37 protein-coding genes, 1 tRNA gene and 2 pseudogenes are annotated in these 44,546 nt (G+C 60.6%); 27 read left to right on the top strand and 13 right to left on the bottom strand.

What is annotated here, in order from left to right:
• From A37A_RS0102685 to A37A_RS0102615, 14 genes and pseudogenes are all read left to right on the top strand, one after another.
• Positions 1-276 (top strand): annotated as a pseudogene (locus A37A_RS0102685) (hypothetical protein); the annotation flags it as partial.
• 723 nt (positions 277-999) lie between these two features.
• Positions 1,000-1,998, top strand: a complete 999-nt coding sequence (gene xerC, locus A37A_RS0102680) for a tyrosine recombinase XerC (protein ID WP_020493907.1) — start codon at positions 1,000-1,002, stop codon at positions 1,996-1,998.
• 391 nt (positions 1,999-2,389) lie between these two features.
• On the top strand, positions 2,390-3,376 hold the full coding sequence (locus A37A_RS0102675) for a hypothetical protein (RefSeq protein WP_155996442.1): 987 nt from the start codon (positions 2,390-2,392) through the stop codon (positions 3,374-3,376).
• A 133-nt stretch (positions 3,377-3,509) separates the two neighbouring features.
• Entirely contained in the window at positions 3,510-3,749 is a 240-nt protein-coding gene (locus A37A_RS0102670) for a helix-turn-helix domain-containing protein (RefSeq protein ID WP_155996440.1), read from the top strand.
• On the top strand, positions 3,746-3,946 hold the full coding sequence (locus A37A_RS0102665) for a helix-turn-helix domain-containing protein (RefSeq protein WP_018289999.1): 201 nt from the start codon (positions 3,746-3,748) through the stop codon (positions 3,944-3,946). Before A37A_RS0102670 ends, A37A_RS0102665 begins: the two co-directional genes overlap by 4 nt.
• Positions 3,943-6,396, top strand: coding sequence for a DUF3854 domain-containing protein (locus A37A_RS17980; RefSeq protein WP_018289998.1), 2,454 nt, complete (start codon positions 3,943-3,945; stop codon positions 6,394-6,396). The genes A37A_RS0102665 and A37A_RS17980 overlap by 4 nt, the downstream gene beginning before the upstream one ends.
• A 17-nt stretch (positions 6,397-6,413) precedes the next feature.
• Complete coding sequence (locus tag A37A_RS0102655) at positions 6,414-7,283, top strand: hypothetical protein (RefSeq protein ID WP_026195607.1); 870 nt, start codon at positions 6,414-6,416, stop codon at positions 7,281-7,283.
• Positions 7,273-7,890 carry a hypothetical protein gene (locus A37A_RS0102650; protein WP_018289996.1) on the top strand — a complete coding sequence of 206 codons (618 nt, stop codon included), beginning with the start codon at positions 7,273-7,275 and terminating at the stop codon, positions 7,888-7,890. The genes A37A_RS0102655 and A37A_RS0102650 overlap by 11 nt, the downstream gene beginning before the upstream one ends.
• Entirely contained in the window at positions 7,878-8,093 is a 216-nt protein-coding gene (locus A37A_RS0102645) for a hypothetical protein (RefSeq protein ID WP_018289995.1), read from the top strand. Before A37A_RS0102650 ends, A37A_RS0102645 begins: the two co-directional genes overlap by 13 nt.
• Before the next feature lie 103 nt (positions 8,094-8,196).
• Positions 8,197-8,562: a hypothetical protein gene (locus A37A_RS0102635; RefSeq protein WP_018289993.1), complete on the top strand. Its 366-nt coding sequence runs from the start codon at positions 8,197-8,199 to the stop codon at positions 8,560-8,562.
• A gap of 262 nt (positions 8,563-8,824) precedes the next feature.
• Positions 8,825-10,052 (top strand): annotated as a pseudogene (locus A37A_RS15345) (IS256 family transposase).
• 168 nt (positions 10,053-10,220) lie between these two features.
• Complete coding sequence (locus A37A_RS15340; protein WP_081616167.1) at positions 10,221-11,684, top strand: DEAD/DEAH box helicase; 1,464 nt, start codon at positions 10,221-10,223, stop codon at positions 11,682-11,684.
• Positions 11,681-12,340: a tetratricopeptide repeat protein gene (locus tag A37A_RS0102620; protein WP_018289990.1), complete on the top strand. Its 660-nt coding sequence runs from the start codon at positions 11,681-11,683 to the stop codon at positions 12,338-12,340. The genes A37A_RS15340 and A37A_RS0102620 overlap by 4 nt, the downstream gene beginning before the upstream one ends.
• 15 nt (positions 12,341-12,355) lie before the next feature.
• Complete coding sequence (locus tag A37A_RS0102615; RefSeq protein WP_018289989.1) at positions 12,356-12,796, top strand: hypothetical protein; 441 nt, start codon at positions 12,356-12,358, stop codon at positions 12,794-12,796.
• Positions 12,797-12,841: 45 nt separating this feature from the next.
• On the opposite strand, the gene A37A_RS0102610 is transcribed toward A37A_RS0102615, so the two are convergent.
• Positions 12,842-13,357, bottom strand: coding sequence for a hypothetical protein (locus tag A37A_RS0102610; protein WP_018289988.1), 516 nt, complete (start codon positions 13,355-13,357; stop codon positions 12,842-12,844).
• An 865-nt stretch (positions 13,358-14,222) separates the two neighbouring features.
• Here A37A_RS0102610 and A37A_RS0102600 point away from each other — a divergent pair.
• Both A37A_RS0102600 and A37A_RS0102595 read left to right on the top strand, forming a co-directional pair.
• On the top strand, positions 14,223-15,362 hold the full coding sequence (locus tag A37A_RS0102600; protein ID WP_018289986.1) for a tyrosine-type recombinase/integrase: 1,140 nt from the start codon (positions 14,223-14,225) through the stop codon (positions 15,360-15,362).
• A gap of 583 nt (positions 15,363-15,945) precedes the next feature.
• A complete protein-coding gene (locus tag A37A_RS0102595; protein WP_018289985.1) occupies positions 15,946-17,565 on the top strand; it encodes an IS1634 family transposase in 1,620 nt (539 codons plus the stop codon).
• Positions 17,566-17,629: 64 nt separating this feature from the next.
• Here A37A_RS0102595 and A37A_RS0102590 read toward each other — a convergent pair whose 3' ends face one another.
• The 3 genes from A37A_RS0102590 to A37A_RS21150 form a co-directional block, all read right to left on the bottom strand.
• Positions 17,630-18,835, bottom strand: coding sequence for an ISL3 family transposase (locus A37A_RS0102590; protein WP_231363736.1), 1,206 nt, complete (start codon positions 18,833-18,835; stop codon positions 17,630-17,632).
• A gap of 180 nt (positions 18,836-19,015) precedes the next feature.
• Positions 19,016-19,810 carry an FkbM family methyltransferase gene (locus tag A37A_RS0102585; RefSeq protein ID WP_018289983.1) on the bottom strand — a complete coding sequence of 265 codons (795 nt, stop codon included), beginning with the start codon at positions 19,808-19,810 and terminating at the stop codon, positions 19,016-19,018.
• 28 nt (positions 19,811-19,838) lie between these two features.
• Positions 19,839-20,204, bottom strand: coding sequence for a hypothetical protein (locus tag A37A_RS21150; protein ID WP_018289982.1), 366 nt, complete (start codon positions 20,202-20,204; stop codon positions 19,839-19,841).
• 6 nt (positions 20,205-20,210) lie between these two features.
• On the opposite strand from A37A_RS21150, the gene A37A_RS21145 reads away from it, so the two are divergent.
• Entirely contained in the window at positions 20,211-20,714 is a 504-nt protein-coding gene (locus A37A_RS21145; protein WP_018289981.1) for a hypothetical protein, read from the top strand.
• Here the strand turns inward: A37A_RS21145 and A37A_RS0102570 are convergent.
• The 4 genes from A37A_RS0102570 to A37A_RS0102555 form a co-directional block, all read right to left on the bottom strand.
• Positions 20,701-22,452 (bottom strand): ATP-binding protein, encoded by a 1,752-nt coding sequence (locus tag A37A_RS0102570; protein ID WP_018289980.1) that lies wholly within the window; start codon positions 22,450-22,452, stop codon positions 20,701-20,703. The two genes, A37A_RS21145 and A37A_RS0102570, sit on opposite strands and share 14 nt — an antisense overlap.
• Positions 22,452-23,579 carry a DNA double-strand break repair nuclease NurA gene (locus A37A_RS0102565; protein ID WP_018289979.1) on the bottom strand — a complete coding sequence of 376 codons (1,128 nt, stop codon included), beginning with the start codon at positions 23,577-23,579 and terminating at the stop codon, positions 22,452-22,454. Before A37A_RS0102565 ends, A37A_RS0102570 begins: the two co-directional genes overlap by 1 nt.
• On the bottom strand, positions 23,572-24,738 hold the full coding sequence (locus tag A37A_RS0102560) for a Druantia anti-phage system protein DruA (protein ID WP_155996436.1): 1,167 nt from the start codon (positions 24,736-24,738) through the stop codon (positions 23,572-23,574). The genes A37A_RS0102565 and A37A_RS0102560 overlap by 8 nt, the downstream gene beginning before the upstream one ends.
• A gap of 95 nt (positions 24,739-24,833) precedes the next feature.
• Entirely contained in the window at positions 24,834-26,018 is a 1,185-nt protein-coding gene (locus A37A_RS0102555) for an ISL3 family transposase (protein ID WP_040888015.1), read from the bottom strand.
• Between the two features lie 715 nt (positions 26,019-26,733).
• Between A37A_RS0102555 and A37A_RS0102545 the strand changes: the two genes are divergently transcribed.
• Together A37A_RS0102545 and A37A_RS0102540 are read left to right on the top strand one after the other, a co-directional pair.
• Complete coding sequence (locus A37A_RS0102545; protein ID WP_018289975.1) at positions 26,734-27,069, top strand: very short patch repair endonuclease; 336 nt, start codon at positions 26,734-26,736, stop codon at positions 27,067-27,069.
• Between the two features lie 114 nt (positions 27,070-27,183).
• Positions 27,184-28,533 (top strand): IS1380 family transposase, encoded by a 1,350-nt coding sequence (locus A37A_RS0102540; RefSeq protein WP_026195604.1) that lies wholly within the window; start codon positions 27,184-27,186, stop codon positions 28,531-28,533.
• Between the two features lie 330 nt (positions 28,534-28,863).
• Here the strand turns inward: A37A_RS0102540 and A37A_RS0102535 are convergent, their stop codons facing one another.
• Positions 28,864-30,144 (bottom strand): DNA cytosine methyltransferase, encoded by a 1,281-nt coding sequence (locus A37A_RS0102535; RefSeq protein ID WP_018289973.1) that lies wholly within the window; start codon positions 30,142-30,144, stop codon positions 28,864-28,866.
• A 104-nt stretch (positions 30,145-30,248) separates the two neighbouring features.
• On the opposite strand from A37A_RS0102535, the gene A37A_RS0102530 reads away from it, so the two are divergent.
• From A37A_RS0102530 to A37A_RS0102505, 6 genes are all read left to right on the top strand, one after another.
• On the top strand, positions 30,249-30,491 hold the full coding sequence (locus A37A_RS0102530; RefSeq protein ID WP_018289972.1) for a helix-turn-helix transcriptional regulator: 243 nt from the start codon (positions 30,249-30,251) through the stop codon (positions 30,489-30,491).
• Positions 30,481-31,566 (top strand): restriction endonuclease, SacI family, encoded by a 1,086-nt coding sequence (locus A37A_RS0102525; protein WP_018289971.1) that lies wholly within the window; start codon positions 30,481-30,483, stop codon positions 31,564-31,566. Before A37A_RS0102530 ends, A37A_RS0102525 begins: the two co-directional genes overlap by 11 nt.
• A gap of 18 nt (positions 31,567-31,584) precedes the next feature.
• Positions 31,585-33,894, top strand: a complete 2,310-nt coding sequence (locus tag A37A_RS0102520; RefSeq protein WP_018289970.1) for an AAA family ATPase — start codon at positions 31,585-31,587, stop codon at positions 33,892-33,894.
• 325 nt (positions 33,895-34,219) lie between these two features.
• On the top strand, positions 34,220-34,639 hold the full coding sequence (locus tag A37A_RS20440; protein ID WP_018289969.1) for a hypothetical protein: 420 nt from the start codon (positions 34,220-34,222) through the stop codon (positions 34,637-34,639).
• Complete coding sequence (locus tag A37A_RS15330; RefSeq protein WP_018289968.1) at positions 34,629-35,504, top strand: ATP-binding protein; 876 nt, start codon at positions 34,629-34,631, stop codon at positions 35,502-35,504. The genes A37A_RS20440 and A37A_RS15330 overlap by 11 nt, the downstream gene beginning before the upstream one ends.
• A gap of 102 nt (positions 35,505-35,606) precedes the next feature.
• A complete protein-coding gene (locus A37A_RS0102505) occupies positions 35,607-36,755 on the top strand; it encodes an ISNCY family transposase (protein ID WP_231363733.1) in 1,149 nt (382 codons plus the stop codon).
• Between the two features lie 1,271 nt (positions 36,756-38,026).
• Here A37A_RS0102505 and A37A_RS0102500 read toward each other — a convergent pair.
• Positions 38,027-38,100, bottom strand: a tRNA-Arg gene (locus A37A_RS0102500).
• Between the two features lie 196 nt (positions 38,101-38,296).
• On the opposite strand from A37A_RS0102500, the gene A37A_RS15325 reads away from it, so the two are divergent.
• Together A37A_RS15325 and A37A_RS15320 are read left to right on the top strand one after the other, a co-directional pair.
• Positions 38,297-39,601 (top strand): phosphatidylserine/phosphatidylglycerophosphate/cardiolipin synthase family protein, encoded by a 1,305-nt coding sequence (locus A37A_RS15325; RefSeq protein ID WP_018289965.1) that lies wholly within the window; start codon positions 38,297-38,299, stop codon positions 39,599-39,601.
• Between the two features lie 98 nt (positions 39,602-39,699).
• Positions 39,700-41,958: an ATP-dependent RecD-like DNA helicase gene (locus A37A_RS15320; protein ID WP_155996434.1), complete on the top strand. Its 2,259-nt coding sequence runs from the start codon at positions 39,700-39,702 to the stop codon at positions 41,956-41,958.
• Positions 41,959-42,140: 182 nt separating this feature from the next.
• Here the strand turns inward: A37A_RS15320 and queA are convergent, their stop codons facing one another.
• From queA to A37A_RS18865, 3 genes are all read right to left on the bottom strand, one after another.
• The gene (gene queA / locus A37A_RS15315; RefSeq protein WP_018289963.1) at positions 42,141-43,193 is read right to left on the bottom strand and encodes a tRNA preQ1(34) S-adenosylmethionine ribosyltransferase-isomerase QueA; all 1,053 of its coding nucleotides are present in this window, start codon (positions 43,191-43,193) and stop codon (positions 42,141-42,143) included.
• 173 nt (positions 43,194-43,366) lie between these two features.
• On the bottom strand, positions 43,367-44,218 hold the full coding sequence (locus A37A_RS0102480; RefSeq protein ID WP_018289962.1) for a hypothetical protein: 852 nt from the start codon (positions 44,216-44,218) through the stop codon (positions 43,367-43,369).
• A 93-nt stretch (positions 44,219-44,311) separates the two neighbouring features.
• Positions 44,312-44,546, bottom strand: a 235-nt coding sequence (locus tag A37A_RS18865) for a zinc ribbon domain-containing protein (protein ID WP_155996587.1), incomplete at its 5' end; no start/stop codon positions are given.

Genomic DNA, 44,546 nt, shown 5'->3' with positions numbered 1-44,546 from the left:
TGGCGGCCGGATCGGGTCCGGAACCACGTGAGGATCTGCTTCCTCGCGTATTGGATGACGGCTCGTTTGGCCGCCGAGTGGAGCAAGCTCGGTGTTTTTGAACACGTTCCTGCGCTCCTGCGCCGCCTCCAGTCGATCCGCCTCGGCGTTCTCTCCGTGGAAGGCAAGCCGATCGTTCGTCTTTTGAGCAAGATTCCTCGGGAACTGAATCGGCTCCTGGAAAAACTTCGTCTGCTCCCGCTCTTCGCCCAGCCGCCGGCTTGGGCAGCGATGTAGCCAGTAGCGGAAAGGCCTGTCCTTCCGCATCAAGGAGTTATGCTGCTACTCAAGGGAAGTCAGGTTAACTTCTCTTCTCACCTCCGGGTATAGCGTGGCATCGGAAGAAGAAGGATGCGACTGGAAAAAGACGGGGCAGGGCCACTCACTTCGCCAGCCGGCCTCATCCCTCTCTCGGCGAGACTTCCTCACTCGCGCCCGGAGGAAACTCTACCCCTGGTCGTGAATACGGTTTGCGTACGAAATTAAGCAGTGCGTAGGGGCGTATTCCGGGCATGTGTGGCGCGGAGTGTCGTCTAGAGGCAGGATGACTTACGCTTTGTCTACCAGAGGACATTACTTCCGTATGTCGAATTATATCTGACTGGTCCCGGGCCGATTCGAACGGCCGACCAACGCTTTAGGAAAGGGGTGTGCAACGCTTGCATACCAGATATAAACCCAATTCCGCTTCTTTTCCGTTGCCGGAATGTTGACGGAATGGAAGCGGATGGGTACACTTGGAGCATGAAAGCACTACCTCCGAGGGTAAAGAGGCTGGCCAAGCCTGTCCGGGCTTGCTCGTTTGTCCTGGAGTGGACGGCAGACGGGAAGCGTCACCGTCGCTTCTTCCGATCGTGGGTGGAGGCGGATCGGGCATGTAGGGCGCTCAAGCAACGAGCACGTACCGCTGGGGAGGGGTCTCTCGGGATAAGGCCCGGGGATGCCGAAGATTTGGCGAAGATGCGGGAGCTTCTCGCCGAATTTGAAACAGAACCCCTGGCCGCCGTCCGGGAATGGGTGGAAGCCAAGCGGCTCCTGCAATCCTGCGGGGGCAATGTGATTGATGCGGCGCGTGAGCTTGCCGAGAGACGGGCGAAAGAGACTGCAAGCCTTCCGATGGAGCAAGCCTATGAGCGTTTCCTGGAATACAAGGAAGCCGCCAAGCTGCGGCCCCGGGCCATCGCCAGCCTTCGGAGCGATCTCTCCCGCTTTGTAAACGCATTCCCGGACAGGCTGGTGTCCTCGATCTCTGCGGCGGACATCTCGGATTACGTTGCGGCCAGGGGAGAGCTTGAGCCCTTGACGCGGCTCTCGATCCTGCGGCGGGTAGGCGCCTTCATGAACTGGTGCGGTAAACGCGGCTGGTGCGAGAAGGGAATCATGGCCGACATCGAGAAGCCGAAGATCAGAAGCGCACAGACTCATATCTTCACCCCCGATGAGGTCCGCGCCCTACTGGAAGCTGCAAGCAACGTCGCACCTGAAATGGTGCCCTATCTGGCTCTCGGTCTCTTCTGCGGCCTTCGGACGGCGGAGTTGGATCGGCTGGATTGGCGGTACGTCAACGGGAAGGAAGTCAGAATCGAGGCTGACGTAGCGAAGACGGCTTCGAGGCGGGTGGTGCCGATCCCGGAGAACGCGGCAGCGTGGCTCGCGCCCTACCGCAGAAAGTCCGGCCCGGTGCGCCCGCCTAACTCCCGCCGCAAGCTGGGTAGGGTGATTGCAGCCTCAGGGGTGTCATGGAAGCCAAACGCCATGAGGCATTCCTTCGCATCGTATCGCCTTGCTCAATGCAAGGACGCCCCCAGGGTGAGCCTCGAACTCGGCCATATGTCGCCGGCGCTCGTCTTCAGGCACTACCGCGCGCTGGTGAGCGAGGAGGATGCCCAGCGCTACTTCTCCATTCGCCCGCCTGCTGCCTCATCCAATGTGATCCCGATCGCGGCGGGGCAGCGGTAAAACTATGTTTTATAGAAAAAAGGTAGCTGAAAACATGGCGCAAACGGCGCAAACGACAAAGTCTTTGCGGATAAACGACTTAATGTGCGCCGTTTTCAAAACAGAAACGGCGCAACATAGAGCGAAACGGCGCAGAAACGGCGCTGCTCTTTTTCCGACTTCGCGATCAACGCGGCAAGGTTGCTTCGAAAAACCGCGTCAGGATGGCCCTAGGATCGCGTTTTGACCCCTGCCCGCATCACCATAGCGGGCGACCCGTAGCGCGCCATCGGCGAGCGCTTTCTATGAGAGGTTTTGTATTACGGAAACGCGCTCGGGATTATCGACTCTACAAATACAAACGGCGGCAATCTGATTGATTCGAGACCACCGCCGTTGTATGCTTGAAGTTATGAAATCTAAGCAACTCAACTCTATCGTTCTCGCGGAAGACCGTCAAGCCGGCGTTGACTACATTACCCCTCACGTTCCCTCTCTGGTTTCGGCCATGAAGGGCAAGCTCCCATGGCTCACCATACCCGCCGGCGTGATGCAGCGTCTTCCGCTGATAGCAAGGGATGACAACCATGCTTTGCGAAGCGCCATCTCGGCCTTCGAGGATTACTGGAAGTTCACCCCTGAGCAGAAGCAGAGTTGGAACAAAGATCTTTGGAAAGACATATACAATGGGAAAACGAGCAAGGGGGCGACCGTTCATCCTTGTGTGATGTTCCTGATGAACATCATCCGATATTCGACCTGGGCATGGCTGCAACAAGACCTTGCCAACCGGCTGAATGAGCTAGAACGGCTGTGGCCGAGCGTGGACAAGGCCATTGAAGACGCGACGCAAGCTCTCAAGGGACCGGCCCGAATCCTCGCTAAATACTACGGCGGCTATGAAATCAAGGCTTATGTCGAGGGGGTGCTGCACCTAACCCATCGGCTCAAGCAAAACCCTAACGCCACGGATGAGGAAATACTGGAGATTGCCCGTGAAGCCAAAGATCTTATCCATGCGAAAGAGGGAGATGCGTCCATGGATTCCTTAACCAGCAAGAACGGGATGGATCCGTTTGATCGGGCTATGCGAGAGGCCGGATCAGATAAGCAGGGGCGCAAGAAGAAGTTCAAAGTGGGGGGCGAAGACGAAGAGGTTGCCGAGCCTGATGCGATAACAAGGTTCAAAGCATATTGCGACTACAAGAAGGCCAATCCAACCAAGAGCGATAGGAATATCTGCCGGATTCTGGCGGAAAGGGAAGTTGCGGAGATCGAGGATAAGATGGCACGCCAGATAGAAAGCGGGCGGCTGGATGCCCGGGCTAAGCGAATACGCGATGGCATTATCGCCATAAAAAAGCAGCGCAGGGAATCCGGCCAGCCGCCTTTGATATAGCCACCGACGCAATCCTTCCCATCCCCCGGCAACCTTTTTTGGCGCTGCCGGGGGCTTTTTTTTCCTCTACCTCTGGAAGATTTTGGCTGAAACGGGGGCGATTCAGCCAGCCGGGAAGATCTATCTTCCGCGCATGCAAGTTATTGACATCGCGCCCGACGGAAAGCCTGCCCCTCGCTTTCCGGACCGGCTTTTGACACTGGAGGAGGCGGCAACCTTTCTTGCGGTGCCCGAAAGCTCGGCCAAGCGGCTCATCAAGACCGGGCGGCTTCGAGCCTACTGGGTGTCCGGCAAGTACCGCATCAATCCGAGCGACCTCCAAGCCTTTCTCTCCACCACGGAAATTTCCACCAAGGGAGGAGGCTCAAGATGAGCGACGCAACTCCTTCCAAGAAGGAATGGATGGGGCCGGACGACGTGGCGGAGCTGCTTGGCATCAGCAAGCGCCTTGTGCTCGATCTCTGGCGCGCCGGCGTGCTGCCAGGTGTGAAGCTATCCAGGAAAAGGATCCGGTTCCGGCGAGCGGCCATAGAAGAAAAGCTTGCAGCCTTGACCGAGGGGAAGCGATGAACCACGACCCCATCACCCAGACGCCGGAAGTGCCGGTGATCAACCCGCTCGAAACGTACCTGATCAAGCGGGGCATCCATAGGGGAACCTGGGAAGCAGCCGGGGTGCAGATAACGGAAAAGCCCGAGCCTGGGCTAATGAACTGCCGCCTGGGCTTCGACCGGCTTGGAGGAAGAGAGATCTCTTCTGCGGCGGGCATCTGGTTCCCGTACAAAGACCGGGCCGGGAAGATCCGAGATTGGGGGTTTCGAGCGATCCCTGAGCTTCAGGGCAGCGACGGCCAGCCTGTGAAGTTCCTCAGGCCCAAAGGCTCCGGCACCTATCCGTTCATCGGACCGAAAACCCAAGAGGTTTTAGAGAAGCCTCATAAGCCGATGATTCTTACGGAAGGACCCGTGAAGGCTCTTGCTATCGAGCAAGCCGGAGGATTCGCGCTTGGGCTGAGCGGTTGCTGGTTTGCGAGGTCCACGGAGGATGCCTACGCCATGCCCGAATGGGCGGCCGACATCGCTTGGCAAGGTCGCAAAGTGTTGCTTGCTCTCGATGCTGATTGGGAGAACAACCCAAGCGTTCGCATCGCGCTCTTCGCTAATCTACTGGTGCTACGCAAGGCGGGAGCGGTGCCCCGGCTGCTCCGGTGGAATCTTTCGGAAGGCAAAGGCGCGGACGATTACTTGTCCGGCATCGCCAAGAATGGGGGCGACCCGACAACCGCGCTTCAGAAGCTCATGGATGAGGCCGTCGATCTCCCGCAAATCATCCGCCCTGAGGATCTGGTGCCATTCCAGAATGCATTGGACAAGTCCAATCTATCGCCTGCATTGCGAAAGCAGATATCGAAGGAGGTTGCCAAGCCGCTCAAGGTTGCGGCAAAAGACCTCCAAGATAAGGAGGCCGGCGGCTCCGCCGATGCGAAAGCGCGGGCGCTGTATGATCTGGCGATACCTAACGTTGAGCTTTTCCACGACGGAGCGGACGGGCGCTTTGTCCGGTTCCAATCGGAAGGACATTTTGAGACATGGCCCATTCAATCGTCCGCCGCAAAGGAGTTTTTCCAAAAGATCGCGTATGACAACAAACTGCCCGCGCTAAGTGGCGAAGTCTGGGGCGCGACGGTCAACCTTCTTAGTGCGGAAGCGCGATTCAGCGGCAAGCAGTCTCAAGTTTTTCTTCGCATCGCTCCTGAGATCGGGCCGAACGGGAAGCTGATCGGAATTTTCGTCGATCTCTGCGACGCGAAATGGCGCGTGATTCACATAACGGCGAGCGGCTGGAAGCTCCTCGACCGCTCTCCCGTCCTGTTTGTTCGATCTAGAGCCGCCATGCCGCTGCCGGAGCCGGAAGAAGGCGGCTCCCTGGAAGAGCTTCGAGGGTTTCTGAATCCTGGGCTGGAAGATGATTCATGGTTGCAGATCAAAGCTTTTCTCATCTTCTCGTTTCACCCATTCGGCCCTTACCCGATGCTTGAACTTTTGGGCGAACAAGGATCGGGAAAGAGCACGGCTGCACGCTTCCTGCGGTCCTTGGTTGACCCTTCCAAGCTGATGCTCCGGGCGGCTTCAAAGTCCGTCGAGGATTTGTGCATCGCGGCCAATAACTCTTGGCTACTCGCCTTCGACAATCTCTCGCGTATCAACGAGGAGCTTTCGGACGCTCTGTGCCGTCTCTCGACTGGCGGAGGCAACGCGACTCGGAAGCTTTATGACCAAAACAACGAGCACATTGTTGTAGCGAAGCGCCCCGCTATCTGGACAGGGATCAACGAGGTTGCCATCCGGGGGGATCTGGTTGACCGGACTATCTCCATCGAATTGCCGACTGTACCGGAAGAATCGCGGAAGCAGGAGGCGGAAGTCGAAGAGCAATTCCGAAAGGCCGCCCCGAAGATCTTCGGCGCGCTCCTGACCCGCATCGCGGGGGCCTTGCGCGAATTGCCGAACGTGAAGATAAACCGGCTGCCGCGCATGGCCGACTTCGCAACATTCGCCGTCGCAGACGAGCGCGGAGCCGGGGAGCCCGAAAGGTTCTTAGAGGTTTACCATGCCGAGAGGGAGGGCGCTTCCGCACGAGCCCTTGAAGGATCACCTGCCGGGGCCGCGCTGATGAGATTTCTGGAAACCCACAACTTCGGATGGGACGGATCTCCGGCGGAATTGCTGGATGAGCTACAGAAAGCGTTGCCCGATCCCAATAGGCCGCCCAGGGGATTCCCAGAAAACTCCCGCTCCCTGGGCAAGCAGATCCGACGACTCGCTCCTCAGTTACGGGCAATAGGTTGGTCCGTCGAATACGGGCACGCGCACAAAAGCAAAAAAATCTACTTACAGAAGGTGTCGAAAAACATTCCGCAAACTCCGCCGAGACAAGAGGAGGAAGTTGCTAAAGCGCCGACCACGACGACGCCCATGCCGCTCGCCGACAACGACGGTTGGCTTCACGACGAAGTGTAATCCCGGAGGACCAAACAATGATCAAGCTTCTATTGTCAGAGATAAGCGCGGAAGGGGTGAGGGTGTCCCTCAAGCCGGACGGGAAGATAGGCATTGATTGGCCGCCGGACTTTCCCGGTTCTCGGCGTGAAGAGTACCTGGAACTGATTCGAAAGAACAAGGACTCGATCATCGAGGCACTACGCGGCGAAGCGGCGGAATCAAACGAGCAAGCACAGGACCAGGAACCCGACGATCCCGCACGCCGGCATTACATGGAGCCCGCTGCGTTCCTGTCCGAGCTTCGAGCAATCGGCGGATCGCTCACGATCAAGCCGGACGGCCAGCCGTGGATAAGCTTCGCCGACGACACCCCGCGAGAGATCAAGGACCGGCTCACCCTGGTTTATGTGAATCACAAGGATGCGATCATTGAGGAACTCAAGAAGGAGCCGGCACCAGCCGCGCCGGAGGAAATGCGGCTTCGGGAAAGCTCCGAGTACCGGGAGCTTAGGGCAAACCTTCTCACCTACTGGCACTATTACGGACGCACGCCGACAATCGACGAGGCGTTTCGCAGGTATCCCAAGCATCCCAGGACGGCGGTTCGAGCCGCCATCGAGGATATGGCCGCTGTCTGCCCCGACTGTGCCCGGAGGCTGGAAATCAATTCCTGCACGCACAGGAAGCCCGAGGCGGCTTGGTTCGATTTCAAGCTCAACCGCCAAGAACTGAATATCTGGATCGAGAGTGCTCTTAGGCTTCTCCCGAGCACCCGGCCACCTACGCAGGAGGACATCGAGGCGATCTGCAAGAGGGGGGAACGGGAGAAAGGCCTTCTGCCGGTGGTCATCAGAAGAGCCGTCGCGCAGATCAGAAAAAGCGAAAACGGTGAGTATGGGAGCTAAGGAACTACTGGAAGAAGCGAAGGCGGCGGGGGTGAGCCTACAACTGAGGCCCGACGAGACGATTGCTGCCCACTTCCCGGAGGAGATTGCCGGAGAGCGGCGGGATCGGCTCACGCAAGCCTTGAGGAGGCATAAGCCTGAGATCGTGCGGGAGATGCTTCCGGAGGAGGTTGAGCGATTCCTGCCGAGGGAGAAATGTCGCCGTCGCGGAAACGGCTTTTGGTCGCGTTGCTTTGACGCGAAAACTCGGCTGATCGACTGGGCCGAATCGACTGGCATCATTCCGACACCCAAAGAGGCATTCCAACTCTTCCCGGCGCACGACCGGACCGTGATCCGATGGGCCATAGCCTCCCTGGGGCTGGTCTGCCCGAAATGCGTCCTCCTGGGTGGCGTGATCGCCTGCACTCACGACAAACCCGCTACGTGGTTCCCGAGGCCCGATCCCGCCAAGGAGATCCGGGATTGGATCTTGGATTATCTAACCGGCCATCTTCTGGCAACCGACGCCGAGATCGTTCGGGCAGCGTCGCGGGCAGGTTTCCCGCGCATCCGGCTTGAGCGAAACCAAACACCAAAAACAAAAGGAGAACCATGCAAGCAGTAGACAAGACGGCAGAAATTGTGCGGCTGACAGCCGAGATCGACGGGCTCAAGGACCAAAGATCGGAGCTTTCGGCGAAGATCCGGGAATTGGACACCCTGCGGTCCAACTTGGCCGCCGCGAGTAGGGCAGAGGCGGAGAGCGTTGCGGGCGGGGATGAGGAGGCGGAGGACGAGGAAGAGGCGGATTCCAGGGGAATGGAATGAAGTTGAACCGCAAACAACGCCGAGCGGAGCAGAGCAAGCAGAGGCTCAAGGACAAGCGAATGGCCCGGCTGCGGAAACGAATGGCGGAATTGGAGGCCCGGGAATGAAGACGGCTTTTGAGCAAGAGCTAGACGAAATGGGCTTTCAGGAATGGAAGGCCGGGCTCAACGGCGAGGGTTCCTATTGGCGTTACCGGGCGAAGGCGAGGCTCGAATCGTTTGCCGTGGCCGAGATCGTCTCCGAGGCGATGCTCAAGGCGCAATTCCTCATCAAGGCCGGTAAGCTCAACGCCCCGGAAGAGGAGATTTTCGAGTTCGCCGTAGCGAAAGCGCAAGGTAGCCATTCGCCAGCCTTGACGGTACCAATCGAAGACAACGGCAAAGCGCCGGTAGCCATCAATCGGAGCGCGAGCTATCGCAAGTCTTGCAACGGCTTTCCGGGGCTCACGGCAGCGGAGAGGGGAGCGTAAGGCAAGATGAGCGGGCTGCCTGAAACAACCAAGGTCTTGCGCCGCCCCTACCAGGACGCCGCCTTAGAAGCCATCCGCGAGGGTTGGAAGGAAGCCCGCCGTCTCTTGATTTCTGGAGCCTATCCGAAAATTTGTGTGTGGGTCACAACCGAAGTAGAAGGAGATGAAAATGGAAAGGGAAGTGACCACGAACAACGAGCAGGAAGCGCAGGACCGAGGAGGCAAGAAGCCTGGGATCAGTGCGGCGATCATTGAAGAGCTGATGAAGGACTACCAGAAGCCGGAAGATCTGGTCGGTCCTGGGGGGATCATGGAGCAGCTGACCAAGCGGCTCTACGAGCGGGTGCTGGGAGCGGAGATGACCCACTATCTGGGTTACGAGAAGGGCCAGGCGCCCAAGGGCGAAGCGGGCCGGAGGCGGGAGAACCATCGGAATGGGACCAGCAGAAAGACCTTGGTGAGCGAGGATGGGCATCTGGAGATCGAGGTGCCGCGTGATCGAGCCGGGGACTTCGAGCCTCGGTTTGTCCGCAAGGGGCAACGGCGGTTTGGGGGCTTTGATTCCAAGATCATCGCCATGTATGCCCGAGGGATGACGGTGCGGGAGATCCAGGCGTTTTTGGAAGAGCAGTACAAGTTGGAGGTTTCTGCCGATCTGATCAGCACGGTGACCGATTCGGTGATGGACGATGTGCTCGAGTGGCAGAGCCGGCCGCTGGAGAGGATGTATCCGGTCGTCTTCTTTGATGCGTTGTGGGTCAAGATCCGGGATGAGGGAGCGGTCAGAAATAAGGCGGTCTATCTGGCCTTGGGACTCCGGCGCGACGGCACCAAGGATGTGCTGGGTCTTTGGATCCAGCAAACCGAAGGAGCCAAGTTCTGGTTAGCGGTGATGAACGAACTCAAGCATCGCGGGATGGAGGACATCTTGATCGCGGTCGTCGACGGGCTCAAGGGGTTTCCGGACGCGATCACGGCCGTTTTCCCCCGGGCGCAGATTCAGACCTGCATCGCGTGCATCTGATCCGCCAATTCGCTCTCCTTGTGCAACTGGAAGGGGAGCGCCGGTCCGGGTGGCAGGGGAACTCAAGCGCAGCTCTACAGTGCGGAAACTGCTGCTGAAGTCGCCGCCAAGCGACTCGCGAAGAGTTCGCCGCCGGCGAGTGGGGGAAGAAACTCCCGACCATCGTCCAGATGTGTGGCGAAGAGTCTGGGAAGAAGGTTATTCCGTTCTTCGCGCCTTCTCGCAGGGAGATCCGAAAGATGATCTACACGACCAATGCCATCGAGAGAGCCTGCATATGCAGTTGCGGAAGGTCCTCAAAACCAGAGGACATTTTCCCAATGATGAAGCGGCGACCAAATTGATTTTCCTGGTCTTACGGAACGTCACCAAGAAATGGAAACATCCGTCGCCGACCTGGAACCAGGCGGCCAGGCAATTTGCCATCCAGTTCGGGGAGCGATTCTTCCTGGCGGAAGGAGTCTAAAAGCCATGAAAAAGTGGAGAGTTGCTTCCCACGCCTTGGAATAACCCCCAAGCGGGGTTATTCACCAACTGTCCCGGCTAGAGCCGACCGCTTTGGGGAAGCGGTCTCGCCGGTCCGAGTTGACGGCGTGCGAACAACTCTCTTTACTGTTAGACAACAAAGCGGAAAATCGACCCGCACACAAAAAAGCGGACACTACCGATTTCTGCGCCAACTGGATCGGGCAAGACCGTGATCTTCGCTCATGTCGCCGCCGAGGAAGTAAGGGCTGGCGGGAAGACGTTGATTCTTGCCCACAGAGAAGAGCTACTAAGCCAAGCCCAGGCTTCACTCAAGAAGTTTTGCGGGCTTTCCTCCGCACTAGAGAAGGCGTCCTCCGTAGCCTCCCTGAAAAGCTCGGTGGTGGTGGCTTCGGTGCAGACGATGGTTCGGCGGTTGTCTCGCTACCCGAGGAATCACTTCGGGAGTGTGATTGTGGACGAGGCCCACCATTCGGCCGCTCGCACCTACGCCAAGATCCTCGAGCATTTTAGCCATTCCCGCGTCCTCGGCTTAACGGCTACACCCTTCCGGGCGGACGAGAAAGACCTGTCCGGTATCTTCGAGCGCGAGGTTTACCGCATCGGACTCCCGGACTTGATCCGCCAAGGCTATCTCTCACGCTTGACCGTGGACACCCTGCCGCTGGCCGGGGGTGGAATCGACCTGTCCGGCGTGGCCATCCGCAAAGGTGAGTTCGCCGAGGAAGAAGCAGCGGACGCGGTAAGTCCGTACCTGGAAGAGATAGCGGGGATTATCGCCAAAGACTACGCCGAGCGTCGCATCTTGGCTTTCCTCCCTTTGCGGGCCACGTCGCAGGCTTTCGTTGCCTTCTGCCGAGATGCCGGACTGCGGGCAGAGCACGTTGACGGCGAGTCTTCGGACCGGGCGCAAAAGCTGGAACGGTTCAAGACCGGGAAGATTCAACTTTTGGCGAATGCTATGCTCCTCACGGAGGGGTTCGATTGTCCTCCGGTCGATGCGATTCTGCTACTCCGCCCAACCCGCTCCCGAGTGCTCTATCAGCAAATGATCGGCAGGGGCACGCGCCTTTCCGATGGCAAGCTCGACTGCTTGATCCTCGATCCCTGCTTCGTTCATGCCCGGCTGCCGGTGCTAAAATCTTCCGCGCTAATCGCCAAGAGCGAAGAGGAAGAGGCCCGCATCGAGGAGGCTCTGGAAAAAGGCGAGAAGGACCTGCTCAACGCGGCGGAGAAGGCCGAGGAGATTAGGCGGGAGCGTGAGGAGGCCCTTGCTGCACGGCTGCACGATCATTCGAGCCGTATCGTGAGGGACTACCTGGAAGTGATGCTCGCCGGGGATGCGGACTACGAACCCGTCCTGTCCTGGGAGAGCGCGCAACCGACCGAAAGGCAGCGGGAGGTTTTGGACAAGTCCGGTTTCGACTTGAGCCTGATCACCAATCGCGGGCTCGCCAGCAAGCTCATCGATGGAATGGGCAAGCGCCGGGAGCAGGGGCTTGCCACGTTCAAGCAAGTCCGGCTGATGCGCCGTTTGGGCTACAAGGGAGACGCGGCCAAGGCGACGTTCGCGGAGGCGCATGCGTGGATTGATCGAAGGCTCGGAAGATGAAGGGATACAAACTCATCGCGGCAACTCTCGGCATCGGGGCGTTTCTGCTTCTCTTCGCAGCAATGCAATATGCCCTGAGCATGGGGGCGCGACCGCATGACCTGAGCACGGATTCTGATGCTTACGTCCGCCGAGCGTGCGCCCTGATCGACGCCAATCAGTATGCAGACCTGAGGACTCTAGCGAAAGAATGGATGGAGGCGATTCCCACGGATGCAAACGCCTGGGGCACCTATGGGATCGCCTGCTTCGCGCTCAAGGATTACCCGGAAGCGGCGCGAGGATTCGAGGAAGCCTGCGTGCTTACTCCCAACGTCCCTGCGCTCTGGCGATCCTTGGGCGAATCCCTTGAGCTATCCGGCAACCCGTCCGATGCGGCAAAAGCATTCAATGAGGGGGTGAAGATCGCCCCGAGGGACGACGCCCTATGGGGCGAGCTTTCGCGGGCGCAGTACGAATCCAAGAACGTCTACGATGCGATCCGATCCGCTCAAACGGCTCTGAGCATCAACCCTCGGAATCCCGATGCCCTGATGACCTACGGGGTTATCTGGGTTGACCGGGGAAACTACAAGGAAGCCATTGCTCTCTACGAACGACTCAAGAGCGTCAGCCCGGCGCTGGCGGAAGAACTGGTGAGGAGATTCGGAAAATAACGGAGAACCCCAAACATGAAAACGAAATCAACCCTGCTAGCTCTCGCTTTCCTGCTGCTCTGCCCCGCGCTGCAAAGCGCGCATGCGGTTCTTGCGGACTGGCATCCCTTGGAAGTACCGCATCGAGGACCGCTCGGGAGTGGTGAACATTCCATAATCAATGGGATGAATATCTACGCTACACCCCCCTCGCGCCCCTACATCGTGACAGGAGCGATTGAGGCGGGAGGCGGGCTTTTCGGATCACCGAGAACGCGTGCGGTAACAAAGGCGAAGGAAGTGGGAGCCGATGCGATCATCTTGGTGCAAGCGGAACGCTGGCCTACCGGGGGGCAAGCCTGGGGATGGGGGCAAGGAACAAACGCGGGAGGCGGGATCGGAGGGTTCAACTATATCCAGAACTACGCGGTTATCTGCCACTACCAAGCTATCAAGTGGGTGAAGAGCCGGAAGTAGGAGCGATTGCTCTAGGACCGTGAACAAATCCGATCCGCCGTTTCCTCAAGCATCCGCTCCTCCGCCGCCAGCTTTCTCCGGTGCTTTATACGCAGCCTCGTTCAAGGAATCCTGAACCGAATCCGCTACCGCATTCTCGGCTTCGGTCTGCTTCCGACGCTTGCGGCCGGCGTTCCGGATAATACCCAGAACGTGCCGAGCCACGATCCTCCGGGCTTCCTCATCGCTCTGGTACCTGTCCGACCAAAGCCGTGGTTCGAATTCTTGAGTTTTGCGTAGGGCTTCCTCGCGCAAATCGACGGCAACCTGCTTCCCGTAGAGCAAGAGCCATGCTTCGATGGAGCGCGAGGTAAGCATGCCCTTAGGGATGCCCTGTCCGGAGAGCTTTGATCGGATTTGGTCCGCATGCTCGGTGAGCATCCCGGCATCAACCGGCTCGATGGAGATGCACCCGAAATTCGGGTCATCGACGATCCGCTGCAGAGCCTTGTAGTGGCTCCCGGCGGCGGCGACAAGCTGCCTGTAGATGGCCTTCGCGGCGGACGACATCAGCAAGCGCATAGAGCGACTCTACGACAAGAGACGGGCTTCGTCAAAATACTGGTAAGAGAGAGCGCACCTACCCCTGGTTGGCCAAGGAGAAAATTTTTCATGGGGGCGGGGCGAGCAGGGGGCACTCACTTCCGGCGCGGCGCGCGCCCCAAACCCCTGCGCGAGAACGCGCAGGTGCCAGGGCGGCAGAGAGGGCGTGATAATGCGTTATCAATAGCGGCTGATAATGCGGTATCAATAAGCCCCCTACCCCTTGCCGCCGTCTTACTGATAAGGCCATACGCTCTGGAGAGATCCGTGGCTCCGGCCCTACGCCGTCTTACTCGTAAGCCTCCGTCCATCGCCCATTCCCGGCCGACGTTCCCGGACGTCGTGACGTCCGCCGGTGAAGAGAGACTCCGAACGATCCGCTGAGCATGATAAGGCATTCGCAATATCAGCCTCGCGCAAAGCACGCGGCGCGAGAGACCGGCTGAGTCCGGTGGAGGTTGTGGAGGTTGTGGAGGTTTTTTTACTAAAGGCGGGCGAAATTTAGAGATGAAGGCCGAGCTTGATGGCCCCAGCCCACCCGAAGCGCGGCGTCGAGGCTCGAAGCGTTGCCGGAATGTTGCCGGAATGTTGCCGGAATCCATACGTCTCTACCCCCTTTTTTGCGTATCCATCGTTACACATCTGTTCTTAACGCAATAAGCTTCCCTAGGGCTTCTACCAGGCAGGATTGCGTCTTTATATCTGGGAGCCGCTTAAGGGATTCGAACCCTTGACCCACGCTTTACGAAAGTTATGAGCACGGCGGTGCCACCAGAGTGTAGCTGCTTTTCGTCCGAACACAATACCATTTGAATACCAATTACGTGGGCGGTAGTCTCTTGCCGTGAGTCGCGCCAAAACCGCGATACCCCGCGTCATCAAGCTTGCAAGGCCGATCCCGGTCAACCCTCAAAATCCGGGAAAGGAGGTTTACACTCATGAGGTTGTTTGGACCGTGGACGGTCGGCGGTATCGGCGACGGTATCAGACGAAAATGCAAGCGCAGGTGGAAGCGAATGCATTGCGGAATCAACTCGTAGCCGCCGGCGGGGGCGCGCTCGCGCTGCGGCCCGGGGACGCGGAAGATCTAGCGGAAATGCGCCGTCTCCTTGCGCCGTTCGGCGTGGAGCCGCTTGCCGTCGTTCGGGAATGGACGACGATGAAGTCTCGGGAACTTGCCAGCGTCTCCATTGAGGATGCCGTCAGGGACTTCCTAACCACGAGAGAGAGGGACGGCCTGCGGCATCGGTCTTTGCAGTCGCTCCGTGGGGCGGCGCAACAATTCCAGAGCCGATTTTCGGGCGCGGTTCTGTCCGCAATCGGTTCCCGAGACATTGAAACATGGCTCACCACGCTTCCGACCGGCGGACTGACGAAACGAAGCCTGCGCACGCGACTCGGTACATTCCTCGCGTTCTGCGCGCGCCGAGGCTGGTGTCGGAAAGGGATCATCGACGACGTTCCAGTGCCGAAGATTCAGCCAGTCGAGACCGAGGTTTTCACGGTTGCCGAGGCTCAGGCACTCCTCACTTCGGCCCGCGAAGTCGCTCCCTCGCTGCTCCCTTATCTCACGCTTGGCCTCTTCTGCGGACTTCGGACGGCAGAGCTGGACCGGATTCCCTGGGAGCACGTGGGCGACAAAGAAGTGCGAATTGAGGCCGCTACTGCGAAGACCGCCTCCCGCCGGGTGGTTCCGATCCCGGAGAATGCCGCCTCGTGGATCACGCCCTACCGCAAGAAGCACGGTCCGATCCGTCCGAAGAACGCTCGCCGGATGCTTGCCAAGGTCCTAGCCGTCTCTGGGGTAAAGTGGAAGACGAACGCGATGCGGCATTCCTTCGCCAGTTATCGCCTCGCCCAATGCAATGACGCCCCGAGGGTGAGTCTGGAACTCGGTCACACGAGCCCTGCCTTAGTTTTCCGGCATTACCGGGCTCTCGTGAGCGAAGCGGAAGCGGGCCGTTTCTTCGCCATCGCTCCCTGACTTTTCTCTTGGCGCTCTTCGCTACGGCGGAGTAGAAAAGCAATATGGGCTTCCTTTCCGCCCTATTACGCGCCTTGGCGTCGTCTGCACCGGATAATGTAGAAGAGATGGCGCAACTCAATGAGGCCAAGACTGACGCAATCGCGTCGATGACCTCCGCGCCGTCTCCGACGTGCCCGAGTTGTGGGGGGCCGACTTACACCGATGGAGCCAAATGCGGCTTTTGCACCATGCGGGAGCAGCAGGAGGAAGAGGATCGTCGCCGACAAAGCGATATGTTCAGCCCTCCTCCGTCGTTCGGTAGTTCCTCCGACCCGTATTCCACAGGCTTCTAGCTGGTTCGTTCGCTCCCCAGACTTTTTTTTAGCGTCAGAGCGCGCAAAACCTGTGTCGCTCTCTCGGGTAAAAAACGTTCTTTTTTGCCTCTTCGCTGTTTTTCGTGGGTTATCCCATCTTCCGCACAATTTTGAGGATTGTTTCGGCACATGAAGGACTTACGCAAAATAATGTAGGACGTGTAATGCGAATACAATGTGAATAAAATTTGTTTGCATAAGCATCATGCTCTTGGCATATTGTAGGCATGTACGTGCAAGAGGTGCGCACTTGCCAGAGGGGCAAAGTCTACCGATCCGTTCTTGTCCGGGAGTCGTATCGGGTGGGCAAGCAGGTCAAGACCAGGATCCTGTCCAATCTGACCCGGATGCCGGTGGAGGTCCAGCAGGCGGTCCGAGCGCTGCTGCAGGGGAAGAAGCTGGTGCCCCTGGACGGACTGGAAGGGCAGGAAGCTCTCGATTACGGAGGACTCGCGGTTCTCGAGCAAGCGTGGCAGCGATTTGGACTCGATCAGGTTCTTTCCGGGGTGGGTTCGGAGCGGAAGGGGCGGCTTTTGAAAGCGATGATCTTTGGACGGATTCTCTTTCCCTCTTCCAAGCTCGCCCTTCGGGAGGAGGCAGGCGGGACGCTTTTGGCTAAGGTATGCGGGCTGGAGGAGAAGGACCTGGAAGAAGACGATCTCTACCGGGCGATGGATGGGCTCAACGGCGTTTGGAGCGGGATCGAGAAGAAGCTTTACCGGGAAGCCCAACCAGAGGGAGCGAGCTTGGTGCTCTATGACCTTTCGAGTGTCTACTTCGAGGGGGACGGCCCCGAGGGATTGGCGCAGTACGGCTACAGCCGGGATCACCGGCAAGATCGGCGGCAGGTGCTTCTTGCGGTCGCCACCGATGCCCGGGGGATCCCGATCCATGTGGAGGTCCTGCGGGGGAACCGGGCGGACAGCACGACGCTGACGGGGCTCTTGGTGACTCTCAGACGCCGACTTGGGATCCGAGAGGCTACCTTCGTCTTCGATGGCGGGATGAAGAGCCGGTGGAATCTGGAGATGCTCACCGGCATGGAGCTTGAGTACGTGACCCGATCAACTGGGACCAAGCTCCAGGAGATCGTTCGGCGACTTCCCAAAGATCGGCAGCTCTGGCTGACGGATCGAACCCGGGTGATGGAGATCGAGCACCAAGGGGTTCGCTACGTCGTTGCCGGAGGGGAGTGGCGCGCGATGCGCGATCGGGAGCGGCGGCAGAGCCGCATCGCCCGAGGAGAGGAAGAGCTGCGCCAGATTGCCAAGGCAACGCGCAAGGGGGCAGACCCGGTCGAGCTCGGCAGCCGGATCGGCCGGGCGCTCCAGCGGATCCAGGCCCATAAGTACTTTCAGTATGGAGTCGACGCCAAGGGCCGGTTCTGGTGGAAGCTTGACCAAGAGCGGGTCAAAGAAGAAGAGGCGATCGACGGCTGGTATCTTTTGGAGACCAACCTCCCGTCCGCCAAGGCTTCTCCTCAGGAGGTGCTGACCCACTACAAGCGGCTCGCAGAGGTCGAGGCCGCTTTTTCAGAACTCAAGAGCTACCTCGAAGTCCGTCCGGTCTATCATTGGCGGCCCGATCGGGTCCGCAACCACGTGAGAATCTGCTTCTTGGCTTTCTGGATGAATGCCCGCCTCGGGACCGAATGGGTGGCCAAAGGGTTTACCGAAGAGGTGCCCAAGGTGCTCCGCCGCCTTCAGGCGATCCGCTTGATCCGGCTCGCCCCGAACGGACGGCCTTTGATCGGGTTCTTCTCCAAGATCCCCGCCGACATCAACGCACTGCTCCAAAAGCTCGACCTGCTCCCCCTCTTTGCTCGCCCGCCCAAATGGGCCATGTAGGCAGAACGAAAAAGTCTTAACGTTCTGCTACAATCACTTGCGACACTACACAGCGGAAGTTCGGTTATGAGGTTACGATGGGAAGATCCAACCTCAGCTTTCCGGCTTTGAGGAAAGCGGCGATCCGCAAGCGCCGAAAGCTTCGGAAGCCTCTGGCCATCCTTTTGGCAAGCTGGATGAGTCCGTTGATCGCCTCGATGAGACGATTGGTCACCCGGCTCTGGAGGAAAGCAAGGACGCCGTCCATGTGCTCTTTGATCGTCTTGGAAAGCTTTCGGAAGGGAGCAAGCCGGCTGCGGTCGGCCCACTGGAGCCACCAGCGGAGCTCTTGGGGATCCTCTTGGGCGAGGATCTCTTGCAGAGCCTCCCGCAACCCAATGGCTCTTCCCAGTCGGGGGTAGGCCGCACAAAGAGAAGCACGCAGACTCTTCTGCTCCCTGCTTCGCGTCCATTCGTTGCCTCGCAGTGCCCAGAGGCTTCCCTTCGGCAGCAGCCCCTGACGCATGAACTCCTTGCGCACCTGATCGACCGCCTCCCCCGCCATCTGCATGAGCTGGAAGCGGTCAAAGACGATCTGCGCCCTGGGGAAGTGCTCCTTGGCTCCGGAAATGTAGGAGGGGCTCATGTCCATGCAGATCCGCTCGATCTGCTCGGGATCCGCTCCGTGCTCCCGCATCTCCCTTGCAAATGCCTCCAAGGTCTCCTTCCCTTTGCCCTCCACCAGGAAGAGGAGCTTCCGGCTATCCGTGTCGCTAACCGCGGTCACGTAGCGGTGACCCCGCTTGCTGCTGGTCTCGTCGACCAAGATCCGCTTCACCCCGCTCCCATCGTCCTTCCGATAGGCCTTTTCCACGGAGTGCTCCAAGATTCTCCACAGCCGGCTGTCCTGCTCCTTGAGCATCTCGGCCACCTGGGAAACCGGCATCTCCTGGGAAAGGATCAGGATGACCGCCTCCATCATCAGGGTAAACCCGCTCCCCGGTTTGGCCCAGGGAACTTCCGCCAACCGCACTCCGTGCTCCGGACAGTCCACCCGAGGAACCCGCGCCACCAGCTCGGTCTTGTACTGCCAGAAGTTCCTGTGCCTCCACCGCTTCTCCACCGTGTCGTGCGCAGGAGAAGAACGCCCGCATTCCGGACAGGGGAACCGATGGCCCTCGCGAAAATCGATCCAGATCTTCAAGGTATGATCCACCGCAGACAGTTCGCTTCGAGTCACCTTCCATTCCGAACCCAACTGTAAGGCCATCCCAAAAAAGCTTGTTCGCATCCATGCCCGAGGAATCGGAAAACGACGCGAGCTCGGCGATCCGCCGTCAAGGAGAATCGACGAAGTCGAAGCGTCCTTGACGGCAATTCGCCCGGACGCACAATCCGCCGAAGACGGATGGCTAGAACACCGTTTCTTGCCATCCCTCAATGGCAAATCTGCCCCCTCCGAGCATTCCATTCACCGAAGGGGCTCTTTTGGCTCAAGCCACCAATGTTCCGCGTCGATCGGCCGGAACTCGTAGTCGGGCAAAAGCCCTTTTGCTTCTTCGAGCAACTCCTTACTGTGAAATTCGATCAGAAAGAGAGGCTTCCGGTCCTGGTAATGCGGGCCCATCCCGCGCAACACATCGACTTCCGCCCCCTCCACGTCGATCTTAACTACATCGGGTACCCCGAAACGCTCCGCCAGCTTTTCCATCGTGGAAACGGTGACCGGTACCATAGCCGTCCCGTCTACGTTCTGTGCTGCCTGCAGGCGGCTCATGGCACCATGTCGTTCCAGGGCCATCACCCCTTCGGATGAGCTTAAGGCGACCTCCGCTACTTCGACGTTCCTAAAGCCATTCTTTTCCACCGCGGCGCGAAGGCGATTAGCGTTCTCTGGGTCGGGCTCGATCGCGACCACCCGCCCTCCGGGTCCAACCAGCCTACTTCCGAGCATGGTATAGAAGCCCACGTTGGCTCCCACATCCCAATAGGAGGCTCCCGGTCGGATCGCCCGGCTCAGGGCATCTTGGAACTCTTCTTCCCTCCTTCCTGTGAGAAAGCCTTTTTCCCCTTTCAAGTCGAGCAGGAGCCAGATGCCGCGGCAGGGGCCGGACGCCACGCGTCCCCAGGAATGCCCGGCGGGTAGCAGCGGATTGAGGACTGGCCGAAGCAGCCGGGAGCCAAGGGAATCATGGCGAAAGCAAGCGGTCAGCCACGAAGGGGCGTAGCCGAGAGCCTTCCCAAGAAGCGTTGATAACGAATTCATCCCATGGGCCTTTCGCACCTCGATTCTTTCACCTGTCCCCGCTATCCACTTCGACCCACTGGCCGGCCTTCGTCCACATAAAGAGCCTCTTGTCCATGACAAGATGGAAAAACACAGCATCGAACACCGATAGTTCCAATAATTGGTCGGAGATCATCTGCAGCTTTTCGGGCGTTACAAAAAGAGAGGGTGCCGCTGTCGCCATGATCGCCTCCCAGATGGGCGCAGACCCGGCGACGAGCAGCCGAAGCTCGTCCAAGCGCCCGCGGTCGAACTGCTCCGCCCGGTTGGCCTTCTTCTGGACGATCGTAGCAAATGGCTCCCCGAATGTAACAGTATTCGACGCGGCCGCCCAGGCTGGGCCCAGCCCGAGATCTGGTTCCGCATCGTCCATGTCGCCATGGACGCCGGCAACGGCGGGCCCGTGGCCGCCTACCGTGAACAGACGGTCGAGATCGCCCTCGGGCCCAAGGGGGCGTTCGAAAACGGCAACGTGGGCACCCTGACGCGGCGCGTGGCCGCCGACCGAGTCATCAACGCCCTTCCGCCCGGGGTCCGCAACCGCAAACCGCCCAAGGCCCCCCGGACGCCCCGGGTGGTGGAACTCCTCCGCAAGGCCATCGAGTGGCAGGCGCTCCTCGAGTCCGGGGAGGAGGCCAACCAGGCCGCCATTGCCCGCCGGGAGGGCATCACCCGCGCCCGGGTGACCCAGGTCATGGGTCTGCTGCGCCTCGCGCCCGAGATCCAGGAGCACGTCCTGTCCCTGCCCGACATGGCCCGCCGTCCGGCGATCACCGAGCGGGCACTGCGGCCCATCGCGCAGATTCCGCAAACGAGGGATCAGCTTCACGCCTTCCAGCAATTTCTCACAAGCTCCGGCGCGGCTGCAGCTACAGATTGTTGAAGCGGCGGAATTCGTCCATGTCCGTGAACATCGTGAAGAAGAACGGCTTGCCGCTGAACGCCAAAGGCGACACCGGCCCCACCGCCATGAACGGGAACTCCTGGAGGTCCCGCCTCGGGAAGCTCTGTGGGTCCCGGAAGGACTGGTAGAGTTCCAAGGCCCGCTTGTCACCGCCCACGAAGTCCCGCAGGCGGTCAAACTCCGTCCCCATCGCGAGGCCGAACCCGAAGGCCAGGATTCTCAGCTGCTGGAGGATCTCATTGTCCAGGCCGCCCAGCGTCTGGCTGATAAAGAACCAGCCGATTCCATACTTCCGCGTCTCTCGTACCGCTCTCCGCAGCAGAGACCGCAGCTGATCCGCCTCCGAATCGTCCTCCAACCTCCCGCTCGGGGCGTGGCGATGCGCCTCGTCCAGAAGGACGAGAACGTTCGCGCTCTGCTGCGTGCTCAGGCTTGACGTCGCCTGCGCAACGAGGATCTTCAGGAGCTTGCCGAGGATGCGCCGCTGAAGCTCTTCGGACCAGAAGCGCTGATTCCCCTGCCGGGAAATGTCGATGACGATTACCGGCCTTGGCCCCGTAGCCCCGGGCGAGCCGAGAAGCATGTTGATGATGCCCGACTGTGAGTAGCTGAAGAGCCGCTGACGGTTCTGCCCGGCGCTGAAGAGCTGGCAGATTGGTGTCCACGAGTCGTTGAAGACCTGGGTGAGGCGGTTCCGGTCACTCTGGAGTCGCTGAACACGTTGCTGAAGTTCCCGTGCGCGTGCGGAGGAGTAGATGTATGTCGCGTTGTTCTGATCGGCGACTGCCCTCAAGGCGTCATCCAGCGCCTGCTGCGTGCCCAGGTTGTCCAGCCGGTGAGTGCCTTCCAGCTTATTCCTTATGACCTCGGCTGCCTTCCGCGAATTGTCGGCGGAGCGGCTCGGGATGCCGAGCTGTTCAAGGAACCGCAACGACTGGAGCATCTCCTCGAAGGTCTCCCAGTCGTCGAGCTGCAGGTCTCCGATGTGAAAGACGTGGATCGCTCGGCCTTGGCCACGTACCACCTGATCGAGTTGCAGTCCTTGCTGACCGACCCGTGTCCCCGAAAGCTCGAGGGAGAACTCGCCTTGGGGATCGATCACGAGGATGCCCAACTGCGGGTGGCGCGCATAGGCGCAGAGCGTCATCTTGGCAAGCCCCGATTTCCCGGAGCCGGTCTTGCCGAACACACCCAGGTGGTACGCCTCACCAGCGCCACCGGGCCCGCTCCCGAAGTGCTTGAACCACATCGGGTAGAGGACGTCGTTCGCATACGCGCGCCCGAGATAGACGATCTCGGAGCGGTAGACCTTTAGGAGTCTGTCGAGTAGCGCCTGATCGACTCGATATACCGGAGTTCCCGTGGGAGGGACCATTCCCAGGACTTCGGGATCGAAGCCGTTCGTTGACTTCCGGAAAGTTGCCCCCACGACGAGGTCCGCCGTCCGCGTGTCCTGCCGGTTCGTGATCGGTGGGATCTCACCGGTGCGCTTCACAAGGTTTCGGAACACCGAGTCTTCGTGCCAGCGGTTCTTCAACTCGATGCTCACGATCTGCCCGACCGAGGTGATGCATTGACCGTTCTGCACTGCGTCGAATGCCGTGAGCGCGCCGACGAGCCGCTCCTCGGTCGCCTCCTGGAGTAGGTCGACGGTCAGCTCCGTGTTCGTCGAGGGGCTCCCGACGACCGCGACATTTCTGCTTCGATCATTCGGCATCAGCTTCCTCCTCGGCCACCTTCTGTGCGGTAGTTCTGCAAGCACAGGAGGGTCGCCTCAGTGTCAGCGGAAGCCCCCACGGCGTGCTGAGCCACGGTCTGCTCAATTACTGCGACACCCGCGCCGAGGCTTTTGACCATGCGATCCGCTAGAAACAACGGGTACGGTTCCGTGACCGCCGGGCTGAACAGCTGACGCTTGATTCCTTCCAGGACCATCAACAGCCTGGACTGGCTGGCGGCAATGGGCGCCGTCACTTCCAGGCGTACCGCTGGTGCCCAGCTGTAGGGCCTGTAGAAGACGACGCGCATGTCCTTTATGGAGCGGTTCATCTGCTCCTGGCGTTCCCGGGGGCAATGCTCCACCGGCAAGTGGTACTCCGCGTCCTCGCCGCCGAAATGGAAGATGGGAAGCGGCGTCACGTACTCATCGGGCTCGAGGATGATCGTCGCCAGCGTCTTCCCATCGGTCTCCGGGAGGTCGTTCTCCCCCAGGAAGTTCTTGAGCTCGTTCCTCCCGCTGTATTTCGGAACGGCCACCGTCCGGTCGCTCGCGATCAGGGCAAGGAAGCGCTCCAGAACCTGTTGCTCACTCCATCGCTTCTGGAATTCCTCGCGTAGGAGACCGGGAGCCTCCCTGAAGCTCGTCAGCCCCTGGTTCAGGTAGATGACGAAGACGATGAAGGAACCGTCTAGGAGGACGAGGTCATGTGGCGCCTTATCTGCAAGCTCCAACTCCATCGAGATCATCAGGCCGCGAAGGGCGTTCGTCGCGTTCTTGCTATGCTCGAAGCTGCTCACCCATATCCGGTGATAGGGCTCCTGCCAGTGGCGGCGGGCCTCTTTCGCGGTGCCTTCCACGGCCACAGCCGCTGCCGCGCATAGGTCCAGCGCCGTGAGACGGTGGACTTGGTAAGATCCGTCGATGCCTACAACGGAAGGCTCTCTTGTAACATCGAGGTCCGCCTTGCGCGCGATCAGCCCCTTCGACTGGACCCGCTGGCGGATGGTGCCCCGGGCCTGACGGAGCCTGTTCAAGTGCGTGGAGACTCGCTCGGCGACGGGTGTCGCCTGCGCGAGGAGATCCCGAACGAGGGCATCAGGAAGATCGGAGAAGGTATCACCCACGACCGTTCTCCTTCTTCGACCAGATTGCCCACTCGTCCTTGCACCACGACTTGAAGCTGTCGTCCCAGGAGGCCCTTGGCAGCATCCACCGATCCCGGAAGTACTCGAACAACTGGGCTTCCGTTTGCCGATGCCACAGCAGTCGGGTGTGCTGACCCTGGAGGAATTCCCGCGCGTTGCGGGCGAGTGGAACAACAAAGATCTCTCGCTCGATCCCGTGGTACACCCAGTCGCTGGAAAGCCCAAGAGCCGGAAGGCACTTCTTGATGACCTCGCGGCGATTGCGGAAACCCGTGCCCCAGCGCTCCTGCTTCGCCGTGGGCTCGCAGTGCTTCTCCGCGAACTCCGTGATCGCACTGTAGAGGCCGTTCGAGAAGTGAAACTCGCCGGACCCCTTCGTGAAGCCCACGCTCTGATAAAGAAGCCTGCCTCCGAACCGCAGCCTGTTGTAGACAGAGGACCGCCCAAGTGCGGACGCCGTCGTGACGAGGGCAAGACGGCCATCATGGAGCTTTCGTCTGATCACCGAGCGTGTGCCCCCGTATTTCCTCTTGAAGGCGTTGCGGACGGTATCGCTCGCGGCCAGCATCGCCACGAGCTTTCCGCACAAAAGGAACGAGTAGGGCGGAACCGCGCCGAGCACGAAGGCGTCCATGACGTGCCCAAGTCGCTTCTTCCGGTCAGAAGGCGTCCAGCCTATCCACTCATCGCGGGGCCCGAGGCTGTAGACCGGGTCTCCCAGCCCAATTAGACCTACGAGCTTCCCGTTGCTGTCGTCGACGACGAGGAAGCGAAGGCGCCTTCCATAGCCGGACGACACCGGGATGCTCCAATGCAGGGCTGCATACCGGAAGAGAAGCTCCTCTTCCGATTCAGGGAGGACCTCTACCAAGCGAGGGGACATCCGCGAGGGATCAACCTCGGGTCCCGATGCGATGTGGCGCAGCAGATCCCCCTCCACTCGAAACAGGCCATCTCTGGCCCGCTCGATCCGATACTCAACGGCGGTCTTGTGAAGCTCGCGGATTCTCTCCTTTGAAAGTTCCTTCGGAGGCAGGATCGCTCCGTTGCGAACACGGAACCCTTGGGCCCGAAGAGATCGGATGATCCGGTCTCGCAGGTCCGCGCCCTCGACTGAATTCCGCGTGGACTCCTTCATCGGCATCTTGTCAGTGTTGAACACATGTCAAACTGACCGCTTTGGTAACAAGTGATCTGACCGCTCGGGGTATTGGATTGTGCCTCTTCGCTATTTCATGTGGCCAAGGCGGGAACATCCAACCTCAGCTTTCCGGCTTTGAGGAAAGCGGCGATCCGCAAGCACCGGAAGCTTCGGAAGCCTCTGGCCATCCTTTTGGCGAGCTGGATAAGTCCGTTGATCGCCTCGATGAGGCCATTGGTCACCCGGCTCTGGAGGAAAGCAAGGACGCCGTCCATGTGCTCTTTGATCGTCTTGGAAAGCTTTCGGAAGGGAGCAAGCCAGCTGCGGTCGGCCCACTGGAGCCACCAGCGGAGCTCTTGGGGATCCTCTTGGGCGAGGATCTCTTGCAGAGCCTCCCGCAACCCAATGGCTCTTCCCAGTCGGGGGTAGGCCGCACAAAGAGAAGCACGCAGACTCTTCTGCTCCCTGCTTCGCTTCCATTCGTTGCCTCGCAGCGCCCAGAGGCTTCCCTTCGGCAGCAGCCCCTGACGCACGAACTCCTTGCGCACCCGGTCGACCGCCTCTCCCGCCATCGGCATGTGGGGGAAGCGGTCAAAGACGATCTCCTCCTTGCGGAAGTGCTCCTTGGCTCCGGCAATGTAGGAGGGGCTCATGACCATGCAGATCAGCTCAATCTGCTCGGGATCCGCTCCGTGCTCCCGCATCTCCTTGGCAAATGCCTCCAAGGCCTCCTTTCCTTTGCCCTCCACCAGGAAGAGGAGCTTCCGGCTCTCCGCGTCGGTAACGGCGGTCACGTACCGGTGACCCCGCTTGCTGCTGGTCTCGTCGACCAAGATCCGCTTCACCCCGCTCCAATCCTCCTTCCGATAGGCCTTTTCCACGTAGTGCTCCAAGATTCTCCACAGCCGGGTGTCCTGCTCCTTGAGCATCTTGGCCACCTGGGAAATCGGCATCTCCTGGGAAAGCATCCGGATGACCGCCTCCATCATCAGGGTAAACCCGCTCCCCGGTCTGGCCCAGGGAACTTCCGCCAACCGCACTCCGTGCTCCGGACAGTCCACCCGTGGAACCCGTGCCACCAGCTCGGTCTTGTACTGCCAGAAGTTCATGTGCCTCCACCGCTTCTCCACCGTGTCGTGCGCAGGAGAAGGACGCCCGCATTCCGGACAGGGGAACCGATGGCCCTCTCGAAAATCGAGCCAGATCTTCAAGGTAGGATCCACCGCAGAAAGTTCGCTTCGAATCACCTTCCATTCCAGACCCAACGGTAAGGCCATCCCAAAAAGCTTGTTCGCGTCCGTGCCCAAAGAATCGGAAAACGCCCCGAGCTTGGCCATCCGCCGTCAAGGAGGATCGACGAAGTCGCAGCGTCCTTGACGGCCAGTCCTCCGGACGCGCAATCCGTCGAAGAGGGATGGCAAGAAACGGTGTTCTTGCCATCCCGCAACGGCGAATCCGCTCCCTTCGCCCATTCCATTCGGCGAAGAGCCCTCTTCCAATAGGGATGAAAGGCCTTCCTATATGGTTCGATTAGCGTTGGGGCAGTCAGGCCCGCAACTCCTCTCTGCCTTAGGAGTCGCCGCCGGGGAGCCGTGGGCTACTTCAGCGCCATAACCGGACCATCTAGTGCCAATTTCAAATTTTTGGTCCTGCGCACCAACGTCTTGCGACGACGCCACCAAACATGGGCCGAACGGTAGCTTTTTCGTGTTCTTACCTGGAACGACCAGCCTTGAAGCGTAATCTTCTCCAAAATTCCCGCCGAAATCAACCTATGGCTTCCAAAACTCAGCCCTGCTCCCGCTCCTCGCTCGTCCACTTCAATGGGCCATGTAGGCAGAACGACAAAGTCTTAACGTTCTGCTGCCATAACTTGCAAACATCCATTTCGAAAGATCCCCCAAGAGGTGCACCGCTGCTCAAAGGAAGTCAGGTTAGCCAGCAATTGGATCTTTACAGAGCATCTCGCTTTTACGTTGGCTGGACCTTGCGATGCCTGACCGACTGTCTCCGGAAGAGCGCAGCGCACACATGCGGCGCATCCGCAAAGTGGATACCAAGCCAGAGCTTGTCGTGCGGCGCCTTGCGCACCAGCTTGGCTATCGCTTCAGGCTTCATCGGGCCGACCTTCCCGGCACGCCCGATCTTGTTTTCCCGAGATTGCGCAAGGCGATTCTCGTGCACGGCTGCTTCTGGCATCAGCACGCAGGATGCCGCCTTGCTCGCATGCCGAGGTCCCGGCTCAATTACTGGCTCCCCAAGCTCAAGCGGAATCAATGGCGCGACACCCAAGCAATGGCTGCCCTAACCCCGATATCTCACCAATAGCGGGCATAGCGGAAGGCAAAAAAGTTCGCAAAAGGGCATAGGAAAGGCCGTCTTTCCCTGGTATAAGTGCGTTAAGAAGACGTTACTACAACCAGAAAAAAGAAACGGCCTTCCATGACAGAGTGTAGCCAAGAGACTTTTGGGTTTACAGCGCATTTTTCGCGACGGGTGGAAGCGGGATTTACCGCGGGTCGGATCTCCAGCGATGGGGGCGCAATTCTGTTGCGGGAAGCGGATCGGAAGATCGGTTTGTTAAGACGGCTGGAGGGCTGCTTTCGGGATCGACGCCATCCGAAACGCATTGTGCATCGGGTACGGGAGATGCTTGCCCAGCGCATCTTCGGGATTGCGATGGGCTACGAAGACCTCAACGACCATGAGCAGTTGCGGACCGATCCGTTGGTTGCTCTCCTGAGCGGGAAAAGCGATCTGGAAGAGGATCTGGCGGGCAAGAGCACGCTCAACCGGCTGGAGCTTGTGGGTCGAAGCGAGCGCTACCACAAGATCGACTACTCGGCCGAAGCGATTGACCGTCTTCTGGTCGATCTCTACCTCGAATCGCATCCCCAGCCCCCTGAGGAGGTGGTTCTCGATCTGGATGCGACCGACATCCCCCTTTACGGACATCAGCCGGAGCGCTTCTTCCATGGTTACTACGACTCCTACTGCTATTTGCCGCTCTACATCTTTGCTGGCGATCAACTCCTTGGCGTCCGGCTTCGGCCATCGAACCAGGATGCGTCGGCGGGCTCCCTTACGGAGGTGAGCCGGATCGTGGAACAACTCCGTACCCGTTGGCCCGGAGTCCGGATCGTGCTCCGGGCCGATTCGGGCTTCTGCCGGGAAGAGATCATGGCTTGGTGCGAAGCCNATCAAGTCGACTACCTCTTCGGCTTGGCCCGCAACGAGCGCTTGTGCCGGACCATTCAGGGGTCGATGGAGCAAGCCCGTCGTCTGCACGAGTCGAGTGGCAAGCCGGCCCGCTTCTTTACCGAGTTTGCCTACCGCACCTTGAGCAGCTGGTCGAGGGAGCGCCGGGTGGTCGCCAAAGCCGAGTACCTGGAAAGAGGGGAGAATCCGCGCTTTGTCGTGACCTCTCTCTCCACCGAGGAGTGGCCCGCCCAAAACCTTTACGAGAAGCTCTACTGTGCTCGTGGCGACATGGAGAATCGGATTAAGGAACAACTCTACCTCTTTGCCGACCGGCTCTCGACCGCGCAAATGGCCAGCAACCAACTTCGCCTCTACTTCTCGGCTCTTGCTTACACCCTGGTCGAAGCGCTGCGACGGCTGGCTCTGCGAGGAACGGACTGGGCCGAGGCCCAGGTCGACACCCTCCGGCTCAAGCTCTTTAAGATCGGCACGCTGGTCCGAGTCAGCGTCCGCCGCGTCTTCCTCTCGATGAGCAGCGCCTATCCTTGGAAGAGCCTCTTTACCCACGCCTTCCGGGTCCTGCGTTGCTGAGCATCTCTCAAAACCGCAGTTCTGTTCCTTCCGCAAAGCCTACGACCAGGCGGAGCCTTGCTCCACAACCGGCTTTTTGCGCTTTGCAGTGCTCGCGTTAAGGCAAATCAAATGAAAATCTTGCTCGATCCTGCCTCACCAGAAGCTCTGCGCGGCCGAAACTCCTCGCAAGCGACTCAACCGGCACCTCTCTCGCCCGAAAGCTCGTACTGGTGAGAAATGGCCGCTAAAGCGCCTTGGATGGGACATTCTAGTGCTTTGGGAGTGCGAAGTGGCAGGGGGAGAAGCAATCAGGCCGCGCATTGCTGCGTTCCTCGCCGATGGCGATGATCAGTCAGCCCCAGAAGCAAAAAGCAAGGACGGCTCGCTAGCCACCAGATCTCGCTGACCTTTCTTCCGTGAGGACAAGCGCCCCTCTCCCGGATGGTCGGCATGATCGCCGATGTATCGCAGATACTTTGCAGGCAGAGGCTTGACGGGCTCCGGCTCAGGTATCGGCCGCCGCATTGGTGGCAGAAGCTTCAGCGGGCCAAGGTCGCCTGTGTCGCCGAGGAGCTGCCGCCGGATTTCACGCGCAAGCACCTCCGCAAGGAGGGAGGGCACCGCATTGCCAATCATCCTTTGCGCATCGGCACGGCCACAGTCGAGCTTTAGCCCATCGGGGAAGGTCTGAAGGCGGCACATTTCGGCAATTGAGAGCTTGCGGCTGCACCAGTGGAACGGCCCTATCGCAGATCCCGGCTGCGCCTGGATCGTCCATGAAGGCTGATCCTTCGCCAGCTTCAGCAGGAAGCTCCAGTAGCGGGTGCGCCATCCGAAAAGCTGCGAGCCGCCGCCGCGATTGGTGTGCCACAGATAGTTCTTTCCTTCTGGGATCGTCGGCAGAAGGTCGCCCCACTTGCCGCCAACACGGAGCGACGCATCATTCGACAACCGGGCTAGGTCACCGATTGCGTCCCACGCAGTTCGATGCGGCTCGCGCGCGTCTCCCAGCGTGTTCTCTTCCTTCGAGCAGTGCGTTGGCTCCGGAAACTGAAAGGAAATGCCCTCCCGGCTTCCGATCAGGAAAACGCGCTCGCGGATTTGCGGCACGCCATAATCGGCGGCGTTGAGCATCTTCCATGCGACCGTGTACCGCGTGCCCACCTCGCGGTTGATCTGCTCAATGCCTTCAAGCAGGTGCTGCAGCCCTTCATCCTTTCCCTTGTACACAAGGCCGTAGACGTTCTCGAGCAGGAAGGCCTTCGGCAGGGAGTCCCGCACCACGCGAAGATAGGCCGCCAGAGTCTCCGCACGCGGGTCGCCCAGGCGCAGCGTGTCGCCGCTGACCCAATAGGATGATTTTGAGAAAGGCTGGCAAGGCGGGCCGCCGATCAGTACATCAGGCTCTCCGGCATGAAGCCCAGCCGTCGCCAAAATCTCTTCCGATGAAATGCCGTGGATATCGCCTTCGAGCACGCCCCACTGCGGGCGATTGAGACGCACTGTCCTGCATGCCACCGGGTCCAGCTCGACCGCCGCCACCGTGTCGAACCCGGCAGCTTCAAAGCCGAAGTCGAGCCCACCGACTCCGGTGTACAGGCTAATCGCGGTTGGTCGACACGCGGCCATGCTGCCACTCTTCCATATAGGCTGGATCGACTCGATGAAATATGCTCACATGCAGTCGCATACTGAACAGAGCTTGTATTGTCAATACAGTTTTTGAAAAAAACGTGCTGCGGGTCAAAGTTCGCGAAGCCATGCAGGATTATCGCCGCCGAACCGGCGAGCGCATGACGTATGATCTCCTTGCCAAGCTCACGGGCCTTGCGCGGCCCACGATAGAGTCCCTCGCGTCACGTGACAATTACAACACCCGACTTAGCACGATCGAGAAAATATGCCGCGTCCTTGGCTGCCAGCCCGGCGACCTCCTCGAGCTGACGCCGCCAGAGAGCACGCGCAGTGAAAATTGATAAAAGCATAGCCGCTCGGATCGTGCGCGAGGCGGCAAAGGCATCGGAATCCGGACTGCTGGACGCCGCCTGGGTTGAGAAGGTCGAGAGGCTTTCCCGGCTTTGTGCTGAAGGCGCGCCGGCCACCCACATCGCGTTTCTCGCGACCGCGATGCTCGCCAAGGCTGTTGATCGCCGTGCTGATCTTTTTGCTATCAAGCCGAAGCATTCCATCGGCAATCCTAACGCCTTCTCGGCACGCACCCTTTGCCACAAAGTGCTTGTCCCGCTCGCGGCTGAGCTTGGGTTTAGCATTGGCGTCACTGGACGTGAGCCGCTGAACAACCAGCCTTACTTCCGAATGACGCGCCTAGATGATGCCACGCCCGTCAGCGACCAGGAGGCCTTTGATTACACGCGGAAGCTCGTTCGCGAGCTCTCTGCGCTCGATGACGAAAAGCCCGCTCGCGAAGCCCTGCGCGCCTTCATCGCGGTTCGCCGGCGATATCAGACGCGCTACACGAAGCTCGAGGATCGCTCCAGCGTCACGCCCGATCAGCTTGTTCTGGCGATCATGCGACTTGTGAATGAGAACTCTGAAGGAGGCCGTAGAGCGCAGGCGGTCGTGGCGGGGCTCATGGATGTCTTTGCAGGACCCGAGCGGGTGGTGAGCGGCCGCATCAACGACCCAAGCCGCAAATACCCTGGCGATGTCTGCGTCCGTTCCATCGGCGATCCGAACGTCTGGGAAAAGGCAATCGAGGTTCGCGACAAGCCGGTCGCCATGCACGACGTGCTGATATTCGGAAAGAAGTGCGTGGACATGGGGGTCCGGGAAGCAGCCATGGTCGTGGTCTCCGGCGCCCAGCAGCCGCTGGACGTGAACGCGCTCAACCAATGGGCCAACAGCTTCGGCATCGGCCTCACAATCTTCCCCGGCTGGCCCAGCTTCGTGGAGCAGGCGCTGTTCTGGAGCGGAGAACCCAAGCCCGACGCCGCAAGGCGGGCAGTTGGACTCATTCATCAGCGGCTCATTGCGGTCGAGGCGTCCCCTGCTGCTGTCTCCCTTTGGCAGTCGCTGGTTCTCTCACCATAAGCGCAAGCGAGCTCCTCCATGCTCAAAGAGATCAAGCTGATCCAAGGCATCGGCCGGTTCGAGACGGCAAAGCCGACCCATGGTGCGACCTTCGACCGCTGCACCCTTATTTTCGGCGAGAATGGTTGGGGCAAGTCCACCCTTGCCGACATCCTACGCTCCCTGACGACGAACGATCCTGCGATATTGGCGGGCCGCAGGACCCTCGCTTCCGATGCGCCTGCGAAAGTCGTGCTGCGCTTTTCTACGCAGAACGCCATCTTCGAAAACGGCGCCTGGACCGGAGTTCGTCCGCGCATCGTCGTCTACGACAGCGTCTTCATTAATGAAAATGTGTTCTCGGGCGATACCGTTTCCACTGACCACCTCAAAAAGCAGCACGAACTTGTCGTTGGCGAGGAGGGCGTGCGGCTGATCCGGCGGCTTGTCGAGCTTGACGCCCAGAACCGCGAAAACAACGATGCCATCAAGGCCGTGGAATCCGAGCTCGAGGCCGTCATCCGCACGCTTGGCCTTGCTCCAGCCATGCGGCCGGATGCTTTCCTCGCGCTCGAAGCTCGCTCGGACATCGATGCGGCAATTGCCGCAAAGGACAATGAAGCGCAGCGCGCGCGCCGCGCCAAGGAGCTGAAGGCCGCGGCAGAGCCCTCGCTGCTTCCCGTTTCGACCGAAACCGCGAAGATGCGCGGCTTGCTTGCCCAATCCATTGATGCAATTGCCGAAGCCGCGCTTGCCAGCGTCCGTGCGCACATTGCCGCGCACGAATGCAATCCGAAGAGCGGCGGCCTTCCGCATGAAAGCTGGCTCGAAGCCGGCATGGCCTTCGTCCAGGGCGATTCATGCCCGTTCTGTGGCCAGCGCCTCGCAGATCGTTCGCTCGTCGATGCCTACAAGGCGTTTTTTAGCGAGGCGTACAAGACAGTCGGGGAGTCGGTCAGGAAAGCCCGCGACACGCTCGCGCGGTATAGAGCCGGAGATTTTCGGCAAACGGTCTCGCGCCTTGCCGAGCAGAACGCAGGGCATTTCCGCTACTGGCAGGAGGCCGCTAAGCTTGATCCGCCAGTTATTGATGATCCCAAGACCCTCATCGCGCAGGTGGAGGAGGCGGCCGCCCGTCTCGATGCCTTGCTCGCCAGGAAGCAGGCAAACCTGACAGAAGCGATTTGTGGGCCGGAAGCGAACCAGGCCCTTGCCGCCTGGGATGCGGGACAAGCCGAGATCGGGGCGATCAACGCCAAGATCAAGCTGCTCCTCGCTGCGATCAAGAAGCTCAAGGATTCGATCGACCCGGCCACGCTGCCGGAGCTTGAGGACGAGCTGAAGCTTCTCCAGGCGACCAAGCGACGCCACGAGCAGGATATCGTGGCGCTGGCTCAAAGGTTGAGTGGATGCCAATCCAAAAGAGAGGCGATCACCAAAGAAAAGGCGGCGGTCCGGAAAGAGCTGGATGAGCACGGCCGGGCCATCACGACCGATCTCGGCGCGGCTATCAACGAATATTTGCGGCGCCTAGCTGCCGGATTCAGGATCGATTACCGCGAGCCGGATTATCGCACCAAGGAGCCGTCGGCCAACTACAACATCCTGATCCGAGAAGTCGCAGTATCCCCGCGCAGCGGGGCTGGCGAGCTCGACAAGCCGAGCTTCCGCAACACGCTCAGCGCCGGGGACAAGTCCACCCTTGCTCTTGGGCTCTTTCTGGCAAAAGCCAATGCCGATCCGAAGATAAGCGAAACCATCATCGTGCTTGACGATCCTTTCACCAGCCTAGACCACTTCCGCCGGCAATGCACCGCGATTGAAATCAAGAAGCTGTGCGGACGGGCGCTGCAGGTAATCGTGCTGTCGCACGAGAAGCGATTCCTGCGCCTGCTTTGGGACAAGATCGACCACACGATGATCTCATCGCTGGCGCTGCAAGCCGGCGCGCCGGGCATCACGACGATTGCGAGGCATGACATCGTGGCGGAGACGCAGCCTCGGCATATCACCGAGCGCGCCAAGATTGAGGAATTCCTGGAGGGCGAGCCGCTTGCGCCCGCCTACATCAGAACGCGCCTGCGCACCGTTTGCGAGGATTTTTACCGCAGGGGCGATCCCGAGCTGTTTGGCCAGGCAGCCAGCCTTGAGGAGATCATCCGCATTCTCGACAAGAAGGCCCCTGACACGCACCCGTACAAAGGGGCGCTCGAAACCCTGCGCGACATCAACGAATACTCCCGCGGCCACAGCCACGCCGCCGTGCACGGAGACCCTGCCGAAGAGACCAGCATCGAGGAGCTGAAGGAATTTTGCCGCCGAGTGCTCGATCTCACGCGGGGCATGTGATTGCGCCGGAGCAATCGCAGGCCTGGACCGCAACTGAGCTTCCCCGGCTGCCATGTCCTAGGGAAAGCCAGCCCGGTGGCCACTGCTCCAGCCGGAAGCACCCAGACCGGCATCTGGCGCCGGCGTGGCTGGCTCAAAGCCTCATGAGGAAGGACGCACAAAGGGAGAGCCGAAGAAGCAGGCTTTAGTGAACGCTCGAGCGCGCGGCGCTAAAGCAGAAGTCTGATTCATTTTGGCAGCAATTGCTTGACGTGTTTGCATCATTTGCACCATTTGCCGCCATGACGCTTGCCATTGAGCGCGGCTCGCTTCTATCCTACGCTCTATGAAGAGCTTCCCGCCCAGACGCCAAAAGTTCGGAGGCAGCCGCGAGGATCCGGCTCGCGATGTCTGGCGGCTCCTGAACCCGATCGGCGAATTGGCCAATCCCGCCAATCGCTCCACCACGGAGGCCTCTCCTGTCGCGACCACGAGCTATTCGCGCCTGGCCGCCCAGGAGGCAGCGGCGCCTGTCTGTCCACGAATGGAGCACGCTTCGGGCTTAAGGAGCCTGCGTGTTCTCACATTCCCGCCCGGCCAGGGCAAGGCGCTGGGCGTTGCCTTCAAGCATGAGGTCGTGAATGCTATCTTCCATCATCCGCTTGCAGCGCATCTTGATGCGGACGAGCAGCGTCCGGCTTGGGTTAAGGAACCGCCGCAGCGGGGGAGTGCAGCTGCAAGACGAGAGATGGTCCATGTCGGCTAAGCCGGTTTCCTGCAAAATCGAGAAGATAAGCATACGACCGGGGGTCAGCGTCCTATCCGTTCTCAGGCACCTCAACTATAAGCCTTGGTTTGCGCTCGCCGAGTTCGTGGACAACGCCGTGCAGAGCTTTCTTGATCAAGGCGAGGCGCTAAAGGCGCTGCACGGCCAAGCCTGCATGCTTCATGTGCGCATTGACATCGACGCTGATCCGCCCGGCAGAATTTCGATCAAGGATACCGCAGCCGGCATCGCAGCGCAGGATTTCCTCAGAGCATTCCGCCCGGCTGCCCTGCCGCCCAATAGGACCGGGCTCTGCGAGTTCGGCATGGGAATGAAGAGCGCAGCATGCTGGTTCGCCCCACGGTGGCATGTGCGAACGAAGGCGCTGGGCGAGGGCGTCGAGCGCACGGTGCGGTTCGACATTGACCGCATCGTCCACGATCAAATTGAGGAGCTCGACATCACGGAGGCCCCAGCTGATCCCGGCCAGCACTTCACGGAAGTCGTCCTGGAAGATCTGCATCACGTGCCTATCAAGAAGACGATCGGAAAGATCAAGGAGCATCTGACCGACATCTACCGAGTTTTCATTCGAGATGGCCTGCTGGAGCTGCAGCTCGGCGACGAGACACTCACCTACGAGGAGCCTAGAATCCTGCATGCGCCCTATGCAGGGGACTCGGCCGGCCTGCCGCGCCTCTGGCGGAAGGAAATTCGCTTTGACTTCGGCGGCGGCCTCTCGGTCGCCGGGTTCGCTGCCCTGCGCGATCCCGGAAGCTATGCGCGCGCTGGGTTCGCTCTTTTTCGAAGAGGCCGCCTGATCCAAGGCAGCGGCGATGAAGGCTGTCGTAAGCAAGTGAAGTGACCGCCGCGAGGACAGATGAAGTGACCGCTTGGGTATTGGGGGCTGGAGGGTCCATGAGATGGGGGTATGGACGGCTTTGGCGAAGCGGAGGGATGGCGGGTCATGAAAGTTCAGGAGGTGATCATGCGGGCGATGGCCAAGCGGATCAGTTGGTTGGATGCGGCGGAGATTTTGGAATGGAGTCCTCGGACCCTTTGGCGGTGGCGCGCTCGGTACCGGATTTGGGGATACGACGGGCTTTTTGATCGGAGGAAGCGGAGGCCGAGTCCGCGGAGGGTGCCGATGGAGACGGTGGAGAAGGTACTTGGGCTCTATCGGGAGCGCTACGAGGGATGGAACGGGCGGCATTTTCACGAGAAGCTTCGGGAGGAGCATGGGATTGAGTTGAGCTATTCCTGGGTCAAGTGTGCGTTGCAGGCGGCTGGGTTGCTGCCGAAGCGGAAGCGGGGGCGGGTTCATCGGCTGGAGCGAGAGCGGAGGCCGATGCGGGGGATGTTATTGCATGTGGACGGGAGCACTCATGATTGGATTCCGGGGTTGGGATGGCAGCCGGATCTGATCGCCTTTGTGGACGATGCGACCAGCGAAGTCTACGAGGCCTTTTTATGCGAGGAGGAAGGGACCAAAGCGATCCTTTCGGGCTTACGGAGCGTCATTGAGAAAGAGGGGCTTTTTTGCAGCCTCTACACCGACCGGGGCAGCCATTTTTTCCACACGCCCGAGGCGGGAAAAGGGGTAGACCGAGAGCAGTTGACGCAGGTCGGCCGGGCGCTGGCGCAGTTGGGCATCGAGCACATTCCCAGCTACTGTCCACAGGGCCGAGGACGGATGGAGCGCTTCTTCGGCACCTGGCAGGGGCGGTTGCCGCGGGAGATCCAGGCCGCGGGCATTCAGACCCTGGAAGCGGCCAACGAGTACATCCGGAAGAAGTTTCTTCCCTGGCATAACCGCACCCTGGCCGTAAAGCCCAAGGAAGAGGAGAGCGCCTTTATCCCGGCCGGGGGAGCCGACCTGGATGGGATCCTCTGCGTTCAGGACGACCGAATCGTCGGCAACGACAACACGGTCCACTGGGGGCGGAAGAAGCTCCAGATCTTGCCCCAAAGCTGGCGCAGCGGCTTGGCCAAATGCCGCGTCCGGGTCTGTGAGCATCTCGACGGCAACCTCAGCGTCCGGTACGGCCACCGGATCGTCGGCTGGTACGACTCGGAGGGCAAGCCGCTGGAGCTACAGCAAACCAAGGCGGCTTAAAAGAAGAGCAGAACTTTGCCCTTGCCCCGGGGCAAGGGCAAGAACCCCAAAGGAAAGAACAATCCAATACCCCGAGCGGTCAGATCACTTGTTACCAAAGCGGTCAGTTTGACATGTCTTCAACAGCTGCCTGTAGATGGCCTTCGCGGCGGACGACATCAATAAGCGCATGGAGCGACTGTAAAACAAGGAACGGGCTTCGTCAACATTACTGGTAAGAGAGAGCGCACCTACCCCTGGTTGGCCAAGGAGAAAATTTTTCATGGGGGCGGGGCGAGCAGGGGGCACTCACTTCCGGCGCGGCGCGCGCCCCAAACCCCTGCGCGAAAACGCGCAGGTGCCAGGGCGGCAGAGAGGGCGTGATAATGCGTTATCAATAGCGGCTGATAATGCGGTATCAATAAGCCCCCTACCCCTTGCCGCCGTCTTACTGATAAGGCCATACGCTCTGGAGAGATCCGTGGCTCCGGCCCTACGCCGTCTTACTCGTAAGCCTCCGTCCATCGCCCATTCCCGGCCGACGTTCCCGGACGTCTTCACCGCGGCCTTACTCGTAAGCCAACAGCATGCCGGGCGCGCTATGGCCTCGCCGCTTGTGCGAAGTAAGTCCAAGGCGTTGACGCTGCTCTGCGGGCGTGAGATAGCTCATAGCCCGGACTGCCAGCCTACCTATCATTCTCTACCATCTTAGCCTGCGGAGCGGGAAGGATCGGGAAAATCGACCGACGTTCCGAGACGTTCCGAAAGCTTCCCGGAATCCCTGCACCACCACCGTCAACGGATAACGCATTCTCAATAGCGGGGACGAGGCGCGAAAGATCGACCAAGCCTTTGCCGAGTGACGTTTTTGCGCCGTTTCCATCAAACATGGCGCAACATGGCGCAGAAACGGCGCACCCTAACCCATTGAGCATCAACGTCCCGCGCCATGTGCGCCGTTTGCGCCGTTTTTTTTGCTACTCTTTAGCTAAGAAAAAAGCTTTTTCACGCCTTCCGCTTCCGTCTTCCGCGCTGCCTCTCTTGTTCTTGTTTTAACCCCTTAGGTAAGAGACTAGTCAAAGTCGATGGCGCAAACGGCGCAAATCCCGATGGCCCCAGCCTACCCGAAGCGCGGCGTCGAGGCTCGAAGCGTTGCCGGAATGTTGCCGGAATGTTGCCGGAATCCATACGTCTCTACCCCCCTTTTTGCGTATCAATCGTTATACATCTGTTCTTAACAAGTGGGCTTCCCTAGGGCTTCTACCAGGCAGGATTGCGTCTTTATATCTGGTTGGTCCCGGGCCGATTCGAACGGCCGACCTACGCTTTAGGAAAGCGCTGCTCTGTCCTGCTGAGCTACGGGACCCTCGCGTTGGGGAGCGGGAAGGCCTTGGGTGGCCCCCGGGATCTCCGCATCCCGTTGGGCAACCTTAGGCGAAGGCGGCGGCGGGGGCAAGGCTCCGTGCAAGGCATAGACAGATTCGGGCTGGCGGATGGGCAGGGGGAGGGAAAATCTCTTGCGCTTCGCTTTCTCCGGTCGAAAGATCCCGTCGCTTTGCGCTATGGGGTTGACGAACCGGAGGAGGCAGAACGGCTTGGCGGGCCTTGGGTTGCTCCTGTTGGTCCTGGCGGGCTGCGCAGGCGTGCCGAGGATCCCTCTTGGCGAGGATCTGGCTGGGGAGGCGCGCCGGGCGCAGCGCCCGCTCGCTGGCGCGGGCGGCCCAGCCCGGGGGAGCGCGGGAAACCGCATCTCGCTCCTCTCCGAGGGGCCGGAGATGCTGGAAACCCTCTTTGCCGCCATGGAAGGGGCCCGGGACCATGTCAACCTGGAATTCTATATCCTGGAGAACGTGCGTGTCCGGGGAAGGAGCCTCGAAGATCTCCTGACCGAGAAGCTCCGCTCGGGTGTCGCGGTGAACCTGATCGTGGATGGCTACGGCTCCCACCGGGCGGGCCATGCCTTCCTGGAGCGATTGAGAAGGGAAGGGGCGAGGGTCCTGGTCTTTCATCCGGTGAGCGGGGGGACGATCCTACGGATTGATCTGCTCAACGAGCGCGACCATCGGAAGATCCTGGTGGTCGACGGTAAGGTGGGATTCGTGGGCGGGATCAACCTCTACCCGGTCTACCAGAACCATTGGGAGCCCGGTGCGGTTCGAAGGCGGGACTTTCATCACGTGCTCTGGAACGATCTGGTTGCGCGGATAGAAGGGCCTGCGGTGGCGGAACTGCAGCGGCTCTTCTTTGCCACCTGGTCGACTCAGAATGGACCGCCAGTCGAGCCGAAGGCGTACTTCCCCAAGATCGCGAAAGCGGGGAGCGAATGGGTGCGGGTGATCGGAAGCGGGCCGAAGGGGAATCGGCCTCTCTTTTACATCGAGCTTCTGGAAGCGATCCACGCCGCGCGGTGGAAGATCGATCTCTGCACCGGCTCCTTCGTGCCGACCCGGCAGATGGTCGAGGAGCTGGTCCGGGCGGCTGGGCGCGGGGTCGCCGTGCGCCTCGTTTTGCCGTCGGCTCTCTACCATCCCGAGGTCGAGATCGCCGGGAGCGCCGATTATGGGGATCTCCTACGAGCGGGGGTCCGTATCTGGGAGATGCCGAAGGAGGTGCTCCACGCCAAGCTGGCCCTGATCGACGAGGGCTGGACCGCAGTCGGATCGTCGAACCTCGATGAGCGGAGCGTGCTCTTCAATCAGGAAGTCGATGCGATCGTCCGGGGGGAAAAGACCTCGTCCACGGCCGAGGCGATCATGGAAGATGAGATTGCCCGATGCCGGGAGGTCCCCCTTCGGGAGTGGCGCCGACGGGACGTCCTCGAGCGCGCGAGCGAGTTCTTCGCCTCATTCTGGCGTGGCCTGATGTGATCGCCCCTACGCGCCGGATCCGCTCCCCAGGAACGGATCCGGCGAAGTCCCGCGCCCTCGGCCGGAATGGGGATGGCCAGGAGACGGCTGCGCGAAAAATGATTGGTTTTCTGGAAGGATCGGCCACAAGCTTTTCCCTCAGGAGTCCCGTGGCCGCTTCCCTTCCGCCGTCCGAAAGCCTTTCCGGCCTCATCGAGCGGGTCACCTTCTTCAGCGAGGAGACCGGATTCTCCGTCCTCAAGGTGAAGGTGGCAGGCAGGCGGGAGCTGGTGCCGGTCGTCGGCACGCTTCCGTCGGTCGGGGCCGGGGAGTGGGTGACGGCCCAGGGGAGGTGGGTCCGGGAGCGGGAACATGGCCTCCAGTTCCGGGCGGAGTCGCTCCGGACCACCCCGCCGACCACCTTGGAAGGGATCGAACGGTATTTGGGGAGCGGGATGGTCAAGGGGATCGGCCCGGTCTACGCCAAGAAGCTCGTCGAGCGGTTCGGGGAGAAGATCCTCGAGATCATCGAGAAGGAGTCGGTCCGGCTCGAGGAGGTCGACGGCATCGGGCCGAAGCGAAGGGGGAGGATCAAGGAGGCCTGGAACGAGCAGAAGTTGGTCCGGGAGATCATGCTCTTCCTCCACTCCCACGGGGTGGGAACGAGCCGGGCGCTGCGGATCTACCGGACCTATGGTCCAGAGGCCGTGGAGACGGTGCGCGCCCAGCCCTACCGGCTCGCCCGGGACATCCCGGGCATTGGCTTCCAGACGGCCGATCAGATCGCCCGGCGGGTCGGCATCGCGCAGGACTCTCTCGACCGGGCCTGCGCGGGGCTCGCCCACCTTCTCCTGGAGGCGACCGAGTCGGGCCACTGCGCCCTGCCGCTTCCGCTTCTGCTCGAAGGGGCGGAGAAGCTGCTCGAGCTGCCGGAGCCGCGGCTGCGGGAGGCGCTGGGGCGGTCGGTGGCCCAGGGGGATCTTCTGCTCGAGGATAGGGAGGGGGAGACCTGGGCCTTTCTCCCCTATCTCCAGCGGGCCGAGGAGCGGATTGCCCAGCGGATCGCTTCCCTGCTTTCTTCCCCGCCCGGCTATCCCCCGATCGACTGGACCAAGGCTCTCGCCTGGGCGCAGGAGCGGACCGGGAAAGCGCTCTCGCTTAGCCAGCAGGCGGCGCTGCGGCGCGCCCGGGATAGCCGGATGCTCGTCGTCACGGGCGGCCCCGGGGTCGGGAAGACGACCTTCCTGCGAACCCTCCTCTTGATCCTGGGAGCCAAGGGCGTGCGCCTTCTTCTCTGCGCGCCGACGGGCCGTGCGGCGAAACGGCTCGCGGAAGCAACGGGAAGAGAAGCTAAGACGATTCACCGGCTGCTCGAGACCCAGCCGGGAACCGGGCGGTTCGCCCGGGACGAGAACCGGCCTCTGGAATGCGACCTGCTCGTGGTCGATGAATGCTCGATGGTCGACATTCCCCTCTTCGCGCACCTCCTCCGGGCGCTCCCGCGGGAGGCGAGCCTGCTCGTCGTGGGCGATGCCGACCAGCTCCCCTCGGTGGGACCGGGGATGGTGCTCCGCGACCTCGTCGGAAGCGGGGTGGTGCCGGTGGCCGAGCTCACCGAGATCTTCCGGCAGGCGGCGGACAGCCGGATCGTCGCCACTGCGCACCGGATGCGGCAGGGGCTCTTGCCGGAACACCCCAAAGAGGAGGAGTCGGACTTCTATTTCGTGTCGCGGGAGGAGCCCGAGCGGATTGCCGCAGTCGTCGTGGAGATGGTCAAGACACGGATTCCGAAGAAGTTCGGGCTCGATCCGCTGCGCGACATCCAGGTGCTCTGCCCGATGAACCGGGGCAGCCTGGGCGTTTTCGAGCTCAACGCGCGGCTCCAGGAGGAGCTCAACCCGCTGCGGCCCGGCGAGGGGGAGATCGAGCGTTTCGGCTGGCGCTTCCGGGTGCGCGATAAGGTCCTCCAAACAAAGAACAACTACCAGAAGGAGGTCTTCAACGGCGACATCGGCGAGGTGGCGGGGATCGATTCGGAGGAGCAGCTGGTGCGGGTCCGCTTCGAGGGGCGGGAGGTCGGCTACGAGTTCGGCGAGCTCGACGATCTCTCGCCCGCCTACGCGGTCACGATCCACAAGTCCCAGGGCTCGGAATTTCCCGCAGTGGTCCTACCGCTGGCGATGCAGCATTACCTGCTGCTCCAGCGGAACCTCGTCTACACGGCCTTGACTCGTGCCAAGCGGCTGGCTGTCCTGGTCGGGCAGTGGCGGGCGCTGGCCGCGGCGATCAAGAACGACCGGATCGAGCGCCGCTTCTCCCGGCTGCTGCCGCGGCTCCGCAGGGCCTGCGGTGCCCCGGAGGCTTCGGTCCTCCTTTAGCCGCCATTGCGCTCAGAAGCGTTCTCCTGCGCCGTGCATAATGGGCTCGTCTGCTTCGCTCTCGCTTGGTTTTCCATCCTTGCCGTATGTCCTCATCCCGCTCCGGGGGAAAACCGGCGCCGCGCCTCGTATCCAAGGCCATTTGCGGTGCCTCGGCTACGAAATTTGTGAGAGATGGCGGCTTAGAGGATGAGCATTGCGTCGCCGTAGCTGTAGAAGCGGTAGCCCTGCGCGACGGCCTCCCTGTAGGCCTCCTGGATGAGGTCGAGTCCGGCGAAGGCGCAGGCGAGCAGGAAGAGGCTCGACCGCGGGAGGTGAAAGTTGGTGAGGAGGGCTCCGGTGCGGCGAAAAGCGCAGGGGGGGCGGAGGAAGAGGTCGGTCGTCCCGTTCTGCTCGCGGAGGTCGGGGACGCTTTCGAGAACGCGAGCGACGGTCGTGCCGACGGCCACGATCCGGCGGGCGTTCCACGCCGCTTCGGCGAGTCCTGCGGCAATGGCGAAACGTTCCGGATGGAGGCGTCCGGTCCGCCACTCTTCGGGACCGATCGGGCGGAAGGTTCCGGGGCCCACGTGGAGGGTGACGAAGGCGTGCGGGAGGCGTGCGAGGAGTTCCTGGGTGAAATGGAGGCCCGCGGTCGGGGCTGCCACCGAGCCGGGGCTGCGGGCGAAAACGGTCTGATAACGCTCCCAGTCCGAGAGCGGAAAAGAAGAGAAACCCGAGCGGCGCTTGCGGATGTAGGGGGGCAAGGGGGGATTCCCGAACCGCTCGAGCGAAAAGGGCCGGGAGAAGCGGAGGAGCCGTTCCCCGCGCGAGCGGACCTCGACCACTTCCGCCGCGAGCCGCTCCTCAGCGGGCGTTCCGGGATCGGCGACGAAGAGGAGCGACCGTCCGAGAGAGGCTCTCCTGGCGGGTTCGGCGAGCGCTCTCCATAGGGAGGGCTCCTGCTCCTCGAGGAGGAGGAACGAGAGCTGGGGCTCCACGCAGGGCAGGAAGGCCGGGATCACGCGGGAGTCGTTGAGCACCAGCAGGTCGCCTGGAGCGAGGAGCTCCGGGAGATCCCGAATCCGGTGGTGGGCGATCGAGCCATTGCGGCGCTCGAGGAGCATCAGTCGGGCGTCGGCCCGGTCGGGGACGGGGGAGAGCGCGATCCGTTCCTCGGGGAGGGCGAAGGAGTAGGGGGCGAGATCGGGAACGGACCGATCGACAGGAGAAGAAGCGGCTCTTTCGGGAAGCATGCCGGGAGCTGCCGGCGTAGCCTGCCTTTCCCTCAAGCGTTCTCCTGCGGCTTGCAAAATGGACCTGCCTGCTTCGTTGGGAGTTGGTTTTCCCTTCTCATAGTCTGTCGTCCTACGGCTCCGGGGGGAAACCTGCGCCCCGCCGCGGGTACGAAATTTGCAAGAAATGGCGGCTAGGGCACGACGATCGGCTTGTCTGCGTCAAAAGAGTAGCGCTCGACTTGGATCCAATGTCCGTCTTCCATTTCGGGGGCCTTGTGGATCTTCACCTGGTCGACGACCAGCTTGCCGTTCCTTTCGGCCAGCCAGAAGTCGATGTCGTAGATCTTTTCCGGCTCGCCCCTTTCTCGAAAGTCGGTGCAGGCAAAGTAGTCCTTGTCGGGGATGCGGCGGACCGGGTTGTGGATCTCGACGAACTCCAAGGGGATCTCCTGTCCGGTCTTTTCGTCCTGGATCCGGAAGATCCCGCCTCCTTCCCGAATCTTGTCGGCGAGGTATTCATGGATGGCGGCCTTGACCTCCCAGGCCCGCTTGTACTCGGTGTGACCAGGATGCTCACTCACCGGGAGCCACCACCAGGGGACCGGAAGCCGGCTCACCAGAACCCAGCCGTCGCCCTCCTTCTGCGGAACCTTGTGAATGCGGATATCCATCAGGACCAGCTTCTTGGCGCGCGGCTTGTACCAGAAGTCGAGCTCGTAGGGTTTCGGGGGCGCGAAGCCCTTTTCGTGGAATTCGACTGCGGCGAAGTAGCCGTAGCCGGAGATCGAGCGGACCAGCCGGACTCGATCGAAGAGGAGGGGAATCGTCTGGTTTTCGACCGGATCCGGGAAGAGGAAGACGCCTTGGTTGGCCTGACTCTTCTCCTCAATGTGGCGCCGGACTTCCGTTTCAACTTCCTTTCGGGTAAAGAGTTCCTCTTCTGCCTGGGCGGTGGCCTGGCCTCCGAAGGAGAAAAAGGCGGTCAGCAGCGCGGAAGTCAGGGAAAGGCCGAGAACGGAGCGTGGACGTGCTGTGGCGGTCATGACGAAAAATGTTGTAATTATATCTTTTGATGTCAAGGTAACCCGTTTCGAAATGAAGAGGGAGTAAACAACCCGCGACTGAAGTCGCAGGCTTTATCGTGAAGCGCAGACATGGTTGCCAACATCCGCACCTCCAACATTAGGCGTGCTTACGGCCGCCCTTGGCGGAACCATCGTTCCGCCAATCCGGGCAAGGTTCCGACTCGCGTTCAAGTCGCTGTGCGCCCGGAGACCACAGTGAGGACACACGAAACGATGCTTCGTGCGTCTGCCCAATTGTTTACAAGACGAGCAGGTTTGGCTCGTGTAGGCCGGATCGACGTATTCG

The sequence above is a fragment of the Verrucomicrobium sp. 3C genome (genome assembly GCF_000379365.1).
In the GTDB taxonomy this organism is placed as follows: domain Bacteria; phylum Verrucomicrobiota; class Verrucomicrobiia; order Methylacidiphilales; family Methylacidiphilaceae; genus Methylacidimicrobium.
This window is presented reverse-complemented; position numbering and strand designations above follow the sequence as displayed.

Excerpts from the sequence above, each read along its gene's own strand:
- xerC (WP_020493907.1), top strand. The coding sequence starts at position 1,000 with ATGCGGGAGCTTCTCGCCGAATTTGAAACAGAACCCCTGGCCGCCGTC.
- A37A_RS0102675 (WP_155996442.1), top strand. The coding sequence starts at position 2,390 with ATGAAATCTAAGCAACTCAACTCTATCGTTCTCGCGGAAGACCGTCAA.
- A37A_RS0102670 (WP_155996440.1), top strand. The coding sequence starts at position 3,510 with ATGCAAGTTATTGACATCGCGCCCGACGGAAAGCCTGCCCCTCGCTTT.
- A37A_RS0102665 (WP_018289999.1), top strand. The coding sequence starts at position 3,746 with ATGAGCGACGCAACTCCTTCCAAGAAGGAATGGATGGGGCCGGACGAC.
- A37A_RS17980 (WP_018289998.1), top strand. The coding sequence starts at position 3,943 with ATGAACCACGACCCCATCACCCAGACGCCGGAAGTGCCGGTGATCAAC.
- A37A_RS0102655 (WP_026195607.1), top strand. The coding sequence starts at position 6,414 with ATGATCAAGCTTCTATTGTCAGAGATAAGCGCGGAAGGGGTGAGGGTG.
- A37A_RS0102650 (WP_018289996.1), top strand. The coding sequence starts at position 7,273 with ATGGGAGCTAAGGAACTACTGGAAGAAGCGAAGGCGGCGGGGGTGAGC.
- A37A_RS0102645 (WP_018289995.1), top strand. The coding sequence starts at position 7,878 with ATGCAAGCAGTAGACAAGACGGCAGAAATTGTGCGGCTGACAGCCGAG.
- A37A_RS0102635 (WP_018289993.1), top strand. The coding sequence starts at position 8,197 with ATGAAGACGGCTTTTGAGCAAGAGCTAGACGAAATGGGCTTTCAGGAA.
- A37A_RS0102620 (WP_018289990.1), top strand. The coding sequence starts at position 11,681 with ATGAAGGGATACAAACTCATCGCGGCAACTCTCGGCATCGGGGCGTTT.
- A37A_RS0102615 (WP_018289989.1), top strand. The coding sequence starts at position 12,356 with ATGAAAACGAAATCAACCCTGCTAGCTCTCGCTTTCCTGCTGCTCTGC.
- A37A_RS0102610 (WP_018289988.1), bottom strand. The coding sequence starts at position 13,357 with ATGCGCTTGCTGATGTCGTCCGCCGCGAAGGCCATCTACAGGCAGCTT.
- A37A_RS0102595 (WP_018289985.1), top strand. The coding sequence starts at position 15,946 with ATGTACGTGCAAGAGGTGCGCACTTGCCAGAGGGGCAAAGTCTACCGA.
- A37A_RS0102590 (WP_231363736.1), bottom strand. The coding sequence starts at position 18,835 with ATGCGAACAAGCTTTTTTGGGATGGCCTTACAGTTGGGTTCGGAATGG.
- A37A_RS0102585 (WP_018289983.1), bottom strand. The coding sequence starts at position 19,810 with ATGAATTCGTTATCAACGCTTCTTGGGAAGGCTCTCGGCTACGCCCCT.
- A37A_RS21150 (WP_018289982.1), bottom strand. The coding sequence starts at position 20,204 with ATGGACGATGCGGAACCAGATCTCGGGCTGGGCCCAGCCTGGGCGGCC.
- A37A_RS21145 (WP_018289981.1), top strand. The coding sequence starts at position 20,211 with ATGGACGCCGGCAACGGCGGGCCCGTGGCCGCCTACCGTGAACAGACG.
- A37A_RS0102570 (WP_018289980.1), bottom strand. The coding sequence starts at position 22,452 with ATGCCGAATGATCGAAGCAGAAATGTCGCGGTCGTCGGGAGCCCCTCG.
- A37A_RS0102560 (WP_155996436.1), bottom strand. The coding sequence starts at position 24,738 with ATGAAGGAGTCCACGCGGAATTCAGTCGAGGGCGCGGACCTGCGAGAC.
- A37A_RS0102555 (WP_040888015.1), bottom strand. The coding sequence starts at position 26,018 with ATGGCCTTACCGTTGGGTCTGGAATGGAAGGTGATTCGAAGCGAACTT.
- A37A_RS0102545 (WP_018289975.1), top strand. The coding sequence starts at position 26,734 with ATGCCTGACCGACTGTCTCCGGAAGAGCGCAGCGCACACATGCGGCGC.
- A37A_RS0102535 (WP_018289973.1), bottom strand. The coding sequence starts at position 30,144 with ATGGCCGCGTGTCGACCAACCGCGATTAGCCTGTACACCGGAGTCGGT.
- A37A_RS0102520 (WP_018289970.1), top strand. The coding sequence starts at position 31,585 with ATGCTCAAAGAGATCAAGCTGATCCAAGGCATCGGCCGGTTCGAGACG.
- A37A_RS20440 (WP_018289969.1), top strand. The coding sequence starts at position 34,220 with ATGAAGAGCTTCCCGCCCAGACGCCAAAAGTTCGGAGGCAGCCGCGAG.
- A37A_RS15330 (WP_018289968.1), top strand. The coding sequence starts at position 34,629 with ATGTCGGCTAAGCCGGTTTCCTGCAAAATCGAGAAGATAAGCATACGA.
- A37A_RS0102505 (WP_231363733.1), top strand. The coding sequence starts at position 35,607 with ATGAAAGTTCAGGAGGTGATCATGCGGGCGATGGCCAAGCGGATCAGT.
- A37A_RS15325 (WP_018289965.1), top strand. The coding sequence starts at position 38,297 with ATGGGGTTGACGAACCGGAGGAGGCAGAACGGCTTGGCGGGCCTTGGG.
- A37A_RS15320 (WP_155996434.1), top strand. The coding sequence starts at position 39,700 with ATGATTGGTTTTCTGGAAGGATCGGCCACAAGCTTTTCCCTCAGGAGT.
- queA (WP_018289963.1), bottom strand. The coding sequence starts at position 43,193 with ATGCTTCCCGAAAGAGCCGCTTCTTCTCCTGTCGATCGGTCCGTTCCC.
- A37A_RS0102480 (WP_018289962.1), bottom strand. The coding sequence starts at position 44,218 with ATGACCGCCACAGCACGTCCACGCTCCGTTCTCGGCCTTTCCCTGACT.